At 61.3% G+C, this 56,828-nt stretch carries 51 protein-coding genes (1 of these 51 running past the window's edge); 33 read left to right on the top strand and 18 right to left on the bottom strand.

Features of this window, described 5'->3' with window-relative positions:
- Together QZW03_RS11435 and QZW03_RS11430 are read left to right on the top strand one after the other, a co-directional pair.
- Positions 1-204, top strand: the end of a protein-coding gene (locus QZW03_RS11435) for an MltA domain-containing protein (RefSeq protein WP_366481627.1). It extends 1,008 nt beyond the left edge of the window; only the last 204 of its 1,212 coding nucleotides appear in the window; its start codon lies beyond the left edge, outside the window; its stop codon occupies positions 202-204.
- Positions 205-265: 61 nt separating this feature from the next.
- On the top strand, positions 266-1,216 hold the full coding sequence (locus tag QZW03_RS11430) for a chemotaxis protein (protein ID WP_296510132.1): 951 nt from the start codon (positions 266-268) through the stop codon (positions 1,214-1,216).
- A gap of 20 nt (positions 1,217-1,236) precedes the next feature.
- Here QZW03_RS11430 and QZW03_RS11425 read toward each other — a convergent pair whose 3' ends face one another.
- Together QZW03_RS11425 and QZW03_RS11420 are read right to left on the bottom strand one after the other, a co-directional pair.
- On the bottom strand, positions 1,237-1,884 hold the full coding sequence (locus QZW03_RS11425) for a hypothetical protein (protein WP_296510131.1): 648 nt from the start codon (positions 1,882-1,884) through the stop codon (positions 1,237-1,239).
- Positions 1,881-2,387 carry an Lrp/AsnC family transcriptional regulator gene (locus tag QZW03_RS11420; protein WP_296510130.1) on the bottom strand — a complete coding sequence of 169 codons (507 nt, stop codon included), beginning with the start codon at positions 2,385-2,387 and terminating at the stop codon, positions 1,881-1,883. The genes QZW03_RS11425 and QZW03_RS11420 overlap by 4 nt, the downstream gene beginning before the upstream one ends.
- Positions 2,388-2,505: 118 nt before the next feature.
- Between QZW03_RS11420 and QZW03_RS11415 the strand changes: the two genes are divergently transcribed.
- The 5 genes from QZW03_RS11415 to QZW03_RS11395 all read left to right on the top strand — a co-directional run bounded on the left by QZW03_RS11415 (position 2,506) and on the right by QZW03_RS11395 (position 12,087).
- Complete coding sequence (locus tag QZW03_RS11415) at positions 2,506-6,135, top strand: indolepyruvate ferredoxin oxidoreductase family protein (RefSeq protein ID WP_296510129.1); 3,630 nt, start codon at positions 2,506-2,508, stop codon at positions 6,133-6,135.
- 138 nt (positions 6,136-6,273) lie between these two features.
- Positions 6,274-6,603 carry a preprotein translocase subunit YajC gene (gene yajC / locus QZW03_RS11410; protein WP_087495958.1) on the top strand — a complete coding sequence of 110 codons (330 nt, stop codon included), beginning with the start codon at positions 6,274-6,276 and terminating at the stop codon, positions 6,601-6,603.
- 33 nt (positions 6,604-6,636) lie between these two features.
- Positions 6,637-8,517, top strand: a complete 1,881-nt coding sequence (gene secD, locus QZW03_RS11405; protein ID WP_296510128.1) for a protein translocase subunit SecD — start codon at positions 6,637-6,639, stop codon at positions 8,515-8,517.
- 9 nt (positions 8,518-8,526) lie between these two features.
- Complete coding sequence (gene secF / locus QZW03_RS11400) at positions 8,527-9,480, top strand: protein translocase subunit SecF (protein ID WP_296510127.1); 954 nt, start codon at positions 8,527-8,529, stop codon at positions 9,478-9,480.
- Positions 9,481-9,498: 18 nt separating this feature from the next.
- A complete protein-coding gene (locus QZW03_RS11395) occupies positions 9,499-12,087 on the top strand; it encodes a DUF1631 family protein (protein ID WP_296510126.1) in 2,589 nt (862 codons plus the stop codon).
- Between the two features lie 21 nt (positions 12,088-12,108).
- Here QZW03_RS11395 and QZW03_RS11390 read toward each other — a convergent pair whose 3' ends face one another.
- The 3 genes from QZW03_RS11390 to QZW03_RS11380 all read right to left on the bottom strand — a co-directional run bounded on the left by QZW03_RS11390 (position 12,109) and on the right by QZW03_RS11380 (position 15,092).
- Positions 12,109-12,606 (bottom strand): DUF494 domain-containing protein, encoded by a 498-nt coding sequence (locus QZW03_RS11390; protein WP_296510125.1) that lies wholly within the window; start codon positions 12,604-12,606, stop codon positions 12,109-12,111.
- Positions 12,607-12,695: 89 nt separating this feature from the next.
- Positions 12,696-13,856, bottom strand: coding sequence for a DNA-processing protein DprA (gene dprA / locus QZW03_RS11385; protein WP_296510124.1), 1,161 nt, complete (start codon positions 13,854-13,856; stop codon positions 12,696-12,698).
- An 18-nt stretch (positions 13,857-13,874) separates the two neighbouring features.
- Positions 13,875-15,092 carry a LysM domain-containing protein gene (locus tag QZW03_RS11380; RefSeq protein ID WP_296510123.1) on the bottom strand — a complete coding sequence of 406 codons (1,218 nt, stop codon included), beginning with the start codon at positions 15,090-15,092 and terminating at the stop codon, positions 13,875-13,877.
- Between the two features lie 141 nt (positions 15,093-15,233).
- Between QZW03_RS11380 and def the strand changes: the two genes are divergently transcribed.
- From def to QZW03_RS11355, 5 genes are all read left to right on the top strand, one after another.
- Positions 15,234-15,743 (top strand): peptide deformylase, encoded by a 510-nt coding sequence (def, locus tag QZW03_RS11375; RefSeq protein ID WP_296510122.1) that lies wholly within the window; start codon positions 15,234-15,236, stop codon positions 15,741-15,743.
- 21 nt (positions 15,744-15,764) lie between these two features.
- Positions 15,765-16,772 carry a methionyl-tRNA formyltransferase gene (gene fmt, locus QZW03_RS11370; protein ID WP_296510259.1) on the top strand — a complete coding sequence of 336 codons (1,008 nt, stop codon included), beginning with the start codon at positions 15,765-15,767 and terminating at the stop codon, positions 16,770-16,772.
- Positions 16,772-17,512, top strand: coding sequence for an AzlC family ABC transporter permease (locus QZW03_RS11365; RefSeq protein ID WP_296510121.1), 741 nt, complete (start codon positions 16,772-16,774; stop codon positions 17,510-17,512). Before fmt ends, QZW03_RS11365 begins: the two co-directional genes overlap by 1 nt.
- Positions 17,512-17,871 carry an AzlD domain-containing protein gene (locus QZW03_RS11360; protein ID WP_296510258.1) on the top strand — a complete coding sequence of 120 codons (360 nt, stop codon included), beginning with the start codon at positions 17,512-17,514 and terminating at the stop codon, positions 17,869-17,871. Before QZW03_RS11365 ends, QZW03_RS11360 begins: the two co-directional genes overlap by 1 nt.
- A 118-nt stretch (positions 17,872-17,989) precedes the next feature.
- Positions 17,990-19,183, top strand: a complete 1,194-nt coding sequence (locus QZW03_RS11355; RefSeq protein ID WP_296510120.1) for a phosphoglycerate kinase — start codon at positions 17,990-17,992, stop codon at positions 19,181-19,183.
- A 98-nt stretch (positions 19,184-19,281) separates the two neighbouring features.
- Here QZW03_RS11355 and QZW03_RS11350 read toward each other — a convergent pair whose 3' ends face one another.
- Complete coding sequence (locus tag QZW03_RS11350) at positions 19,282-20,253, bottom strand: diguanylate cyclase (RefSeq protein ID WP_296510119.1); 972 nt, start codon at positions 20,251-20,253, stop codon at positions 19,282-19,284.
- 165 nt (positions 20,254-20,418) lie between these two features.
- On the opposite strand from QZW03_RS11350, the gene pyk reads away from it, so the two are divergent.
- From pyk to QZW03_RS11325, 5 genes are all read left to right on the top strand, one after another.
- A complete protein-coding gene (gene pyk, locus QZW03_RS11345; RefSeq protein ID WP_296510118.1) occupies positions 20,419-21,852 on the top strand; it encodes a pyruvate kinase in 1,434 nt (477 codons plus the stop codon).
- Between the two features lie 169 nt (positions 21,853-22,021).
- Complete coding sequence (gene fba / locus QZW03_RS11340) at positions 22,022-23,104, top strand: class II fructose-bisphosphate aldolase (RefSeq protein ID WP_296510117.1); 1,083 nt, start codon at positions 22,022-22,024, stop codon at positions 23,102-23,104.
- Positions 23,105-23,197: 93 nt separating this feature from the next.
- On the top strand, positions 23,198-24,103 hold the full coding sequence (locus tag QZW03_RS11335; protein ID WP_296510116.1) for a phosphoribosylaminoimidazolesuccinocarboxamide synthase: 906 nt from the start codon (positions 23,198-23,200) through the stop codon (positions 24,101-24,103).
- 157 nt (positions 24,104-24,260) lie between these two features.
- Positions 24,261-24,842, top strand: a complete 582-nt coding sequence (locus QZW03_RS11330; RefSeq protein ID WP_296510115.1) for a DJ-1/PfpI family protein — start codon at positions 24,261-24,263, stop codon at positions 24,840-24,842.
- Positions 24,843-24,894: 52 nt separating this feature from the next.
- On the top strand, positions 24,895-25,272 hold the full coding sequence (locus QZW03_RS11325) for a ribbon-helix-helix domain-containing protein (protein WP_296510114.1): 378 nt from the start codon (positions 24,895-24,897) through the stop codon (positions 25,270-25,272).
- Positions 25,273-25,366: 94 nt separating this feature from the next.
- Here QZW03_RS11325 and QZW03_RS11320 read toward each other — a convergent pair whose 3' ends face one another.
- The 7 genes from QZW03_RS11320 to trxA form a co-directional block, all read right to left on the bottom strand.
- A complete protein-coding gene (locus QZW03_RS11320) occupies positions 25,367-26,413 on the bottom strand; it encodes an ABC transporter ATP-binding protein (protein ID WP_296510113.1) in 1,047 nt (348 codons plus the stop codon).
- 23 nt (positions 26,414-26,436) lie between these two features.
- The gene (locus QZW03_RS11315) at positions 26,437-28,638 is read right to left on the bottom strand and encodes an iron ABC transporter permease (protein WP_296510112.1); all 2,202 of its coding nucleotides are present in this window, start codon (positions 28,636-28,638) and stop codon (positions 26,437-26,439) included.
- Between the two features lie 74 nt (positions 28,639-28,712).
- On the bottom strand, positions 28,713-29,738 hold the full coding sequence (locus tag QZW03_RS11310) for an ABC transporter substrate-binding protein (RefSeq protein WP_296510111.1): 1,026 nt from the start codon (positions 29,736-29,738) through the stop codon (positions 28,713-28,715).
- An 11-nt stretch (positions 29,739-29,749) separates the two neighbouring features.
- Entirely contained in the window at positions 29,750-30,826 is a 1,077-nt protein-coding gene (locus QZW03_RS11305; protein ID WP_296510110.1) for an ABC transporter ATP-binding protein, read from the bottom strand.
- The gene (locus QZW03_RS11300) at positions 30,823-31,890 is read right to left on the bottom strand and encodes a HAMP domain-containing sensor histidine kinase (RefSeq protein WP_296510109.1); all 1,068 of its coding nucleotides are present in this window, start codon (positions 31,888-31,890) and stop codon (positions 30,823-30,825) included. The genes QZW03_RS11305 and QZW03_RS11300 overlap by 4 nt, the downstream gene beginning before the upstream one ends.
- On the bottom strand, positions 31,887-32,573 hold the full coding sequence (locus QZW03_RS11295) for a response regulator (protein WP_296510108.1): 687 nt from the start codon (positions 32,571-32,573) through the stop codon (positions 31,887-31,889). Before QZW03_RS11295 ends, QZW03_RS11300 begins: the two co-directional genes overlap by 4 nt.
- 156 nt (positions 32,574-32,729) lie before the next feature.
- Complete coding sequence (gene trxA, locus QZW03_RS11290; RefSeq protein ID WP_296510107.1) at positions 32,730-33,686, bottom strand: thioredoxin; 957 nt, start codon at positions 33,684-33,686, stop codon at positions 32,730-32,732.
- Positions 33,687-33,723: 37 nt separating this feature from the next.
- Here trxA and purE point away from each other — a divergent pair, with 37 nt between their 5' ends.
- Genes purE through QZW03_RS11275 form a run of 3 tightly spaced genes read left to right on the top strand, consistent with a single transcriptional unit; the run spans position 33,724 to position 36,529 of the window.
- A complete protein-coding gene (gene purE / locus QZW03_RS11285; protein ID WP_296510106.1) occupies positions 33,724-34,227 on the top strand; it encodes a 5-(carboxyamino)imidazole ribonucleotide mutase in 504 nt (167 codons plus the stop codon).
- A complete protein-coding gene (locus QZW03_RS11280) occupies positions 34,227-35,441 on the top strand; it encodes a 5-(carboxyamino)imidazole ribonucleotide synthase (RefSeq protein WP_296510105.1) in 1,215 nt (404 codons plus the stop codon). The genes purE and QZW03_RS11280 overlap by 1 nt, the downstream gene beginning before the upstream one ends.
- 26 nt (positions 35,442-35,467) lie before the next feature.
- Complete coding sequence (locus tag QZW03_RS11275) at positions 35,468-36,529, top strand: L-threonylcarbamoyladenylate synthase (RefSeq protein ID WP_296510104.1); 1,062 nt, start codon at positions 35,468-35,470, stop codon at positions 36,527-36,529.
- Between the two features lie 34 nt (positions 36,530-36,563).
- Here the strand turns inward: QZW03_RS11275 and dacB are convergent, their stop codons facing one another.
- Positions 36,564-38,036: a D-alanyl-D-alanine carboxypeptidase/D-alanyl-D-alanine-endopeptidase gene (dacB, locus tag QZW03_RS11270; RefSeq protein WP_296510103.1), complete on the bottom strand. Its 1,473-nt coding sequence runs from the start codon at positions 38,034-38,036 to the stop codon at positions 36,564-36,566.
- Positions 38,037-38,077: 41 nt separating this feature from the next.
- Here dacB and tsaB point away from each other — a divergent pair, with 41 nt between their 5' ends.
- The 6 genes from tsaB to QZW03_RS11240 all read left to right on the top strand — a co-directional run bounded on the left by tsaB (position 38,078) and on the right by QZW03_RS11240 (position 44,470).
- Positions 38,078-38,821 (top strand): tRNA (adenosine(37)-N6)-threonylcarbamoyltransferase complex dimerization subunit type 1 TsaB, encoded by a 744-nt coding sequence (gene tsaB, locus QZW03_RS11265; RefSeq protein WP_296510102.1) that lies wholly within the window; start codon positions 38,078-38,080, stop codon positions 38,819-38,821.
- Positions 38,818-39,309 carry a ribosomal protein S18-alanine N-acetyltransferase gene (rimI, locus tag QZW03_RS11260; protein ID WP_296510101.1) on the top strand — a complete coding sequence of 164 codons (492 nt, stop codon included), beginning with the start codon at positions 38,818-38,820 and terminating at the stop codon, positions 39,307-39,309. The genes tsaB and rimI overlap by 4 nt, the downstream gene beginning before the upstream one ends.
- 5 nt (positions 39,310-39,314) lie before the next feature.
- Entirely contained in the window at positions 39,315-40,163 is an 849-nt protein-coding gene (locus QZW03_RS11255; RefSeq protein WP_296510100.1) for a uracil-DNA glycosylase, read from the top strand.
- Between the two features lie 11 nt (positions 40,164-40,174).
- The gene (pyrF, locus tag QZW03_RS11250; RefSeq protein ID WP_296510099.1) at positions 40,175-41,017 is read left to right on the top strand and encodes an orotidine-5'-phosphate decarboxylase; all 843 of its coding nucleotides are present in this window, start codon (positions 40,175-40,177) and stop codon (positions 41,015-41,017) included.
- 113 nt (positions 41,018-41,130) lie between these two features.
- The gene (locus tag QZW03_RS11245; RefSeq protein ID WP_296510098.1) at positions 41,131-42,954 is read left to right on the top strand and encodes a DUF1800 domain-containing protein; all 1,824 of its coding nucleotides are present in this window, start codon (positions 41,131-41,133) and stop codon (positions 42,952-42,954) included.
- 10 nt (positions 42,955-42,964) lie between these two features.
- Entirely contained in the window at positions 42,965-44,470 is a 1,506-nt protein-coding gene (locus tag QZW03_RS11240) for a DUF1501 domain-containing protein (RefSeq protein WP_296510097.1), read from the top strand.
- 65 nt (positions 44,471-44,535) lie between these two features.
- Here QZW03_RS11240 and QZW03_RS11235 read toward each other — a convergent pair whose 3' ends face one another.
- On the bottom strand, positions 44,536-44,910 hold the full coding sequence (locus QZW03_RS11235; RefSeq protein ID WP_296510096.1) for a DUF779 domain-containing protein: 375 nt from the start codon (positions 44,908-44,910) through the stop codon (positions 44,536-44,538).
- Between the two features lie 264 nt (positions 44,911-45,174).
- Positions 45,175-46,698 (bottom strand): aldehyde dehydrogenase family protein, encoded by a 1,524-nt coding sequence (locus tag QZW03_RS11230; RefSeq protein WP_296510095.1) that lies wholly within the window; start codon positions 46,696-46,698, stop codon positions 45,175-45,177.
- Between the two features lie 304 nt (positions 46,699-47,002).
- Here QZW03_RS11230 and QZW03_RS11225 point away from each other — a divergent pair, with 304 nt between their 5' ends.
- Positions 47,003-48,985 carry a sigma-54-dependent Fis family transcriptional regulator gene (locus QZW03_RS11225; RefSeq protein ID WP_296510094.1) on the top strand — a complete coding sequence of 661 codons (1,983 nt, stop codon included), beginning with the start codon at positions 47,003-47,005 and terminating at the stop codon, positions 48,983-48,985.
- A 71-nt stretch (positions 48,986-49,056) separates the two neighbouring features.
- On the opposite strand, the gene kduD is transcribed toward QZW03_RS11225, so the two are convergent.
- Both kduD and kduI read right to left on the bottom strand, forming a co-directional pair.
- Complete coding sequence (gene kduD, locus QZW03_RS11220; protein ID WP_296510093.1) at positions 49,057-49,848, bottom strand: 2-dehydro-3-deoxy-D-gluconate 5-dehydrogenase KduD; 792 nt, start codon at positions 49,846-49,848, stop codon at positions 49,057-49,059.
- Positions 49,845-50,681: a 5-dehydro-4-deoxy-D-glucuronate isomerase gene (kduI, locus tag QZW03_RS11215; RefSeq protein WP_296510092.1), complete on the bottom strand. Its 837-nt coding sequence runs from the start codon at positions 50,679-50,681 to the stop codon at positions 49,845-49,847. The genes kduD and kduI overlap by 4 nt, the downstream gene beginning before the upstream one ends.
- Positions 50,682-50,948: 267 nt before the next feature.
- Between kduI and QZW03_RS11210 the strand changes: the two genes are divergently transcribed.
- Genes QZW03_RS11210 through QZW03_RS11185 form a run of 6 tightly spaced genes read left to right on the top strand, consistent with a single transcriptional unit; the run spans position 50,949 to position 56,663 of the window.
- A complete protein-coding gene (locus tag QZW03_RS11210; RefSeq protein WP_296510091.1) occupies positions 50,949-51,650 on the top strand; it encodes a FadR/GntR family transcriptional regulator in 702 nt (233 codons plus the stop codon).
- Positions 51,647-52,249: a TRAP transporter small permease gene (locus QZW03_RS11205; protein ID WP_296510090.1), complete on the top strand. Its 603-nt coding sequence runs from the start codon at positions 51,647-51,649 to the stop codon at positions 52,247-52,249. Before QZW03_RS11210 ends, QZW03_RS11205 begins: the two co-directional genes overlap by 4 nt.
- Positions 52,246-53,649 carry a TRAP transporter large permease gene (locus tag QZW03_RS11200; protein ID WP_296510089.1) on the top strand — a complete coding sequence of 468 codons (1,404 nt, stop codon included), beginning with the start codon at positions 52,246-52,248 and terminating at the stop codon, positions 53,647-53,649. Before QZW03_RS11205 ends, QZW03_RS11200 begins: the two co-directional genes overlap by 4 nt.
- A 44-nt stretch (positions 53,650-53,693) precedes the next feature.
- Positions 53,694-54,653: a tripartite tricarboxylate transporter substrate binding protein gene (locus QZW03_RS11195; protein ID WP_296510088.1), complete on the top strand. Its 960-nt coding sequence runs from the start codon at positions 53,694-53,696 to the stop codon at positions 54,651-54,653.
- 29 nt (positions 54,654-54,682) lie between these two features.
- Positions 54,683-55,672: a sialic acid TRAP transporter substrate-binding protein SiaP gene (locus QZW03_RS11190; protein WP_296510087.1), complete on the top strand. Its 990-nt coding sequence runs from the start codon at positions 54,683-54,685 to the stop codon at positions 55,670-55,672.
- A 13-nt stretch (positions 55,673-55,685) separates the two neighbouring features.
- Entirely contained in the window at positions 55,686-56,663 is a 978-nt protein-coding gene (locus QZW03_RS11185; protein WP_296510086.1) for a sugar kinase, read from the top strand.
- Positions 56,664-56,828 lie beyond the last annotated feature (165 nt).

Here is a 56,828-nt window from a genome sequence, read left to right as displayed (position 1 = left end):
AGCATTCCCTATGGTGCACCGGTCTGGTTGGTTTCGAACGGAAATCAAACAAATTTACAAAAATTGGTACTTGCCCAAGATACGGGCAGTGCCATCACCGGAGCAGTGCGCGCGGACTACTTTGCGGGTTGGGGTTCAGACGCGGCAGAGCTGGCAGGGCGTTTGCGGCAACCATTGCAGATGTGGATTTTGTGGCCTAAATAAGCCAAAAACCGTTACTATGGATACATTCAATCTGTGAGATTCGGAACTTAAGGACGGACCTATGAGCAAAGAAATGCGCGACATTGATGAGCGGACCAACCTCGCCGCCAACAGCATGTTCGAACTATTGTTGTTCCGCTTGGGCGAAGCTCCGGGTACGCAGCGCCGGGAGTTGTTCGGCATCAATGTGTTCAAGGTCCGTGAAATTCTGGTGATGCCGGAAATCACCGCTATGGTGAATTCTCCGCCCGCCGTGATGGGCGTTGCCAACATCCGTGGCCAGATGATTACCGTGATCAACCTGCCCCAAGTGGTGGGCTGCACGCCGACCAAGGGTCTGGGGATTCTGCTGGTGACCGAGTTCGCCCGCACCACGCAAGCCTTTGCGGTCGAAGAAGTCAACGAAATCGTCCGCTTGGAGTGGAAGCAGGTGCTGTCCGCTGAAAACACAGGCGGGGGGCTGGTCACCAGCATTGCCCGCCTCGATGGCAATGCCGAAAACACCCGCTTGGCCCAGGTGCTGGATGTGGAGCAGATCCTGCGCGACGTGATGCCCCAAGAGGTCAAAGAAGAGGTGCCAAGCACGGCGCCCAAGCTGCGTTTGGAGCCGGGTCAGATCATTCTGGCGGCCGACGATTCCGCGGTGGCCCGCATGATGATCGAGAAGGGTCTCAAGGGCATGGATGTGCCGTACATCATGACCAAAACCGGTAAAGAAGCCTGGGAAAAGCTGCAAGCCATGCACGCCCAGGCGACAGAGGAAGGCAAGACGATCAAGGACAAAGTGGCTTTGATGTTGACCGATCTCGAAATGCCAGAGATGGATGGGTTCACGCTCACTCGCAACATAAAGCAGGACGGCCGTTTCAGCTCGTTGCCGGTCATCATCCACTCGTCCTTGACCGGTGCCACCAACGAGAGCCATGTGAAGAGCGTGGGTGCGGATGCCTACATCGCCAAGTTCGTGGAAGAAGAGTTAGCCGCCACCATCCGCGAAGTGCTGCACCGCTGAGTCTGAGGGCGGATTTCGGTTCAGCGCACCGAAATCCGCAGTTGCACCTCGGTGCGAGACACGCCGGTTTGGGTGTCTGCGCCCCGCAGATCAGCCCGACTATTGTCCAGACTTTGCTCAGACTCCGCGACGGTGACCCACTCACCCAGCGGCAGCACCATGTTGCTGCCGACGCTGGCTTGCGCAGTGGGAGCCACGGCCATGCCGGGGGGCGGGAACAGGGGGCGCAAGGCCTGCTGCGTGTTGAGCTCCACGTCGACCTGCTGGGCCCCGTTCCAGCGGGGCAGTGCACTGAAGCCGGTGCCGGCTTCAATCAGCACCGTGCTCTGCAAGGTCAGGACCTGACCGCCCCGTAGCACCTGCTGCAGCAGGCGCAGCGGTGTCTGGGCCTGCACCGCAATTCGCGCAGGCCGCCCGTTCAGCACCAGCACCTGTTGCACGGTGGCGGTGCTGTTGCGGCCTTGCTCCAGGGCGCCTGAAATCCGGCCCTGCTCCACCCCGAGGGTGGCTTGCCGGCCTTGGTCTGACTGGAGTTGTCGCACTTCGATCATCAGGTTACGCATCGGGAGTGTAGACTCAAGCGCTCCTGAATTGATAGCTGGTTGCGCATGAATGACCAGGGCTAGAGGCCAAAAACACATCAAAGTGAAGAATTGTTTGCGGTTCATGGGCGTCCCTTGCGGCTGGGGTCTGGTGTGCTTGTCAGTTGGGCCAGCGGCAGCGCACTGCTGGCCTTCACCTCGCCCAGCGAGAAGCTGGTGTGCAGGTCTTTGACGTTGGGCAGGTTGATCAGCACCTCGCGCGCGAACTGGCTGAAGCTGTTGAGGTCGCGGCTGACCACTTGCAGCTCAAACGTGCCGGTGCCGCTGATGTAGTGGCAGCTGATGACCTCCGGGATCCGCCGTATCGCCTCTTCGAGTTCGTGCAGCACATCACCGCTGTTGCGGTTGGCGTCCAGGCGTACAAACGCCAGCACGCCCAGCCCGATTTTGTGGCGGTTGATCTCGGCGCGGTAGCCGGTAATAAAGCCGCTGTCCTCCAGCGCCTTCACCCGCCGCCAGCACGGCGCCGCACTCAGGCCTACGCGGGTGGCAAGTTCAGCATTGCTCAGGCGACCGTCGGTTTGCAGTTCGCTCAGAATGGCCAGGTCATAGCGGTCGAGTGTTTCCATAAAACGCATTATGGAGAAAGAATCGTTCTTTGAAAGGCTTATTGAGGGCAAAGAACGCAAAGACTTATCTGCGAGTGAGGCATACACTTTGCCGAACAAAAACACGGAGACAAGCACCATGAATGCCCCCCTCAACCGGGACCTGCCCGCGCACATCCGCACGGCGCTGGACACCGTCACCCTCGACGACAAATACGCCCTCGACCACGGCCGCGCTTTCATGAGCGGCGTGCAGGCGCTGGTCAAGTTACCCATGCTGCAGCGCGTGCGCGACCAGCGTGCCGGCAAAAACACGGCCGGCTTTATCAGCGGCTACCGCGGCTCGCCCTTGGGCACCTATGACCAGTCGCTGGTCAAAGCGCAAAAGTACCTGGAGGCCCACCACATCAAGTTTCAGCCGGGGGTGAATGAGGAGTTGGCTGCTACTGCCTTGTGGGGCACGCAGCAGTTGGGTTTTGCACCGCCGGGCACCAATAAATACGACGGTGTGTTCGGCATCTGGTACGGCAAAGGCCCGGGGGTCGATCGCTGCTCCGATGTGTTCAAGCACGCCAACATGGCCGGCACCACGCCCTGGGGCGGTGTGATTGCCGTGGCGGGGGATGACCACATTTCCAAAAGCTCTACCGCCGCCCACCAGAGCGATCACATCTTCAAGGCTTGCGGGTTCCCGGTGTTCTTCCCGGCCAATGTGCAGGAAATTTTGGATCTCGGTCTGCACGCCTTCGCCATGAGCCGTTTCTCGGGCGTGTGGGCGGGTATGAAGACGATTCAGGAAATCGTGGAATCCAGCGCCACGGTCACCATCGACCCGGAGCGCGTCCTCACTCGTATGCCGGCCGACTTTGAGCTGCCGCCCGGTGGCCTGCACATCCGCTGGCCCGACCATGCGCTGGACCAGGAAGCCCGCCTGTTTGACTACAAGTGGTATGCCGCGCTGGCCTACATCCGCGCCAACCGGTTGAACCACAACGTGGTTGAGGGGCCGCACGACCGCTTCGGCATCATTTCGAGCGGCAAGGCCTACAACGACACCCGCCAGGCGCTGCTCGACTTGGGGCTGGATGACGACACCTGCCGCCGCATCGGCATCCGTGTGCACAAGGTGGGCGTGGTGTGGCCGCTGGAGGCGCAGCTGACCCGCGAGTTCGCCACCGGCCTGCAGGAGATTCTGGTGGTGGAGGAAAAGCGCCAGGTCATCGAATACCAGCTCAAAGAAGAGCTCTACAACTGGCGCTCTGACGTGCGCCCCACGGTGCTGGGCAAGTTCAATGAAGTGGAAACGCCTGACCACTATGGTGCCGGGGGCGAGTGGTCCATGCCCAACCCGAGCGCCAACACCCTGTTGCGCGCAAACGCCGATTTGTCGCCGGCCATCATTGCCCGTGCCATTGCCCAGCGCATCAAAAAGCTGGGGCTGGATGCCGACACCAGCGCCCGCATCGACGCCCAGATGGCGATTCTGGAAGCCAAAGAGCGGGCCATGCACGTGATCGACTTGGGCAACGCCGGTGCGGCGGCAGCGGTTCGCCAACCCTGGTTTTGTTCAGGCTGCCCGCACAACACCAGCACCAAGGTGCCGGAGGGCTCGCGGGCGATGGCCGGCATCGGCTGCCATTTCATGACCATCTGGATGGACCGCAGCACCGATGGCTTTACCCAAATGGGTGGGGAGGGCGTGCCGTGGGTCGGGCAGCAGCCCTTCACCAACGACAAGCACATTTTCGCCAACCTGGGCGATGGCACCTACTTCCACAGCGGCCTGCTGGCGGTGCGCCAAAGCATTGCAGCCGGCGTCAACATCACCTACAAAATCCTCTACAACGAGGCGGTCGCCATGACGGGCGGCCAGCAGGTGGGTGAGCGGCCGGAAGGGCACTCGGTAGTGCAGATAGCCCAGAGCATGCGTGCGGAAGGTGCTATCAAAATCATAGTAGTGACGGACGAGCCCGAGAAATACGACGCAGTGGATGGGCTGCCCGAGGGCATTGCCATTGAGCACCGTGACGAGCTGGACCGCATCCAGCGCGAGTTCCGCGAAATCAAAGGCACCACCGTCATCATTTATGACCAGACCTGCGCCACCGAAAAGCGCCGCCGCCGTAAGCGCGGCACCTTGTTGGACCCTGCCAAGCGCGTAGTCATCAACGATTTGGTGTGTGAGGGCTGTGGCGACTGTGGTGTGCAAAGCAACTGCATGAGCGTGGAGCCTCTGGAAACACATTTCGGACGCAAACGCCAGATCAATCAGAGCACCTGTAACAAAGATATCTCCTGCGTCAAAGGGTTCTGCCCCAGTTTTGTCACCGTCGAAGGCGGGCAGCTCAAAAAGCCCGCAAAGCTGCAAACCGACGCCAGTGGTTGGCCTGCGTTGCCGGACCCGCAGATCCCCGACCTTTCCACGGCACCCGGGGGTGTCTGGGGAACCATCGTGGCAGGGGTGGGGGGCACGGGGGTCATCACCATTGGCCAGTTGCTGGGCGTGGCTGCGCACTTGGAAGGCAAAGGCATCGTCACCCAGGACGCCGGGGGCCTTGCTCAAAAAGGCGGCGCGACCTGGAGCCACGTATTGATTGGCGCCTCTCAAGACGCGATCCGCACCACGCGAGTCGGCACCGCGTCGGCAGACCTTGTCTTGGGTTGCGACCCGGTGGTGGTCGCCGGCAAGGAAACCTTGATCCGAATGCGTCCGGGCCGTACCCATGTGGCCTTGAATACCAACACCGTGCCGACGGCCGGATTTGTGCGCAACGCCGACTGGACCAACCCTGGCGACCAGTGTGTGAGCGATATCACCCGCACGGTGGGCGAGAGCCATGTGGGCTTGTTCGATGCCGATGCGGTGGCCACCAAGGTCATGGGCGACAGCATCTACACCAACCCCATGATGCTGGGCTATGCCTGGCAGAAAGGTTGGATTCCCCTGGGGCTGGCTGCGCTGATGCGCGCCATTGAGCTCAATGCGGTTGCCGTGGGCAACAACAAGGCAGCGTTTGAGTGGGGTCGCCGTGCGGCGGTCGATTGGCCTGCGGTGCAGCGGGCCCTGACGCCGGGGCAGGTGCTGAGCTTTGTTCCCCGGAGCAAAGAAACACTGGACGAAATGATTAAGCGACGCAGCGGCTTCTTGGCGGCCTACCAGAATGAAGCCTACGCCGGTCGCTATACCGATTTTGTGAATCGGGTGAGGGCCGCCGAGGCTGCGCTGCAAGGGGACAAGCTGCAATTGACCGAAGCCGTGGCGCGCTATTTGTTCAAGTTGATGGCGTACAAAGACGAATACGAGGTGGCGCGCTTGCAAACCGACCCCGCTTTTCGTGCCAAGGTGGACGCCATGTTTGAGGGGGACTTCTCCCTCGCCTACCACTTGGCACCCCCGCTCTGGTCCCGCAAGAACGCACAGGGTGAAGCCTTGAAGTCCCGGTTCGGCGCCTGGATGGTGTGGGGCTTCCGTCTCCTGGCACCTTTGAAGGTGCTGCGGGGTACTGCCCTGGATGTGTTCGGGTACACCGGGGAACGACGCGAAGAGCGGGCTTTGATTGCGCAATACCAGGCCGCTATTGAAGGCATTCTCCCCGGGTTGACGGCGTCCAACCGGGAGGCGGCCACTGCGTTTGCAAGGGTGCCGGAGCAAATCCGAGGATTCGGCCACGTCAAGGTTCGCCATCTGAAAGCCGCCCGCCGCCAGTGGGTAGATCTGTTGGCCCGCTATCACGCCGAGCCCGCAAGCCAACAGGCCCGGGCCGCCTAGGGCCATGCCCGCCCATCACGGGCGGGCCTTTTCCCCCGCTTACAATGACCGGTTGACTGGCTGCAAGCCGGTCGGTTCGCTTGCGGCCGTGCCGCGGGTTGAAATTCTTTTCTCTGATCCCTTTTGTGGAGTTTGCCTGTGTTCATTTCTTCTGCTTTTGCCCAAACTGCTCCTGCTGCCGCTGGCGGAGACATGCAATCCTCTTTGATGAGCATGCTGCCTTTGGTGTTGATGTTTGTGGTGCTGTACTTCGTGATGATCCGCCCCCAGATGAAGAAGCAAAAAGAGCACCGCGCCATGATTGACGCCCTAGCCAAGGGTGATGAAGTGGTAACTGCCGGCGGCGTGCTGGGCAAAGTGAGCAAGCTGGGTGACAGCTATGTCGGCCTGGAAGTCGCCAGCGGAGTCGAAGTGCAGGTGCAGCGCAGCGCAGTGGTTCAAGTGCTGCCCAAAGGCTCTATCAAGTAAGCAGCCGTTCTTAACCGTTAGTAAAGCGCGATCATGAACCGTTATCCGGTGTGGAAGTACGCGATCATTCTGGTCGCGCTGGTGGTTAGTGGCTTATATGCCCTGCCCAATGTGTTTGGTGAGGCTCCGGCTGTGCAGGTGTCTGCGGCCAAATCTTCAGTGAAGGTGGATGCAGCAACGCTGGCCAAGGTAGAGCAGTCGTTGAAAACCGCCGGACTGACCCCGGATGCGGTTTCTTTAGATGGCGCCTCGATAAAAGTTCGGTTTACCGACACTGACGCGCAGCTCAAGGCCAAGGACGCGGTTCAGAAAGCGCTCAACCCGGAAGGTTCGGACCCGGCGTACATCGTTGCTTTGAACTTGCTGTCGCGTTCGCCGGTATGGCTCACTTCGTTGCGCGCTTCCCCCATGTACTTGGGGTTGGATTTGCGAGGTGGTGTGCACTTCATGCTGCAGGTCGATATGCAGGCCGCACTGACCAAACGGGCCGAGTCCCTGTCTGGCGATATCCGCACCGTCTTGCGCGAGAAGAATGTCCGTCACAGCGGTATTGCCCGCAACGGCCAAACCATTGAAGTCCGTTTCCGGGATGCTGCCACCGCAGCATCTGCGCAACGCATTATCCAAGACCAGTTTGCGGATCTGGATGCAGTGACCGCGGCCGACGGCGCTGATGTGAAGCTGGTAGCCACCATCAAACCCGTTTCCGGCAAGACAATCCAAGAGCAAGCGCTCAAGCAAAACATCACGACCCTGCACAACCGGATCAACGAGCTGGGCGTGGCCGAACCGGTGATTCAGCAGCAGGGACTGGACCGCATCGTGGTGCAGTTGCCCGGCGTGCAAGACACCGCCAAAGCCAAAGATATTCTGGGTCGCACAGCGACCTTGGAAGTTCGTCTGGTTGACGAGGGCACAGAAGCCCGCTCCGCGGAAACCGGTACGGGTCCGGTGCCATTTGGCTCCGAGCGTTATCTGGACCGCGAGGGCAATGCGGTTATTGTCAAAAAGCAGGTCATTCTGACCGGTGAAAATCTGACAGATGCACAGCCCGGTTTCGATGGTCAGACACAGGAACCCACGGTGAATCTGTCGCTGGACGCGAAGGGTGCCCGTATCTTCCGCGATGTGACGCGGGAGAACATCAACAAGCGGATGGCGATTCTGCTCTTTGAAAAAGGCAAAGGCGAAGTGGTCACCGCACCGGTGATTCGCTCTGAAATCAGTGGCGGTCGCGTTCAGATTTCCGGTCGTATGACCACCGTAGAGGCGGCCGATACAGCACTGCTGTTGCGTGCGGGTTCTTTGGCTGCCCCTATGGAAATCATTGAAGAGCGGACCATCGGCCCGAGCTTGGGTGCTGAAAACATTGCCAAAGGCTTCAACAGCGTGACCTGGGGTTTCTTGGCGGTGGCGGTTTTCATGTGCATGTATTACATGCTGTTTGGCGTAATTTCCAGCGTGGCATTAGCATTCAACTTGCTGCTGCTGGTGGCAGTGTTGTCGATGTTGCAAGCCACCTTGACGCTGCCCGGTATGGCGGCCATGGCTCTGGTACTGGGTATGGCGATTGACGCCAACGTGTTGATCAATGAACGGGTGCGCGAAGAGTTGCGCAACGGGGCATCGCCCCAAGCCGCGATTCACGCCGGCTATGACCGTGCATGGGCCACCATCATCGACTCCAACGTCACCACGCTGATCGCAGGCTTGGCTTTGCTGGCATTCGGTTCCGGTCCGGTGCGGGGCTTTGCTGTGGTGCACTGCCTGGGCATTTTGACCAGCATGTTCTCCGGCGTGTTCTTCTCGCGTGGCTTGGTGAATTTGTGGTACGGTCGCCAAAAGAAGCTGAAAACGGTTTCTATCGGCACGGTGTGGCGCCCTGATTCGGGTAACGAAGTCACCACCCCTTAAGGAAAAGTCATGGAATTTTTTAAGATCCGCCGTGACATTCCGTTTATGCGGAATGCGTTAGTTTTCAATCTGATTTCGTTCGTCACCTTCGTGGCGGCTGTGTTCTTCTTGTTCTCCCGTGGCCTGCATTTGTCGGTGGAGTTCACAGGCGGCACGTTGATGGAGGTGAGCTACTCGCAGCCGGCCGACCTCAACAAAATCCGTAGCACGGTTGATACCTTGGGTATCAATGATGTGCAGGTCCAAAACTTCGGTACGGCACAAGATGTCTTGATCCGCATGCCAGTGCAAAAAGGCAGCACATCCGGCCAGCAAAGTGAAAAAGTCATGGCAGCGCTCCAGGCTGCAGACCCGTCGGCCACCATGCGTCGCACAGAGTTCGTGGGCCCTCAAGTGGGCGACGAACTGGCGGCAGATGGCCTGAAGGCGCTTGCCTTCGTGGTCGTTGGCATCATGATCTACTTGGCGATCCGTTTCGAATGGAAGTTTGCAGTAGCAGCCATCATTGCCAACTTGCATGACGTGATCATCATTCTCGGTTTCTTCGCATTCTTCCAGTGGGAGTTTTCGCTGCCCGTGTTGGCGGCGGTATTGGCCGTGCTGGGTTACTCGGTGAACGAGTCCGTGGTTATCTTCGACCGAATCCGGGAAAACTTCCGCCGGTACCGCAAGATGAATACCGAGCAGATCATTGACAACGCGATCACTTCAACCATCAGCCGGACCATCATCACCCATGGATCGACGCAATTGATGGTGTTGTCCATGTTGGTGTTCGGCGGTGCCACGCTCCATTATTTTGCGCTGGCGCTCACCATCGGCATCCTGTTCGGAATCTACTCCTCCGTTTTCGTGGCGGCCGCGATTGCAATGTGGTTGGGCATCCAGCGTGAGGACTTGGTCAAGGGCGGGCCTAAAAAAGAATTGGATCCTTCCGACCCCAACGCCGGCGCAACGGTTTAACGAGAGGGCGCTTCATCCATGGTTACCCGTCAGGCGCTTTCACCCCGTTTGCAGCTGACCCGTGCTTTGCGTGAGCGGTTTCTTGCAGAGGCTGGTAAGGCCTTGCTGGAAATCAGTGAGGCAGTGCAGGAGCGACTGACGACCCTCATGGATGAACTGACCAATGCCCGTGAAGCGCAGCTGCGGCGGGACTTTTGGATGGCTTACAAACAAAGCAAGCCACTGTGGATTGAGGGTACGAATAAAGCCTGGCGCGAGTGTCTGGACCCTCCAGTTCAGAAAAAGTCGCTCGGTTTGGAAGCAGCCGGGCTGGAGCTGGTTGGAACTGAGGTGGTTGAAAACAAAATTTTGGCCTCCCGCATGGTTCTGGCGGTCAACGAAAAAGTCTTGCCGCAACTGGATGACTTGCGCATTCGAATCAAGTACCTCGAGGCCTCCGACGATCTGGACGGGAGAGATCTCTTTCGCCCTGAAGTTCTAGTTTTGTTGCTTGTGGAGCAATGGGCAAACTCCGGAATGCCGGGCGAATCCTGGCCTTTGGTGACCGAGGTGGTTCAGCGGCTGTTGATCGAGCGCCTGACCGTGGCTTATAAAAATGCCAATGAGGTGCTCATCAACAAAGGCGTAATGCCAAGCATAGAGCTGAAGGACCGCGTCAAAGCCCCTGTCAGAGCAAACAATGCACCCCCAACGGGCCATGCCCCCGCTATGGAAAGCCCGCAAGAAGCGGGTATGAGTGGCCATGGTCCCGTTAACTACGCTGAGCAAGGTTCAGGGCCGCAAGGCGGTGGCTTCGGCGGGACCTCTTACGGGCAACCCACTTCGCGAGGCGGATTGCAAGGCCAGTCTGCCCATCAAAGTCCATCAGGCGCGGGGTATCCTGGTGCGGAGGCCCCGGGTTCCCAAGGGCGTGGCGGTGGCTTTTTCAGTGGCCGTCTAGGCTGGGGTGGGCCTGCTGCCTCCGCGCCAACAGGCCCGGGAGCGGCATCTGGTCCGCAAGGTGTGAGCACCTCCACACCCACGCCTTTCTGGCGCCAATCGAGCCCGACCAGTGGCCCTGGTGTGGCCTATGGTGCTGCAGAGGAAACTCGCATGTTGACCGCCACCACACCGCTGGCACGCGCGCGGAGCCGAGCACAAGGGGTGATCGGTCAGATCCGCAAACTGTTTGTGACCCACGGTGGTGGCGACTTTGTAGGTACGGAGCATCATGCTCCGTCTCCAGCATTGGCGGAGGCTATGGCCTACCGGCCCGGGCCGTCAGGGACCTATGCCCCGGGTGGAACCCAGTTTGAAGACTACAGCCCTGCCGGAGTGGCACGTGTTGCGGGAGATTTGCGAGAAAAAACTGCGGAGCTCAAAAAGAAAGCGGAGACCAAAGGTGAAAAGGCAACGATTGAGATCGTTGCGTTGATGTTTCAGGCCATCTTGGCAGAAGAGCGTATCCCTCCCGGTATCCGTGTTTGGTTTGCTCGTCTTCAGATGCCCGTCTTGCGCGTCGCTTTGGAAGACCCTGACTTTTTTGGCACCGCGACACATCCTGCGCGCATGCTGATTGATCGCATGGGGTCCTGTGTGATGGGGTTTGATGCGGTCGGTGTGCATGGCAGTGCCATGGAGGCCGAGATCAAACGCATTGTGCAGGTGATTGAGCAGTACCCTGAAACCGGGAAAAAGGTCTATCAGATCGTTTTTGATGAGTTTCAAAAGTTCCTTGCCAAGTTTTTGACAGAAAAAGGCCCGGCACAGAAGGTCGTGGGCGTAGCCCAGCAAGTGGAGCAAAAGGAAACCCTTGCCATCCAATACACGATTGAGATGCGCAACATGTTGAAGGGCATGCCGGTACGCGAAGAAATCCGTGACTTTTTGTTCAAAGTCTGGGCGGAGGCGTTGGCGGTTTCGGCAGTGCGCAAAGGGCCTCAGCACGCCGATACGTTGGTACTCAAAAAATCGGCGACCGATCTGGTCTGGGCTGCCAGTGCGAAACCCAATCGCTCGGATCGGGCCCGTGTCATCCAAGACCTGCCGAATCTGCTGTTGCGACTCCGATCGGGGATGACGCTGCTTGCGATGGCGCCTTCCGAGCAAGAAGCCCATGTGAAACGGATCAGCGACACCTTGGCCGATGCATTTATGTCCAAGACGCAGGCGATTCCGCAAGCACAGATCGATGCCATGGCCCAGCGCTTAGGGAATCTGGAAGATTTCGTTTCCGAAGACGGTATGGGCGATCTGCCTCTCGATGCCGAAAGCATAGAGATGATGCTCGGAATCGATGCCTCCGCTATCGAGGTGGTGGCCAACGGCGGCTCCAAACCGACCGCCGCCATGATGGCTTGGGCCCACGAATTACAACTGGGTACCTGGTACACCTTGGACCATAACCACCAGATCACACAGGTGCAGTTTGCGTGGCGCAGTGACAAGAAGCACCTGAATTTATTCGCTTCGACTGCGGGCAAGAGTTTTCTTATTCAGGGAGGGCGCTTGGCTGCCTATTTGCAGGCCGGCCTGTTGCTCCCACAGGAAGAAGAGGCGCTCACGGTGCGGGCCACCCGTGATGCACTCGCTAAGCTGGAAGCCAACCCGGAGCGCCTGCTCGCGTAATTGTCATCGGCAGGGCGCGACTCAATGGACGACGCGGATATCGTCCCCGTTGCACAACTCGTCCAGCGCCAACGCATCGGGTTCCTGACCAAAGCTCCAGAAGACCATCAGGATGATGAGTTTTAAGTCTTCCAAGGTAACCGGGCCGTCTTGCACTGCCATTGCTCGCTCCATGACAACTTCACGGATATGGTGCGGGACAATTCCCGCGTAGTCCAAGAAGTGCAGGTATCCCAAACAGGTCGAGCCCAATTGACTCTGCTCTTGCGGAGAATAGATTCGGGTGCTGTCGCTGGACGGCAGATGCAAACCGGTGAGGTGCTGCACGGTAGGCGCTGAAGCCACCGCAGGCTTGGCAAATCGTGCGGCATTGCTCAAGCCGGAGAGCCAGTCCAATGCGTCGGCTATTTCCTCGGCATCGAAGCCCACGGCACTGAGTTTTTTCTGAAGATGCATGGGCTCGGGACAGCCGTCTTCAGCGCAAAAATTTTCGTAAACAAAGGCGAGGACTTCAAACATGGAGCCCAATATAGCGCACAAAAACAGGACTTTGTGGGGCCTTGCAAACTGCCCCCCTTTTCCAAGGATTGAACTGTTAAAAGCAGTTTTCAGGCGCGGCCGAGCTGCTGAAACTTGCCCCCCGGCAAGCGCGCGACCCAGCCGGAGAGCTCTAGCCCCATCAGCAGGGCCTGAAGGGTTGCAGTATCCATTCCACTGCGTTGCTGAAGCATATCCAGCGACGTGGGCTCGAAACCCAGGGCATTCAACAGCCCCAACTCTAGAGATGACAGCTCTACGCTGGGCGCGGCTACCGATGAGCCCGCTCCCACTGACCCATCGGAACTTGGAGATGAGGTCGCAGGTAGTTCATCCAGAATGTCTTGTGCAGACTCCACCAACTTCGCACCTTGCTTAATCAGAGCATGACACCCCCGGGCTTGGGGGGAGTGGATAGAGCCGGGGATCGCAAAAACATCCTTGCCTTGCTCCACCGCCATTCGCGCAGTGATCAAGGACCCGGACTTGAGTGCTGCCTCGACCACCAGCGTTGCTTTACACAGACCGGAGATGATCCGGTTCCGCTTGGGGAAATTGGCGGAATGCGGCGCGGTGCCTAGCGGGTACTCACTGATGAGCACGCCGCGCTCAGCAATGCGGTGCGCAAGGTCCAGATGTGCTCTGGGATATACCCGGTCAAGGCCCGTGCCCACCACTGCCACAGTGCTCCAGCCGGAATGTGCATATCCTGATAGCGCACCCTCGTGGGCAGCGCCATCAATGCCCAAAGCCAAGCCTGAGACGACAGTCATACCCGCCTCGCCAAGGGCGGCTGAAAACTGGCGCGCATTCTGCGTGCCCTGTGGTGTGGGATTCCGGCTACCGACGATGGCCACCCCGGTCCGGCTGCACTCGGCAAACCCGGCCGCCAAAATATCAATGCGCCCTAAAACGTAAAGTAGTAGCGGAGGGTCTTCGGTGTTGAGCAGAGCCTCAGGATAGGCGCTGTCTCCAAGCGTAACAACACAACGTTGCTGCGGTGCCCCGGAAAGCCACGATTCAGTTTTTGCAAGCAAATCCTCCAATTCTGGAGGCTCGCGGAGTAGCGCTAGTGCTTGCCGCGGAGAAACACATTCGCGAAGCGCAGCTTCACTGGCACTGAATACAGCGTCCGGTAGACCAAAGTGCTGCAGAAGTGCCCGCGCAGAGACGTCCCCGACGCCCTCCGTCAGGCCAAGACGGAGCCACGCCTTGAGCTCAGCCGAGTCCATCGCTAAACCCGCTGGCGCTTACCGAGGGTTCATCAACCGGTCACCAACGCGCACGCCATCTGTGATTTCAAGAATCAGTGCGTAAGAGACCTTTTCGTAAGCGCTGAACACCATCAGGATGCCGTTGCGCTCATCAGGCAACTTCATCAGCGGACGGCTGGGGTCTGACTTATCCATCACCCGCGCACCGTCTTTTTGAATTGCCAGAACATGGCCCGATTCGATACCGTCCCGCTTGCCAAGGCTGATGGCAACCACCTGATTCTGTGAAGCGTTCACGATCGATGTGCTTCCGTACACCGAGACGATGCGGCCAGCGACCTTGCCTTCAGGTGCCCGGGGCGTATAACTCGCGAACTGTTTGGGTGGCTCCGGCAAAAGGCGGTCGCCTACCCGCATCTCTTCTTTGGCCGAAATAATATCGATAGTGGCCGGCACAATCGCACTCACGGTGGTGCCGTCCGGACCCGGCACATCAGAGGTTGATTCGCTTCTCGCCAGAGTTGCCTTGCCCACATATTGGGCCTCGTAGGCCAGAATTTCGCCGGTGCCGGGGTCTTTCAGTGGAGTGGCGTTCCGGAAAACGCGGAAAAGCTGCTCTTTCTCCTGGTTGTCCAGCAGCGGGGTCTCGGTGCCTCGCGCGTAAGCGCGGTCACCGCGCGCCAGAAGTACACGCTCCTCCTGGGTGGCAACGATTCGTGCGGCCGCGCTCAGTCCGGCTGCGTCCACGATCAACGGCTCGGCCAGAAAGGCTTCAATCACGCTGGTGCGCAGCGTAGGGAGTGCGAAGTCCGGCAAACTCTCAAAGCGCGTGCGAGGGCTGACCCGCACCGTATCGACGGGCTGGTTGCTGGAGCCGACCGCATTGGCTAACTTGAGGGTAGCAACACCGTTGACGCGCTCCAGAATCAAAATTTGACCGGGGTAAATCCGGTGCGGGTTCTTGATCTCGTCGAGATTCATGCCCCACAACTCGGGCCAGCGCCAAGGGCTTTTCAGGAAGAGACTGGAAATACCCCACAGCGTGTCGCCGCTCTTGATGGTGTAGCGCTCAGGGGCATTGGCTGCCAGCTCACTCAGTGGAACCCCCTTTTGGGCTACCGCCGTTGCGGTTTGGCGCTGCCCGCTGCTGATCGGAAAGTTTTGCGCCCACGCTTCGGAGCTCGCCAGCGCGCCCGCCAATGTTGCCAAGGCGGCAATTGCCAAGCGGGATTTCGCCATCAGGTGTGTCGTCATAGGGTGCAAATCAGGGTGTGAACTTGATAATTTACGCGCGATTTTGCGCTCAACCCCTTGATTCAGCAACGTTTTTGGACTGCCTGTAATGCAAGCAAGCGTAAAAGTGGCGAAAATACCCACATCTCCAAGGCGGCACTTATGGCTCTACTTCCCATTCTTTGTTATCCCGATCCCCGTTTGCACACGGTGGCCAAGCCCGTCCAAGCAGTGGACGCACGCATCCGTACCCTGACCACTGACATGCTCGAAACCATGTACGACGCCAGTGGCATCGGGCTGGCGGCGAGCCAGATCGATGTCCACGAACGGGTCATCGTGATCGATGTTTCTGAAGATCGCGACCAGCCGATGGTCCTCATCAATCCGGAACTGGTGTGGACCAGCCCGGAGACCCACTTGAACGAAGAGGGCTGTCTCTCTGTGCCCGGTGTTTATGACGGCGTGACACGCTTTAACGCAGTGCACTGCAAAGCACTCGATGCAGATGGCAATAGCCGGACTATCGAAGCCGATGGTTTGCTGGCCGTATGCATACAACACGAGATGGACCACCTGATGGGCAAAGTATTCGTTGAGTATTTGTCGCCCCTCAAACGTAACCGCATCAAAACCAAAATGATCAAAGCCAAGCGCGAGGACGCGCGCTAGGTGCCGGCATCGCACACCCCCTTGCGGATTGTTTTCGCAGGGACCCCTGAGTTCGCCCGTTTGGCCCTAGAGCGGCTGCATGCGGCCGGCCACACCATTGCGCTGGTGTTGAGTCAGCCGGACCGGCCGGCTGGCCGGGGGATGAAGCTGCAAGCCTCTGCCGTTAAGCAATTCGCGGTGGAGCACCAGATTCCGGTGGCCCAACCCCGTAGCCTGCGCCTGGATGGAAAATTCCCGGAAGATGCTGCCCAGGCGCGCAAGTCACTGGCGGACGCCAATGCCGATGTGATGGTCGTCGCAGCCTACGGTTTGATACTGCCCCAATGGGTACTGGATGACATGTCTTGCCAGAGCCCCGAGGGGAGAGCCCGATTCGGTTGCCTCAATATCCACGGCTCGCTGCTGCCCAGATGGCGTGGCGCGGCGCCCATACACCGGGCGATTGAAGCGGGCGACGCGGAGACAGGCGTCACCATCATGCAAATGGATGCGGGGCTCGACACCGGCGACATGCTGTTGAAGGAGCCGGTGCTGATCACGCAAGAAGACAGCACCGCCACCCTGCACGACAAAGTGGCAGCCTTGGGCGCGGACCTGATAGTTCAGGCGCTGGCACTGGCCCAAGCGGGCACTTTGGTGGCCACTGCCCAGCCAGCCGATGGCGTGACCTACGCGCACAAAATCGAGAAGGACGAAGCCCCGATCCGTTGGTCCGATGACGGTGCGAGCATCGTCAGGCGTATCCGTGCGTTCAATCCGTTTCCGGGCGCGAGTACGGTGTTGAATGGCGAGGTCATCAAGGTCTGGAATGCCCGTGTCCTGTCGAATGCGCCATCGGCAGAAAATGGCCGAATTGAGGCGGTATCCCAGGAGGGTATTGCGGTGGCTGCTATGAATTCCGTAGTGCTTTTGACGGAGCTGCAAAAGCCCGGCGGCAAGCGCCTGGCGGCCGCTGACTTTTTGCGCGGAACCCCCGTTGAGTCCGGGCAGCGGTTTGAGGGGGCGGGCAGCCCTGCCTCGTCTACCTGATGTTTTTCTTACCCGCCAACTACAGGCACCCAGAGTTCCGCAAAGGATTTGCCGATATGGCCGGGGTGGCCCCTGGCATTGCAGCATGGGGGCTGATGACCGGCGTGGCGATGGTGAAGTCGGGCCTCAGCACTGCCGAGGCCTTGCTGATGGCGCTCACCGTGTTCGCCGGCAGCTCGCAACTGGCGGCTATGCCTTTGATTCAAGCCGGCGCGCCCATGTGGGTGATTCTGGCCACGGGCTTCTGCGTCAATCTGCGTTTCGTGGTTTTCAGTGCCCATTTGCGGCCCTACCTGATGCATCTGCCGCGCTGGCAGCGCCTCGTGACCGGCTACTTGTCAGCAGACCTGACGTATGTGCTGTTTACCAAGCGATTTCCCCACCCGGGGCAAAGTCCGCAAGAGCAGCGCAGGCAAATGGCCTACTTGGCGGGCAATGGGGGCATCAATTGGGCCAGCTGGGTGTTGAGCAGTGTGGCGGGCGTGATTCTGGCCAACTTTGTCCCGACATCCTGGGGGCTGGGCTTTGCCGGTATTTTGGCGCTGGTGGGCATGCTCGCCTCGTTGGCAAGCACCCGCATGCGCTGGTTGTCTGCAGGGGTGGCGGGCACGGCGGCGGTGGCTGCGTTTGCGTTGCCGCTCAAGCTCAACATTCTGGTGGCGATTGCCGCTGCGGTGGCCGTGTGTCTGTTGCTGGAGTCCCGCCTTCAGGCCGCGCCGGAACAGCAGGGGGCTGCATGATGACCTGGCTTGACGGACGCACCGATGGATGGACCTTGCTCACCATCCTCGGCTTGGCCTGTATTACCGTGCTTGCACGCTCTTTCTTTTTCATCCTCGATAGAAACTGGGCGCTGCCGCCATGGGCCCAGCGAGGCCTGCAATATGCGCCGATTGCGGCGCTGGCGGCGGTGATCGTGCCCGAAATCGTGATGCTGCAGGGCCAGCTGATTCACACCCTGAAAGACGCCCGCCTCTATGCCGTGGTGGCCGGGCTGGGCTATTTTTTCTGGCGCCACGGCAAAGGGCAGGCGGTGCTGGGGACCATCATGTCCGGCATGGCGGTCTACCTGCCGCTGCATATCGGTTGGGGCTGGTAGCACTGCACCGTACCCGGTAGGGAACCCGGCGACCACCGGGGCGCTTCTACAATGCGCGCACTACGGGCCCTGCGTGGCATCTGTACCGGCTTTCCATTAACTATCCCGAGGTTTTTTCATGCAAGTGATCCGCTTTTCTGATCTGGTGGCCCAAGGCCAAGTGGCCGGCAAACGTGTTTTTATCCGCGCCGACTTGAATGTGCCCCAGGACGACGCAGGCCACATCACCGAAGACACCCGCATCCGAGCCAGCATTCCCTGCATCGAAATGGCCCTGAAGGCCGGCGCCGCAGTCATGGTGACGAGCCACTTGGGCCGCCCCACCGAAGGCGAGTTCAAACCCGGGGATTCCCTGGCGCCGGTCGCCAAGCGCATGGGGGAACTCATGGGCCGGGACATTGACGTGGTGTCTGGTTGGACCACTGGCGTGACCGTGGCTCCCGGCCAGCTGGTGATGCTGGAGAACTGCCGGGTCAACAAGGGTGAGAAAAAGAACAACGAAGAGCTAGCCCGACAAATGGCGGCCCTGTGCGACATTTTTGTGCACGACGCCTTCGGCACCGCCCACCGTGCAGAGGCATCCACCTACGGAATCGCCCAGTTTGCCCCTGTGGCATGCGCCGGCCCCTTGTTGGCCGCGGAAATGGATGCCATCAGCAAAGCCTTGTTGGCGCCCAAGCGCCCACTGGTGGCTATCGTGGCCGGCTCCAAGGTGTCTACCAAGCTCACGATTCTGAAGAGCCTTGCAGACAATGTAGACCAACTGATTGTCGGTGGCGGCATTGCCAACACCTTCATGTTGGCCGCCGGCCTGAAGATCGGAAAGAGCTTGGCGGAGCCTGATTTGTTGGCCGAAGCCACAGCAGTCATTGAGGCCATGAAGGCCCGTGGCGCGGCAGTGCCTATCCCCACCGATGTCGTGACCGCCAAGACTTTTGCGGCCGACGCTCCCGCCACCATCAAGGCGGCGACCGACGTGGCGGATGACGATCTGATTCTGGACATCGGCCCGCAAACCGCCCAGGCGCTGGCGGAGCAACTCAAAAAAGCCGGCACCATCGTCTGGAATGGCCCGGTAGGCGTTTTCGAGTTCGCTGCGTTTGAAAATGGCACCAAGGTCATTGCCCAAGCGATTGCCGAGAGCAGTGCGTTCAGCATTGCCGGCGGCGGCGACACCCTGGCGGCGATTGCGAAGTACGGCATCGAACAACAGGTGGGCTACATCTCGACCGGTGGCGGTGCCTTCCTGGAAGTTTTGGAGGGCAAAACACTGCCCGCGTTTGAGATTCTGGGTAAGCGCGCCGGGGCCTGAATACTATTAAATTAGTAGCTACTTGCGCATATAAGGCAAGGGCTGGAGGCACTTTTGGTTCTAAACCGGAAGTGCCTTTTTTGTGCAAGCTACCGGTATCAAGAGGTGGGGTTGGCCACGCCTTCGAGCTGGGTTGCCCTGATTTGTCCGGTGCCGGCCCTCTTGGCGAGTTGAAGTTGCTCACTGGCTGTGTGTAGAAAAGTCTCCCACGACACCGGTGCTGCCTGCAGGCGGGTGATGAGCCCCAGGCTGACGGTGACTTGCCGGAGTGCCGCATGTTCCGGTTTGAGGCCCGCGAGTTCCCGCACCCGTTGCTCCATGTCATTGGCGAGTTTGCGCGCGTGGGCCGGCGAGGTGTCCGGCAAAAGGCATGCAAATTCTTCGCCCGCAAAGCGGGCCACCAGGTCCGCCGGCCGGCGCAAAACCCCTTTGAGCGCTACGGCGATCATGCGCAGGCAGTCGTCTCCGGCTTGATGGCCGTAGCGCGCGTTGTAGGCTTCAAAGTGGTCAACGTCGACCAGAATCAGCGAAAGCGGCTGATTGCTGCGGGTAGAGCGGGCCCATTCCGAGGCCAGCTGCTGATCGAAATAGCGGCGGTTGAATACGCCCGACAAGCCGTCTAACAACACCAGCTTTTTCAGCATGTCGGACTGAAACTTGAGGGTCAGGTGGGTGTGCACCCGTGCCTTCACCACGGCCGGGTTGATGGGTTTGGCAATAAAGTCCACCGCCCCGAGGCTCAGTCCGTGGGTCTCCTGGCCGGGGTCCGAGCGGGCGGTCACAAAAATAATGGGGAGCCCGGCAGTGCGCGGGTCCGCCTTGAGGGCTTTGCAGACCGAGAACCCGTCCATACCCGGCATCAAAACGTCCAGCAACACCAGGTCGGGCGGGTCGCTCCGGCACAGAGCCAACGCCTGCTCGCCGCTGGTCGCCATATACACCTGGTAGTCCGAAGACAGCGTATGCATCAGCAATTGCAGGTGCACGGGCTGATCGTCCACCACCAGCAACTTGGGCTTGCCGTGGGTGCTGTCCAGCAGCGCAGCAGTGTGTAGGGCGGCGGCATTCATGGTGCGGGGTGTGAACGAATGAGGCGGAAAAGCTTTCGATTCCACCATGCCATGTAACTCGCCGGACCCCGTAGATACCCGCCACTGTGCGATCTTGTGCCTTGCATGTAACCAAGATACATACAAGCGTGTAAAAATAGGTAACTACCTCTAGGAGACAGACATATGCCGCGCCGCGCCACCAAAATTGTTGCCACCCTCGGACCCGCCTCCAGCGATGCCGCCATTCTGGAGCAGATGATCCGAGCCGGCGTCAACGTGGTCCGGCTGAACTTCAGCCACGGCAAGGCGCAAGACCATATCGACCGCGCCCGCTTGGTGCGCGAAGCCGCGCAGCGCGCCGGCCGCGAAGTGGCCATCATGGCCGACCTGCAGGGCCCGAAAATCCGCGTTGGTAAATTTGCCGAAGGCAAAGTGTTTCTGGAACAGGGCCAGAAGTTTGTGCTCGATGCCGGCCGCACCGAGCTCGGCGATATCGATGCCGTGGGTCTCGACTACAAGTCGCTGCCCTCAGAAGTCAAAGCCGGCGACGTGCTTTTGCTCAACGACGGTTTGATCGTGATTGTGGTGGACGCCGTCGTCGGTGACCAAGTCCACACCACCGTCAAATTGGGTGGCGAGTTGTCCAACAACAAGGGCATTAACAAACAAGGCGGTGGCTTGACGGCGCCCGCCCTGACCGGCAAAGACATGGAAGACATCCGCACAGCGATGAGCTTCCAGGCCGACTACGTGGCGGTGAGTTTCCCGAAAAACGCGACCGACATGGAAATGGCGCGCCAGCTCTGCAACGTGGCTGCCGCCGAGTACAACCACAAGCCCGGTTTGATTGCCAAGATCGAGCGCGCTGAGGCTATCCCCAAGCTGGAAGAAATCCTGCTGGCTTCCGACGGCATCATGGTCGCCCGTGGTGACCTGGCTGTCGAGGTGGGCAACGCGGCAGTTCCCGCACTGCAAAAGCGCATGATCAAGTTGGCCCGCGAGCATGACAAGGTGGTGATTACCGCCACGCAAATGATGGAGTCCATGATCACCAACCCCGTGCCGACCCGCGCGGAAGTGAGCGATGTGGCCAATGCGGTGCTCGACGGCACCGACGCGGTGATGTTGTCCGCTGAAACCGCAGCCGGCAAGTACCCGCTGGAAACCGTGATCGAGATGGCCAAGATTTGTTTGGCTGCCGAGAGCAGCGAGATGGTCAAGCTGGATGCCGACTTCACCGGCAAAACCTTCACCCGCATCGACCAGTCCATCGCCATGGGCGCATTGTTCACGGCCCACCACCTGGGCGCCAAAGCCATTGTGGCCATGACCGACAGCGGCAGCACCGCGCTGTGGATGAGCCGCCACCTGATCCATGTGCCGATCTACGCGCTGACCCCCAAAGTCAGCACCCAGCGCAAGATGACGCTCTACCGCAATGTGCGCCCCCTGCTGATGGGCACCAGCGCAGACCGCGACACGGCGCTGATGGATGCTGAAAAGCACCTCAAGACCCGCGGCATCGTGCAAAAGGGCGACATTTACGCCATCACTTGCGGTGAGCCCATGGGCGCACCGGGGGGCACGAATATGTTGAAAATTTGCGCAGTGAGCTGAGCGGGCTTCAGGCATCAAGAGAAGGGAGCGCAGGCTCCCTTTTTTTATGCCCCAAGCTCCGATGGCGGGGGTTAACCCTTGGCGAGTAGAATCCGGCAATGGTAAAAGTTACCAAGCGGTTACCAAAGCGGTCCGTTGACGGATTTTTAACTTCCTGGGGATAGAAAAAATGGCACTCGTTTCGATGCGCGAGCTTCTGGACCACGCGGCAACGCACAACTATGCGATTCCTGCGTTTAACGTCAACAACCTGGAACAAGTCCAGGCCATCATGGAGGCGGCTAAAGAAGCGGGTGCCCCCGTGATCATGCAGGCCAGCGCCGGTGCCCGCAAATATGCCGGCGAGCACTTTCTCAAGCACCTGATCCAGGCCGCTGTGGAAAGCTACCCCACCATTCCCGTGGTGATGCACCAAGACCATGGCCAAAGCCCTGCGGTGTGCCAAGGTGCGATTGACCTCGGTTTTAGCTCCGTCATGATGGACGGCTCGCTGGAAGCGGACGGCAAGACGATTGCCAGCTTTGAATACAACGTCGAAGTCACCCGCAAAGTGGTCGACATGGCCCACAAGCTGGGCGTGACGGTGGAAGGCGAGTTGGGTTGCCTCGGCTCCCTGGAAACCATGAAGGGTGACAAGGAAGACGGCCACGGCACCGACGCTGTCATGACCCGTGAACAGCTCCTCACCGATCCGGAAGAGGCTGCTGAGTTCGTCAAACTGACGCAGTTGGATGCTCTGGCGATTGCCATCGGCACCAGCCACGGCGCCTACAAGTTCACCCGCCAGCCCACCGGGGACATTTTGGCGATCGAGCGCATCAAAGAAATCCACGCCCGCATTCCCAACACCCACTTGGTGATGCATGGTTCCAGTGCAGTGCCGCAAGAGTTGCTGGCCGCAATCAACCAATACGGCGGAAAGATGGCCCAGACCTGGGGTGTGCCGGTTGAAGAAGTGCAGCGCGCTATTCCCTTTGGTGTACGCAAGGTCAACATCGACACCGACATCCGCATGGCCATGACAGCCGCCGTGCGCAAGTTCATGTTCGAGAACCCTGAAAAGTTCGATGCCCGCGAGTGGCTCAAGCCCGCGCGCGAGGCCGCCAAGCAACTGTGCAAGCAGCGCTACATTGAATTCGGCTGCGAAGGCCGTGCTGCCAGCATCAAGGGCCACAGCCTGCAAGTGGTGGCGGGCCAATACGCCCGGGGCGAGTTGTCTCAAGTGGTGCAGGACAGCGCGATCACCGCCTGAGTCGCTGCCGCGCCGCATGCCGGCGCGAACTTGCGATAATCCAAGGCTTCGCCCTCCATTCCGGGGCGAAGCCTTTTTATTTTGTTGGACGCCATGACTTCAGCTTTGCACACTTCCGCCCTGTCCCTTCCTCTGCTTGCCCGCGGCAAAGTGCGTGACAACTATGCAGTGGGTGACGACCGTATCCTGATGGTGGCCAGCGACCGCCTGAGTGCGTTCGACGTGATCATGGGCGAGCCTATTCCCGGCAAAGGCGCGCTGCTGACCCAGATGGCCTTGTTCTGGTTCGAGAAGCTGGGCAAAAACGGTGCCGATGTGTGCCCCAATCATTTGACCGGCGATGCCCCTGAGAGCGTCGTAACGGCGGCGGAAGTGGCGCAAGTCACAGGGCGCTCCATGCTGGTCAAACGCCTGAAGCCCTTGCCCGTGGAGGCTGTTGTGCGTGGCTATCTGGCCGGCAGCGGTTGGAAGGAATACCAGCACAACGGCGCAGTCTGTGGCGTAGCCCTGCCCGCGGGCTTGCAAAACGCCAGCAAGCTGCCAGAGCCGATTTACACGCCGGCTGCGAAGGCGGCCGTGGGCGACCACGATGAGAACATCACTTTCGAGCAAACCGTGGAAATGATCGGCTTGGACTTGGCGACCCAAATCCGCGACATCAGCATCCAGATCTACAAGGTGGCAGCCGAGTTTGCGCTCACCAAAGGCATCATCATTGCCGACACCAAATTCGAGTTCGGATTGGACAACGACGGCACCCTGACCTTGATGGACGAGGTACTCACCCCGGACTCCAGCCGCTACTGGCCGGTGGAAAGTTACGAGGTTGGCACCAACCCGCCAAGCTACGACAAGCAGTTCGTGCGCGACTGGCTGGAACAGGCCCTGGTGGACGGCAAGCCTTGGGACAAAACTCCCCCTGCACCCCGCGTGCCGCGCGAGGTGATCGAAAAGACGGCCGACAAGTACCGCGAAGCCTTGCAGCGCCTGACCGCCTGATTCCGGGTGTTTGGGGCTCTGGCCCAGGTCAACACTGCGCAAGCTGCTACTATTTTGATAGTGCTTTCGCGGTGCGCGTGATGTAACAACCCGGTACCACCACGCCGGTGCGCTTCGCTCTAAAAATTGGTCTTCCATCCATAACGAGGAGACCAACATGGCAGCGAAAAAGATCCTGATGATTTGCGGTGACTACTGCGAAGACTACGAAACCATGGTGCCCTTCCAAGCGCTGCTGGCAGTCGGCCACACGGTGCACGCCGTGTGCCCTGATAAGAAGGCGGGCGACCACATCAAGACCGCCATCCACGACTTCGAGGGCGCGCAGACCTATAGCGAAAAGCCCGGGCACAACTTCACCTTGAACGCCAGCTTTGCCGAGGTGAAACCTGAGGCCTATGACGCGCTGGTGATTCCTGGCGGCCGTGGCCCTGAGTACCTGCGCACCTACCCTGCTGTAGTGGCTGCGGTGAAGCACTTCTTTGAGGCCAACAAGCCCGTGGCTGCGGTGTGCCATGGTGCGCAGCTACTGGCCGGTGCCGGTGTGCTCAAGGGCCGTACCTGCTCGGCCTACCCGGCCTGCCGGGTGGAGGTGGAGATGGCGGGCGGTACCTACGCCGACATCGCTATAGACGCAGCAGTGACCGAAGGCAACCTGGTCAGCGCGCCCGCTTGGCCTGCGCACCCGGCCTGGATTGCGCAGTTCCTCGCGCTGCTGGGTACACGTATCTCCCATTGACGCCGTGGGGGCTGGCCCGCACCATGCGGGGCAGCCTACCGAGGAGACAGCTATGTGCCAAGTGTTCATCAGCGCCGACCCCGCCCTGTACGAAAGCCGCGCCCGCTCGGTGCGCCTGCACGGCGTGGCAACCAGCATCAAGCTGGAAAACCTGTTCTGGCGTGTGCTGGATGAGATTGCCACACGCGACAGCATGACCGTGCCTCAACTCTGCACCAAGCTCTATGACGAGTTGGTGGAGGAGCGTGGCGAGGTGGAGAACTTTGCGTCCTTTCTGCGGGTGTGCTGTGGCCGCTACCTGGCGCTGCAGCTCAGCGGCGGCATTCCGCAGGACGCAAGCATTCCGATCGCCAGCCTCAACGCCCAGCGTGTGCTGGCCACCGAGCGCCAGGCTGTGTTGCACGCCGGCCTGCACGTGCGCGCCGCCTGAGGCGCAGCGCCTACGGGCCGTTGATGGACAAGGTGCTGACACCGGACTCCGGCCGCTACTGGCCGGTGGAGAGTTACTGGCCCCCGCATGCCGTTCAAGCTGCTACGACGGATACGCCTCGTTGGGTGATGTTCAAGGTGACCTCATCCTGGGGAGACCAGTGGCCTTGGGCATCCGAGGCCACGACAAAGATGGGTCCTAGAACGGTATCTACCGTTAATTCCTGAAAACTCCCCAGATAAGCCGCTTTGCTCACAGTGCCTTGCAGGCCCGCGCTGTGTCCGGGATGGACGGACCATGCTTCGGGGCGAATCGCCACTTTTACCGGGCCTGCGTTCAAGCGACGCGGTGTGGAGAGCGTGAGGGGACCCAATTCCACCGATCCATTTTCCAGGCATTGGCCATTGAGCAACACGGCTTCGCCCATGAAGCCGGCCACAAACTCCGTTTGCGGGTTTTCGTACAGTTCGCGCGGACTTCCGGCCTGCGCAATCTGCCCTCCATTCATCACAATGATCTGGTCACTGACAGCCAACGCTTCGCTCTGGTCATGGGTCACATAGGCCACCGTCAGTTTCAGCCGCTGTTGGAGTGCCCTGATTTCTTCGCGCATGGAGCGGCGCAAGCGTGCGTCCAGGTTGGATAGCGGCTCATCAAACAAGAGAACAGAGGGCTCCAGCACCAGTGCACGTGCCAAAGCCACGCGTTGCTGTTGCCCCCCTGACAACTCGGCGGGGTAGCGACTTTCGTACCCTCCCAAGCCCACAATGGACATTGCAGAGCGGGCTCGTTCGCTTACCTCCTGCTTCGGTACGCCGCTGACGTTCAGTCCGTAGGACACGTTCTCCAGTACCGACATGTGGGGGAACAAGGCATAGCTCTGAAAGACCATGCTCACGTTGCGCTCCGCCGGCCCCAAGTGGGTGACGTCGCGGCCGTCAATGAAAATTTGGCCGCTGGAGGGCGACTCCAGCCCGGCGATCATGCGCAGGGTGGTGGTCTTGCCACAGCCGGATGGGCCGAGGATGGTAGTCAGCGTCCCTTTGGGAACATGAAAGTCAATCGCGTTGACTACCAGAGGGCTGTGGGCGCCGCCATAGCGCTTGGAGACCTGACGGAAAGAAATTCCAGTGTTGTTCATGGAGGTAATCATCCGGAAAAATTTCAATGGGCAGTCGCAGCATTGCGACGGCCGAGTTTGCGTTCACCCACTAAGGCTTGGACCAGAAGGGTGCTGCAGGACATGAGCAGGATCAGCACCGTGCAATACGCCAACGCTACGCCGTAGTCACCATTGCCGACACGGCCGATGATGTAAGTGGTGGACAGCTCGTACTGCGCAGTGACCAGAAAGATTACGGCAGACACCGTCGTGATGGAGCGCACAAATGAATACACCAGCGCCGCTACCAGCGCTGACTTGATGAGGGGCAGTACCACCAGCCGCAAAGTGGTGAGAGTGTTGGCGCGCAGCATCAGGGACGCCTCGTCCAGGGAGCGATCCAATTGCTTGAAGGCCGCGGTCCCCGCACGTACCCCGACGGGCAGGTTGCGGAACACAAAGCACAAAACGATGATCAGGCCCGTACCGGTTAACTCCACCGGAGGGACGTTGAAAGCCAGGATATAGCTGACACCAAGAACGGTACCCGGGACTGCAAAGGTCAAGAGTGCTGCGAATTCGAAGCTGGCTTTACCCCGGAACTCCGCACGTGCCAGCAACCAGGCGATCAGCAGGCCGAGGCACGCACACAAAGGGGCGGCCATGGCCGCCAGCGATACGGTGGTAAACAGCGAGTTCCATGCAGTGCCTGCCCAGACCACACCGTACTCTCCCCATTGCACGTCAAAGGCCGTGCGGAAGTGGTTCAGCGTGAGGGTGTAGTCCCTGCCCCAGGTCTGGACAAAACCACCTGCGAAGGCAAACAAGTACACGATCAACGTAAACACCAGCCAAGGGCCTGCCACACCGAGACATAGCTTGCGGATACCCGTAGGCAGGGGCATGGGCAAACCCGCATCGCCCTTGCCTGCAACCGTGGTGAAACTGCCTTTTCCCAGCACCCTGCGCTGGATGAAGAAGACCGCAAGCGCAAACACCGTCAGGATCAACGACAAGGCCGCGGCCATGCCGGGGTCCAGAGAAGCTCCCACGATGGCAAAGAAGATCTCAGTGGATAACACGGCGAACTGTCCGCCCACTACGATCGGGTTCCCGAAGTCCGCCATGCTCTCGATGAATCCCACCAGAAATGCATTGGCCAAGCCCGGCTTGAGGAGGGGCAGAGTGACTGTCCAAAAAGTCTGCATTCGGCTGGCGCGCAATGTTTGCGAGGCCTCCTCCATGGAAGGGCTCACGCCTTGCACCACACCGCGCATGATCATGAAGGCAATAGGGGTGAAGGCAAACAACTGGGCCAGCCAGACACCGAAGAAACCATAGAACCAGCGCGTGGGCTCGATGCCAAAAGCCCACTCCAGAAACTGATTGAAGAGCCCGGCACGCCCGAACAACAAAATCAGCCCTAAGCCCACCACAAACGGTGGCGTGATGATGGGCAGCATGGCCAAGATATTGAGTGGCTTTGCCAATACTTTCGCTTCACGCTCTGCCCATAGCGCGATCAACGTGCCTAGGATCGTGGTCCCCGTGGCGGTGAGCAATGCAAGACCCAGTGTGTTCCACGCCACACCGCAGCGACCTTGGCCACTGATACATCCAAGCCCCCAGATTCGAGTTGTGCCGATCCGGTCCCACAAGGCGCTGATGGAGAAAATTCCTTCATCATTGAGTACGCTGCCCACCAAGGACTTGAGGACCGGGTACACCACAAACAGCGCCAGCAAAGCAGTGCAACACAACACGACACCGGCCACGAAGGCGTCACCCTTGAATCCCCCCAGCCGGGCCACACCGATGGAGAGCAGTGCCAGCAGGCTCACTATCAACACCATGGCACCCCATCCCATGCCGGGTTGGGCGTAGTCTGTGGTACCTGCCAATGCAGTAAGCCAGTCCCAGGTCCATCCCACCATACCGATGGCAAATCCGCTGATCACCAGCCCTGCCAGACCCAGGCCGGCGCCACTGCATAGCAATAGGCCCTGACGGCGCGGTGTGTCCGTGAAAACGGCAGAGGCTGCGAGGAGCAGACCCGCGAGGCCGACCCCCAGCCAGGGGTGGGCATGACTCGCCATGTGCGTCCAGCCGTTGGCACTGACAGCGGGCCCCCACAGGCCGGGCAGGGCCTCCCACAGCCCCCCTCGTTGAAGAAAATACCAGGGCAACAGCACAAAGGCCGCAGCACCCAGGGCTGCCCAAAGGGCAATGACGCGGCGTGTTCGCCACGGGTGTAAAGAGGTCATGAGATTCGGCGTGAGGCAGGGCCCGGCCTGCTGCAGAACGCAGCGGCGGGCGGGTTGGCAGGGAAGGAGGGGAATTAGCGTGATTGGCCGTTCACATCGCGCTCCCAGCGCTGGATCAGTCGTTTGCGCTCAGCGGACTGACCGTACTTGGCATAGTCGTAGTCGATCATCTTGATCTTGCGGAAATCCGGCACGCGCGGGTCCACCTTGGTGTCCCGGTTAGAAGGTAGCTGGAACTGCAGCGTGGCAGCGCCCAGCGCCTGTGCGCCCGGCGTCAAAGCCCAGTCATAAAACTTCTTGGCCGCTTCCAAGTTGCGCGCACCGCGCACGATGGACATGGAGCCGATCTCTGCACCGGTGCCGTCGGTGGGGGTGACAGTTTCCAAGGGGAAGCCTTGGGCTTTTTCTCCGGGGCCATCGTGCACAAAACTGATGGATATTGCGGCTTCTCCACGTGCCACTGCCTTGATGGGGCCTACGCCGGAGCGTTGGTAGGTGGCAATGTTTTTGTGCAGCTTGGCCAGATAATCAAAGGCCTTGTCTTCTCCCATTAGTTGCACGAGAGTGGCAATCATGGTGTATGCCGTACCGCTGGAGGACGGGTTGGCGGATTGGATTTCGCCTTTGTACTCAGGCTTGATCAGATCCGCCCACGTCTTCGGGATGGGCAGCTTCTTCTTGGCAATCAGCTCGGTGTTGTATCCAAAACCCAAAGGTCCGGAATAAATGCCTACCGTCTTGTAGCCGGACTGTGCGGCCTGCTTTTGCGCCCAGTCGTACAACTTCGGCAGCAGGGGAGACTTGTATTCCTGGGTCAGGTTTTGCTCTGCAGCCACCAGATGCGGGTCCCCCGTACCTCCGAAAAAGATGTCTGTCTTGGGGTTTGCTTTTTCGGCCATGAGTTGGGCGACCGCTTCGCCTGAGCCCTTGAGCGTCATATTGACCTTGATGCCCTGGCTCTTCTCGAAGGTGACGGCAATCATGCTGCACCATGGCGCTTGGCCGGAGCAAATGATGTTGACCTCGTTGCCGGATTGGGCATAAACACTGGCTTGCGAGAGCGCGATACACGCAGCGGCGATCAGGTGGTTTTTCTTCATGGAAGTCTCCTTTAGAGTTGGACTAGGGGTTCGGGAACGTTGGAAAAAATGGAGGGCAGTAACACGCTGACCCCCTGCGCTGACAAAAACAAGCTGACCGGGGCGCCGGGGGTATAGGCCGTGCCCTCGGACGGGATCTGTACCAATATTTCACCCAAGGTGGTGCGTACGCACACTTCCGACGAGGGGCCCAAAAAAGCGCTCCGCAAGACTTTGCCCGGTAAGCCCGCTGAACTTGCTGGCGCGATACGCCAGGCGTGGGGCCGTACGACGACGCGTACAGCGCCACGGCGCAGTCCGGGGTAGGGGCCGATCTGTAAGGGACCCAGATGCACCAATCCCTGGATGTTCACCTCCGCATCAAAGGTGGCTGCGTCACCCATAAAGCCGGCAATGAACTCCGACAGGGGGCGTTCATAAAGATCCCGTGGAGAGCCGATCTGCACAATCCGGCCCTCTTGCATGACGACGACGCGGTCACTGACTGACATGGCTTCTGCATGGTCGTGGGTGACGTACAGCACCGTCAGTTCCAGCCTCTGTTGCAGTGCGCGGATGTCTTCACGGATATGGCGTCGCAAGTTGCTGTCGAGGTTGGAGAGGGGCTCATCCAGCAACAAGATGCGGGGTTGCAGTGCGAGGGCGCGGGCCAATGCCGTGCGCTGTTGCTGGCCGCCGGAGAGCTCATGCGGCATACGCTTTTCCAAGCCATGCAGACCAACCAGCGCGATGGCCTGGGTACTGCGCTCACGCTGGCTCGCCACAGACAGGCCTTGCATGCGCAAGCCGTAGCAGACATTGTCTTCCACGCTCAGGTAGGGAAACAGGGCGTAGTTCTGGAACACCAGGCTGAGGTCCCGTTGCTCTGCGCTCTTGGAGGTGACGTCTTCCCCGTGAAAAATCAGGTGCCCGGCATCGGGTCTTTCCAGTCCGGCTACCAGACGCAGCAGTGTGGTTTTGCCGCATCCGGAGGGGCCCAGAAGTGTCGTTAATCGGCGATCCGGTATGTGCACGTCCACTCCGTGCAGTGCCCGGTACCCATTGGCATAGGTCTTGGTCACCCCGAGGATCTCCAGGCCAGCCCTCATGCCGGCATCCTCAAGATAGCTTTCGACAGTGCCACATTCGGCATCGAGTGAGCTTGTTCGGCGGAGTCTTGTGCCATGGCATGCTCGGGCCGGGGCCAGCGGACCACGGCGTCTACGCCCAGCACGGCACCCTGCTGGATACGGTTGTAGAGGTCCAGCGTCGCGTGCATGGAAACGGCGATTTGCTTGCAGATCGACAGGCCCAAACCCACGCCGGTGCCCCCGCTGGCCGATTCGAAAGGCTGGAACAGACGCTCCCGCACCGCTTCGTCCAATCCACCGGCGTTGTCCCAGACCAGAAGTTCTATTTCGTCCGGTAGATGGCGAACGACTACCCCCAGACTCGCCCCGGACGCGGATTGGCGTATTGCATTGGCCAACAGATTGCGTAGCAATTCACCGACTAGCCAGCTGTCGCTCATGAGCCGCACGGGTTCGGCGTCCAGAGAAACTTCCAACTGTTTGCGGGCAATCAAGGGCGCGAATTCGACCAAAACATCACTGGCCAGATGGTGCAGGTCTACGGTGGTCCATTGCGCATGACGCACCTTCTGCTCCACTTTCGCCTGCGACAGCAGTTGATTCGCAAGATGGCTTGCACGATCCAGCGTACGCAGCATTTTTAGTAGGGTGTCAGAGGCTGGAAGCTCCCCGGACGTCACGCCCTGTAACTGGGTTTTCAGCACTGCCAATGGCGTGCGCAGCTGGTGCGAGGCTTCCGCAATGAAGCGCTGCTGTTGCTCCAAAGCATCTTGTTGTTGTTGCCATTGCACGTTCAAGGCACGCATGATCGGTTCCAGCTCTGCTGCCGGGGTATGGTCCAAGGGCGTTGTTTCCTGGGGCTGACGGCCCGCCACGGTCTTAGCCAGTAGCTGCACCGGCCGCAGGCACAGCCCCGCCAGCCACCATAGCGTCGGTGCGCCCGCCACCGCAATGAAGACCACCAGCCAGGGCGCTGTGAACCCGAGTGCACCGATGGCCGTACCCAGGCCTGTGCAGAGCAAGAACATCAGTAGTAATTGCCTTCGCATCGACAGGGCGGCTTTGCCGTTGGCCCGGGTCATGCTGAGTCCTTGCTGTCGTGACCCAGTTCGTCCACCAGAAGGTAGCCGATACCGCGCATCGTCAACAAAGCTGCGCCACTGCCTGCCAAGCGCTTGCGCAAACGGTGCGCCAGCAGATCGATGGCATCGCTTTGGTGGCTGGCATCGTCGCCGAAGATGGCCTGAAACAAGTCGTCTTTGGACACCGGACGGCCCGGCTTGGTGATCAAGGCGCGCAACATAGCGCTTTCTCGGGGGGCAATCTCCAAGGGGCGCCCGGATCGCAGGAACAGCCCCTGGTTTGTGTCGAGCTGCAAGTGCCCGCAGCGGAAGTCTTCGGTGCCCTGGCTGCGCCTCATCAGGGCGCGCAGGCGAGCCACCAGTTCCTCGGTGTCGAAAGGCTTGGTCAGATAGTCATCGGCACCAAGGGTTAGACCGGTGACCCGCTCGCCGATGGAGGCTCTGGCGGTGACCACGAGCACGGGCAGACGTAAGCCCAAGTCCCGCATGCGTTGCAATACGTCCAGACCATCCAACCCCGGCAAGCTCAGGTCCAGAATGACCGCGTCGAAGCTGCGTTTGCGCATCCACGCCAATGCCTCATGCCCATCGGCACAGCACACCGGCTTGAACCCACGCGACGCCAATACACGACCCAAGGCGTCCACCAGATCCAGATCATCTTCAACCAACAGCACATCCATGCCGGTATCGTGCTGTCCGCGGGCTCGCCCTGCAATGGGGTTAGCGCGCAGGTTGAGTGAAAGAATCTTGAAATGTGGGCACCGCTATCCGCGTGCCTAAGGCCCCAGAAATGAAAAAGCCGCCACAAGGCGGCTGTTGGGGGAGGCAGTGCGTTATCAGTTCAGCGCCATGCTGAGCTTGCGGCGGTAGCTGGCCACCAGCTGTGCTTGAGGGTCCTGCTCAGGCACCACTTTGCCCAGCACCTCGATACCGCCCGTGGCTTTACCGGCAGCAGCGGGGTCTGCTTTGGGCTTGGGTGGGGTCAGCAGTTCGAGGATGGCCACAAAGGTCTTGCGGGGTACTTCGGCGTTCCAGGCTTTGTCGCGCATGATGATTTCCAGCAGCTCGTCCATGGAGCCGGTCCAGTCGCCGCCCACCATGAGCACGCGGGCTTTGGCCAGGCGGGTCTCGAAGTCGCGCTTGTTGGTGGCAATGATTTCGTCAAACTGGGCAGGCGTCCACAGGCCCTTGTCGTCGGTCAGCACGAACTTGATGGCATCCAGAAACTGGGCCAAAGCCTCAAAGCGCTGCTGCTTGGGGATGTAGGCCAGCGTCGGGGCCAGGGCGGCCTCGGCGTCTTCAATCATGTCGCTCTCAATCAGCAGCTTGACGTAGTCGTAGCGGGCGTCATCGTTACCGGGGTTCAGGGTCAACGCCTCGTGCAGCTTGGTCAAAGCGGCCAGCGGGTCACCGGCTTCTGCCAGCGCTTCGGCGTCCTGAACGTCGGCTTCTGCTTCCAGCACCTCTTCGGTGGGCACATGCTTGTCCAGAAACTCTTTGAGCTTGCTCTCGGGTACCGCGCCCATGAAGCCGTCGGCCGGTTTGCCATTGATCATCAACACGCAGGTCGGAATACTGCGGATGCCGAAGGCCTGGGCGAGCTGCTGCTCCTGGTCGGAGTCGATTTTCACCAGCTTGAAGCGACCGGCGTAGTCGGCCTCCACCTTCTCCAGCAAGGGGCCCAGCGTCTTGCACGGGCCGCACCAAGGCGCCCAAAAGTCCACCAGAACGGGCACCTGGTGGGAGGCGGCGATGACTTCGGTTTCGAAGTTTTCAAGGGTGACGTCGATCATGGGGAAGTAGCTCGGGGTGAAAAAGTAAAATTCAACAATGAAAACAATTCAAATCGGCGTCGTCATGGGTTCCAACTCGGATTGGGACACCATGCAACACGCAGTCCAGATTCTCCAACAGTTTGGTATCGGCTTCGAGGCGCGCGTGATTTCCGCGCACCGCATGCCCGATGACATGTTCCGCTACGCCGAAGCGGCGGCAGGCCGTGGCCTCAAAGCCATCATTGCCGGTGCCGGCGGTGCGGCGCATTTGCCGGGCATGTTGGCCGCAAAAACTACGGTGCCCGTACTGGGCGTTCCGGTGCAGAGCAAAGCGCTCTCCGGCGTGGACTCCTTGCACAGCATTGTGCAAATGCCCAAAGGCATTCCGGTGGCGACATTCGCTATCGGCAACGCCGGTGCGGCGAACGCGGCCTTGTTTGCGGTGGCGCTCTTGGCCAACGAAAACCCGGACCTGCGCATGGAGCTCGACGCTTTCCGCATCGACCAGACCCAAACCGCCCGCAACATGACCCTGCCGGTGACCGGCAGCGCTACGTAATGGCTGCAACAGATACCGGATCGGCAGCCGCTGCGTTGGGCGCCAGCACAGAAACGACCCTGGGCGTGATGGGTGGTGGCCAGTTGGGTCGCATGTTTGCCCACGCGGCGCAGCAAATGGGCTTTTTCACCGCGGTGCTGGACCCGGATACCACCAGCCCGGCCGGGCGCATCAGCCACCACCATGTGCAAACTGCGTATACCGACCCTGAGGGTCTGGCCCGCTTGGCGGCCGTGTCGGTAGCCATCACCACCGAGTTTGAGAACGTGCCCGCCCAAGCGCTGAACCAGCTGGCCCAGAGCCGGCCGGTGGCACCCAGTGGTGCCGCGGTGGCGATTGCGCAGGACCGCGCGGCGGAGAAGGCGCATTTTGTGAAGTGCGGCGTGCCGTGCGCGCCTTACGCAGTCATTGAAACCGCCGAGCAGTTGGCTGCCATTGACGCTAATTTGCTGCCAGGGATCTTGAAAACCGCTCGCATGGGCTACGACGGCAAAGGCCAGGTCCGGGTGAAAACGCCTGCCGAGTTGGCCGCCGCCTGGGCCGACCTCCACGGCGTGCCCTGCGTGCTCGAAAAAATGCTGCCCCTGCAGCTGGAGTGCAGCGTGATCGTGGCGCGCGGCGCCGATGGCACCTGCGTGAACTTGCCGGTACAGCGCAATCTGCACCGCGACGGTATTCTGGCGGTGACCGAGGTTTATGAGGGAAATCTGCCTCCAGCCCTCGCAGAACGTGCGGTAGCTGCTGCAAAATCGATAGCAAGCGGCGTGGATTACGTGGGTGTGTTGTGCGTTGAGTTTTTTGTGCTGGACGAGTCCCACCCCGCCGCTGCGGGCTTGGGGGGTCTGGTGGTGAACGAGATGGCCCCGCGCCCGCACAACAGCGGCCACTACAGCATGGACGCCTGCGACGTGTCGCAATTCCACCTGCAGGTGCGCACCCTGGCCGGCCTGCCGCTGGTGCAGCCGCGTCAGCACAGCCCCGCGCTGATGCTCAACCTCTTGGGCGACATCTGGCCCGAGGACGGTCGCAATGGCGGTGTGCCTGACTGGGCGGCTGTGCTGGCCTTGCCCGGCACTCACCTGCACCTGTACGGCAAGTTGGATGCGAAAAAGGGCCGCAAGATGGGTCACCTCAATATCACCGGCGCCGCCGTGGAGGGCGTGCGCGCCACCGCGTTGGAGGCCGCGCGCATCCTCGGCATCGCCGCGTTCTGAATGCTTGCTACTGTGTCGCCCCGCGCATGATTGTTGCTGCCTACCAATTCGCTGATGGCGTAGAGCTTGCTCCTGATTCCATAGCTGCCAGCGCAGATGTGGTGAGTGCTGGAGGTCTATTGGGCTTGCCTACCGAGACAGTCTATGGCCTGGGCGCGGATGCGTCGGACCCGGCGGCCGTGGGCCAGATATTCACTGCCAAAGGCCGGCCTGCGGACCACCCACTGATCGTGCATGTGGCGGCGTTTGACGGCGGCATGGGCGGTGTGGCGCACTACTGCGCCCGGGTGCCGGCGTTTGCGCAGCAGCTCATGTCGGCCTTTTGGCCCGGCCCGCTCACCCTCATCCTGCCGCGCAAAGAGGGCGTGGGTGAAGCGGCTGCCGGCGGCCAAAACAGCATCGGCCTGCGCTGCCCCGCGCACCCGGTCGCTCAAGCGGTGCTGGCCACTCTGCGTAAGCCTTCGGACGGCGGGCGCGTGGTCTGGGGCATTGCGGCGCCCAGCGCCAACAAGTTCGGCCGCGTGAGCCCCACGACGGCGGCCCATGTGCACAGCGAATTCGGTGACGACTTACTGATCCTGGACGGTGGCCCCTGCGAAGTGGGCATCGAGTCCACCATCATCGACTGCACACGGGGCGCGCCGGTGTTGTTGCGCCCGGGCTCCATCACGGCGCAGCAGGTGGAAGACGCCTGCGGCCGCAAATTGCTATCGAAAGAGGAGCTGGAGGCGAAGAACCAGCCGGGGCCAAGAGCCTCCGGGACCCTGGAGTCGCACTATGCGCCCAGCGCCACGGTGCGCTTGATGGATGCCAAGGCCCTGCAAGCGGCGCTGGACCTGCTCAGCAGTGTCACCGCACCCGACCAGCGGCCTACCATCGCGCTGTACCACCGCAGCCCGCTGCAGGTGCGCTCACCCTTGGTCGCAGCCCACCGCATGCCCCTGCATGCCCAACCTGCCGCCCATGAGCTGTTTTCCAAACTGCGCGAGATGGATGCGCAGGGCGTCAAGCTGATCTGGGTCGAAGCCCCGCCCGACACCCCCGAGTGGGACGGCGTGCGTGACCGCCTGACCCGCGCCGCGGCGTAAGCCCGGCGCCATAGCGGTCGAACCGGCGCGGTGCCTATTGGTCGCGCCCGGCCCAGTCCACCAAGGCGTCCAGCGCAGGCCGGGCTTCGTTGGCATTGGCGTGGTTGATAAAGGCCACCAACACATAGCGTTTGCCACTCGCCGCGTGCACATAGCCGGCCAGTGTGACCACGCCGTTCAAGGTGCCGGTCTTCAGATGGGCGGTGCCGCTGGTGCGGGTTTTGATGCGCTTGAGCGTGCCATCGACCCCGGTGATTGGCAGCGACGACATCAGCTCCGGCATGAAGGGGGCCGCAAAGGTGGCCTGGAGCAGCCGGCCCATGGCCTGTGCGCTGATGCGCTCCTGGCGCGAGAGGCCAGAGCCGTTCTCCAGCACCGGCGCATCGTCCGTGCCAATGCGGTCTTTCCACCAGCGCTGTAGCAAAGTTCGGCTGGCGGCAAAGCTGCCTGGGGGCAGGTTGGCATCGGCCACTACATCGGTCGGCAGGCCTTGGGCATTGCCTGCGACCCGGCCCAGCGTCAAAAACACCTGCTGGGCCATCACGTTGTTGCTGTATTTGTTGATGTCGCGAATCACCTCCGCGAGCGACGCTGAGTTCACCACCAGCGCCGGCTTGGCCGCCAGCAAGGTAGCTGGCACAGCGCCGTTGCGCACACTGCCGAGCACTTTTCCGCCCATGCTTTCCCACAAGCCCTGCACCGTACGGGCTGCATAGGATTTGGGGTCGGCGTAGGCCACCGGCCACACTTTTTCGCCGCAGCTGGCCGGGTAGCTACCGGCAAACCGGATGCGCGCCGGGTCGGCAAAGTCGGCCTTGAGCGCGCTGCGGTAGTCCCCGCAGTCGGCCGCGCCGGGTGCCAGGGGCACAGTGGCCGGGAGGCTGACGCCGGCCAGCGGCGGGTCGTATTGCACATAGGCAACATTGGCGCCGCGGTCGGGGCTGAAGGTCATGACCACCGACTTGTAGTTGATCAGCAGGGCGTCCGGCGCCACGTTGTAGGGGCGCAGCGGCTCGCCGTCGAACTTGGCCGGGTCCGGCTCGGGCACCTCCAGGGCGCTGCGGTCGAGCACGATGTCGCCCGCAATGGTTTTGATACCCAGGCCCTGTACCCGGTGCAGCAGCAGCCACAGGCGCTCCAGCACCAGCTTGGGGTCGCCCTGGCCTTTGATGTGCAGGTTGCCATTGAGCACGCCGTTTTGCACCGTGCCGTCCACATACACCGGGGTGGCCCAGGTGTAGGCCGGGCCCAGCAGGTCGAGCGCAGCAATGGTGGTGACCAGTTTCATGGTGGATGCCGGGTTCATGGGGCTGGTGGCTCGGTGCGCCAGCCGGGGCGCTGCACCCCCTTGGGCCTCGGTCACTAAAAACGACACCGCGTCGCGCGGTACTTTGGCGCGGGCCAGGGCGGCGTCCACTTCAGGGGGGAGGGCTTGGGCGGTGGCTTGCCACGCCCACAGGGCAATGGCCGCGCAGGCAAGTCGGGAGAGTGGGCGGGGGATCAACATGCGGGCATTATCCGGCCCTGCCCAACAGGGATAATTGGGGCATGAACCTGTTGGCCCTGGATACCGGAACCGAATTTCTCTCGATCGCGCTGCGCACCGACGGGGCCGATGGCTCGCGTGTTGTGGAGCACCTGAGCGCTGGTGGCGCCAAGGCCTCTACCGACCTGATTGCGGCGATCCTGGGCATGTTGGCGGATGCCGGTGTGCGGCTGGCGGACCTGGACGCGATTTGCTTTGGCAGTGGACCTGGCTCTTTCACCGGCTTGCGCACCGCGTGTTCCGTGGTGCAGGGGTTGGCTTTCGGGGCGGATGTGCCTGTGCTGCCGGTGGACTCGCTCTTGGCTGTGGCCGAGGACGCCCGCTTCCGCACCCTGCCCGATGCCCCGGAGCTCACCGTGACCGCGCTGCTGGACGCACGCATGGACGAGATGTATGCCGCCCGCTACCTCTACACCGGCGGGCAGTGGCGCACCCTGAGCCCTAGTGCCCTTGTGCGCCCGCAAGACTGGGTGGCAAGCCCCGTGGAGGGCGCGCCCCACCTGGTGGCGGGCAATGTGTTTACCGTGTATGCCGACCGCTTGCCAGCCACCTCTCTGGACGCCGCGGAGGTCGTCCCGGCCTTGCCTACGGCGGCCGCCATGTTGCGGCTGGCACCGGTGCTGCTGGCGCAAGGTCTGGCTGTCGATGCCGCGTTGGCCATGCCCAGCTATATCCGCGACAAGGTTGCCAAAACCACCGCCGAGCGCGAGGCTGAAAAGGCCGCTGCAGCGGCGGCTGCGCCATGAGCCCGTACCGCGCTGTGCCTGCCCCGGAGGTCCTGCACGAGGCGGTGTTTGAGCCGCTGCTGGCCGATTCATTGGACCAGGTGTTGCATGTAGAGCAGCGCACGTATGCCCACCCTTGGAACCGCGCCAACTTTATCGATGCCCTGCACAGCGGCTACCAGGCCCAGATGGTCACCGCCAACGGCCAGTTGCTCGGCTATTTTGTGGCCATGAAGGGAGTGGACGAGGTGCACCTCCTTAACATCACGGTCGCGCCGGAGTACCAAGGCCAAGGCTGGGCGCGCATCATGCTCGACGCACTGGCCGTCTGGGCGCGCGGCCAAGGCGCGCAGTGGCTGTGGCTGGAAGTGCGGGTGCACAATGCGCGCGCCATCAAGGTGTACGAGGCGCATGGCTACCGCCGCGTGGGCATGCGCAAAGCCTATTACCCCGCAGATCGCGGGCAACGTGAAGACGCCATCGTCATGAGCCTGGCACTGGAGCACTGAACACCATGGCACTGCAACTCGACGAGCGCCAACGCGCCATGCTGCTGGAAATGGGCGTGCGCGTGTGGCTACCCGGTACCGCATTCGCAACCGTATCCGAGGACGCGCCGGCGCAAGCCGCGGCCTTGCCTGCGCGCACTGCGCCGGTGGCGGCGCAAACACCCCGTGCCAGTGCACCCATGCCCGTGGTGGCACCCTTGCGTCCGGCACCGGTCGCCGCCCCGGTGTTACCGGCAGCCGAGCGTCCCGTGCAGCCTTCCGAGCTGGCCGCGCTGGACTGGAACGGACTGGCCGATACAGCCGCCGCCTGCGAGTTGTGCGGGCTGTGCGCCGGTCGCAAACACGCCACCTTGCAACCCGCTGCTCAGCTGCAAGCGGACTGGATGGTGGTGGGCGACCCGCCGGAAGAAGATGAAGACAGTGCCGCCCAAGCCTTTGTAGAGGCCCCCGGCCTGCTGCTCGACAACATGCTCAAAGCCGTGGGCGTGAGCCGCAGTGGCACCGGCGCGCAGGGTGCCTATGCCACCAACGTGGTGAAGTGCCGCCCACCCCACGGGCGCAACCCGTCGCCCGCAGATCTGGCGCAGTGCGCCCAGTACCTGCAGCGTGAAATTGAGTTGGTGCAACCCAGGGTGATTTTTGCGGTCGGCCGCTTTGCTATTCTGACCCTGTTGTCCGAGCACGGCGCGCTGGCGACCCAGCCCTTGGGCAAATTGCGCGGGCAGGTGTACCGCTACCGCGGCATTCCGGTGGTGGTGAGCTACCACCCCAAGCTGTTGCTGCGCAACAGCGCCGACAAAGCCAAAGCCTGGGCCGATTTGTGCCTGGCCATGGACAGTGTGACCCCTTCTTAAAATAGGCACCCATGACCTTTACTGAACAATTGCGCGCCGCCGAGCGCCAAAACGGCTCCCTCTTGTGCGTGGGCCTGGACCCCGAGCCTGCCAAGTTCCCGACCCACTTGCGCGGGGACGCCAGCAAGATTTACGACTTCTGCGCCGCTATCGTCGATGCCACGGCGGACCTGGTGAACTCCTTTAAGCCCCAGATTGCCTACTTTGCCGCCCATGGCGCTGAAGCCCAGTTGGAAAAGCTGATGGAGCATATGCGCCGCACCGCCCCCGGCGTGCCGGTGATTCTGGATGCCAAGCGTGGCGACATCGGCAGCACCGCGGAGCAGTACGCCAAAGAGGCCTTCGAGCGCTACGGGGCCGATGCCGTGACGCTGTCGCCCTTCATGGGGTTTGATTCTGTGGCGCCTTACTTGAAGTACCACGGCAAGGGCGCCTTTTTGCTGTGCCGCACCTCCAACCCGGGTGGTGACGATTTTCAGCCCCAGCATTTGCGCGACCTGCCCGGCCAGCCACGCCTCTACGAGCACATTGCCGCGCTAGCGCAAGGCCCCTGGAACCTGAATGGCCAGCTCGGCCTGGTAGTGGGTGCCACGTACCCCGCAGAAATCGAGCGGGTGCGGGCGCTGGCCCCTACCGTGCCCTTGCTGATCCCCGGAGTGGGCGCACAAGGTGGCGATGCGGTTGCCACCGTCAAAGCAGGCTGGAAGTCGGTCAACGGTGAGACCACAGCACCGATTGCGGTCAACTCCTCGCGGGCCATTTTGTATGCGTCTGCGGGCATGGATTTTGCTGAATCTGCCCGTTCAGAGGCCATCCGGACCCGCGAGACTTTGCAGCGGGCTGCTGCTACGTGATGTTTCAGGGGTAACGGTTTGTAAGCCCGCTGATGAAAAAGCGGGTTCTTTCCGTAACCTCTAGTGAAAGAGCACATTCCGGATGGCCGGCATGTCGCCATGCCAAGGCCTGTATGGAAACATCAACTCTCTCTTCCCGACGCGTTCCAGAGACGCAAGACCCCGGTCATCCACTGAGCGCAACGGCTGTGGCTGCGTTGGCGAGTGCCGCATTGAGTGCATGCGGAGGGGGCGGTGATGGTGGCTCCACAGCGACCAGCGCTTACACGCCGGTCACGGCAGGCCGCGCAGTCGCGCTCAACACGACGGCCTACAGTGCGCTGGCCAGCGTGACCGACACCCAAGCAGCCCGGTTTTTATTGCAAGCCGGTTTTGCCGCCACAGACGCAGATGTCGCTTCGGTGCGCAGTCGGGGGTATGCGGGTTGGATACAAGCGGAAATAGGCAAGTCTTCCGGTATCAGTGGTTGGGATTGGCTCAACAGCCAAGGTTACGGCGATGTGTACAACACCGCCAACTACTACGACAGCGATTCCCCGGGCAACTACATGATCTGGAGTCAGCTCATGACCGCACCGGACCCCATGCGCAAACGGGCTGCCTTGGCGCTGTCGGAGATATTGGTTGTCTCGCTGGCGGGCCTGGACTTTTCGTGGCGCAGTCACGGAATCGCGCACTATTGGGATACCTTGGTAAAGCATGCCTTTGGCAACTTCCGGGATCTGCTGGAGGCCATCACCCTCAACCCTGCGATGGGGTACTACCTCAACACCAAAGGCAACCTCAAAGAAAACACCAGCACCGGCCGCCAGCCCGACGAGAACTATGCCCGCGAGGTCATGCAGCTGTTTACCGTCGGCCTGAATCTTTTGAATGCGGACGGCAGTTTGAAACTCGATGGCAGCGGCAAAGCTCAAGAGACCTACACCTCCAGCGATGTCAGCAACCTGGCCCGGGTGTTTACCGGCTACGACGTGGACCGCAGCCAGAACGTCGACACCGTGATCGCGCAAACCGGCGGCGGTACGCGCAATATCCCCAACACCACGTACGTGCGGCTTCCGATGAAGCTCACCGCCTCGAACCACTCTACGCTGGCGGCCAGCTTTCTGGGTGTGACGGTGCCCGCCAACACGGCCGGTGCAGCGGCCCTGAAAACGGCGTTGGACACCTTGTTCAACCATGCCAACACGCCCCCGTTTATTTGCAAACAATTGATTCAGCGGCTGGTGACCAGCAATCCCAGCGCTGCGTATGTCGGTCGCGTCGCGGCCGTGTTTGTGAATAACGGGAGCGGTGTGCGCGGTGACCTCGCGCACGTGTTTGCGGCCATCTTGCTGGATGACGAGGCCCGCAACGCCACAGGCCTGAGTGCTCCGGAGTTCGGGAAACTGCGCGAACCCATGCTGCGCCTGGTGCAGTGGGTGCGCACATTCGGCGTAGTGTCCGCCAGCGGTGCCTGGAAGATCGGTGACCTGAGTTCGCCCGGCAGCGCCTTAGGGCAAAGCCCTTTGCGCTCGCCGTCGGTGTTCAACTTTTTCAGGCCGGGTTACGTTCCACCATCGACAGTGGCTCCACCTGCAACCGGGTTGAGTACGGGTAAGGTCGCACCTGAGTTCCAGATCGTGAACGAAAGTAGCGTGGGCGGCTACCTCAATTACATGATGACGGTGATTGACAGTGGTCTGAGCTCTGCGGACATCAAAGCCGGCTACGCCACTGAATTGACCTTGGTGCTGGACCCAGCCGCGCTGGTGCAGCGCCTCAATTTGTTGCTAGCCGGCGGCCAACTCTCCGGGACCACGGTCACGGCCATCGTGAATGCCCTGCTGAGCGTGAGTGTTACCGCCAGCAGTAGCGCAACCGTCAAACGCAACCGTGTCTGCGCGGCGGTGCTGATGGTGATGGCCAATGTTGAGTACCTAGTGCAGAAATAAGGCGGACCCCATGAATTCTCACGATCTGCACAACCCCCAACGTCGCGCTTTTTTGCGGCGCTCAGGCCAGCTGGCCTTGACCGGAACGGCTCTTCCTTTTGCCTTGAATCTGGCAGCCATGGGGGAAGCGGCTGCCTTCAACGCCCCGGGCAATGATTACAAGGCGCTGGTGTGCGTGTTTTTGTTCGGTGGCAACGACTATGCCAACACCCTGATCCCCTACGACGATGCCAACTACAACCTCTACAGCACCATCCGGGGCGGTGGCTCGGGGCAAACGGCCGGGGGTATTGCCCTGGCCAAATCTGCACTGACCCCCACCCTGCTGAGCCCTTCCGTGGCATTGACCGATAGCCAGGGGCAGACGACCCGCCAATTTGCACTGAACCCGGCGATGACAGGCTTGGCCGGGCTGTTCAACTCCGGCAAGATGGCGGTGCAACTCAATGTCGGCCCGCTGGTCAAGCCACTCACCCGCACCCAGTACAACAGCAGCGACCGGGTGACGAACCCGCGGCCTCCGCAGCTTTTTTCGCACAATGACCAGCAAAGTATCTGGCAGTCGTCCTCACCCGAAGGGTCGACCGTGGGCTGGGGCGGGAATCTGGGCGATCTGGCGCTGAGCAACAGCTTGAACAGCACCTCGGTGTTTACCGCAATCTCGGTATCGGGCAATGCGGTGTTTTTGTCGGGTGATACTGCGTTGCAGTACCAGGTCAGTAGCACGAATGGAGCAATCAAGATCAGACCGGCCACCAACTCCACGGTCTACGGCAGCGCGGCGGTGGCCACAGCCATTAACAACATGCTGCGTGAGAACCGGGCACACAAACTTGAGAACGAGTACAACGCCGTTACCAAGCGGGCGCTGGATGCCGAAGCTGCCGTCACCACGGCACTGGCCCTTGCAGAGCCCAGCACGGTGTTTCCCACCGACTCTCTGGGCCAGCAGCTGAAAATGGTGGCGCGCTTGATCAAAGGCCGCAGCCAGCTGGGCGCGCGGCGGCAGGTGTTCTTTGTTTCTATGGGCGGGTTTGACCTGCATGACAACCTGATCCGGGACCACGGGGGCTTGTTGGGCCGAGTCAGTGCCGCTATGACTGCGTTTTACAACGCTACCGACGAGATGGGGTTGGCGAACCAGGTAACGGCGTTTACCGCATCCGACTTCGGTCGCACACTCGCCTCCAACGGGGACGGCTCAGACCATGGCTGGGGCAGTCACCATTTTGTGGTGGGTGGTGCGGTGAACGGCAAACGCTTTTATGGCGAAGCCCCGCCCATCAACGTGACCGATGGCACCGGCTCACCCCGCGTGTACTCGGCTGCGGAGCAGTGGCATGTGGGGCAGGGCCGATTGCTGCCGCGCACTTCGGTAGATCAGTACGCCGCGACCTTGGCCAAATGGTTCGGGGTGACCGATGCCGAAATGCCGGGGGTGTTGGCCAACATCAATAACTTCGGCACACCAGCCGGCCGGGCCGACTACCCGTGGGACATGGAGTTTATGGCGTGACGCTATGAAATCAGGAGCTGATTGCGCAATGAAATAGGGGGCTAGAGCCCTATTTTGTGCCAATTTCAAGCGGCTGGTTTTGGGATTCCCAATTCCGCCAACTCGGCATCCGTGAACACGCGCGAGCGGGTGTGAAAGGCCTTGCCCTCGGGCCCTTCCAGTGAAAACGTGCCGCCGTGGCCTTCGATCACGTCGATGATGAGTTGGGTGTGTTTCCAGTACTCGTATTGCCCGATGCCGATGTAGAACGGGCTGCCGCCGATGTCACCCAAATACACGTCGCCCGCACCCATGGTGATTTCACCGGGCAGGTAGCAGTTAGCCGCGCTGTTGTCGCAGCAGCCCCCGCTTTGGTGGAACATGAGGTCGGGGCCGTGTTTGGTTTTGAGGAAGGCCACCAGTTCCAGTGCGGCGGGGGTGGCTACTACTTTGTCGACCATAGTTTTTGTCTCCTGTTTTTCGGATTATTGGCGCTCGCAGCGTCGGGGGCTGTGCGGGCGGCCGCCTCATACTGGGGTACCAGAAATCGGCGTCCGCCCGCACAGCCCCCGACGCTGGGTGGTGGGTGTACCACCATCTCACCGCAAAAAGCCAAGCGGCTACCCCAAGGGTGACCACCGATTTCTGGTACTCCAGTATGAGGTGGGCGCCCTTGGGGTAGCCGCTTGGCAACCCCTCCGGCAAGAAGGGGCTTTGCTTACACCTTAAAAGAAGCCCAACTTGCTTTCCGAGTAAGAAACCAGCAGGTTCTTGGTCTGCTGGTAGTGGTCCAGCATCATCTTGTGGGTTTCGCGGCCAATGCCCGATTCCTTGTAGCCGCCAAACGCAGCGTGCGCAGGGTAGGCGTGGTAGCAGTTGGTCCACACGCGGCCGGCCTTGATGGCGCGGCCCATGCGGTAGGCCACATTGCCATTGCGGCTCCACACACCGGCGCCCAGGCCGTACAGCGTGTCGTTAGCGATTTCCAGGGCTTCGGCTTCGTCCTTGAAAGTGGTCACGGCCAGCACGGGGCCGAAGATCTCTTCCTGGAAAATGCGCATCTTGTTGTGGCCCTTGAACAAGGTGGGCTGCACGTAGTAGCCGCCCTCGAGGTCGCCACCCAAGTGGGCCTGCTCACCGCCGGCCAGCACTTCAGCGCCTTCTTGCTTGCCCAGGTCCAGGTACGACAAGATTTTGGTCAGCTGCTCTTTGGAGGCTTGCGCGCCCATCATGCTGTCGGTGTCCAGCGGGTTCATGTGCTTGATAGCGGCCACGCGCTTCAAGACACGCTCCATGAACTTGTCGTAGATGCTTTCTTGAATCAGTGCGCGCGATGGGCAGGTGCACACCTCCCCCTGGTTGAAGGCAAACAGCACCAAGCCTTCAATGGCCTTGTCGAGAAACGCGTCGTCCTTGTCCATGATGTCGGCAAAGAAGACATTGGGGCTCTTGCCGCCCAGCTCCAGTGTCGCGGGAATCAGGTTGTTGGCAGCGGCTTGCGCAATCACGCGGCCGGTGGTGGTGGATCCGGTGAAGGCGATTTTGGCGATGCGCTTGCTGGTCGCCAAAGGCATGCCGGCTTCGCGGCCATAGCCGTTGACGATGTTGAGCACACCGGGGGGCAGCAAGTCGGCAATCAGCTCGGCCAAAATCAGGATAGAGATGGGGGTGCTTTCCGCGGGCTTGAGCACCACACAGTTGCCAGCGCCCAGCGCAGGTGCCAGCTTCCAGGCCGCCATCAGAATAGGGAAGTTCCACGGAATGATCTGACCCACCACGCCCAAGGGTTCCTGGATGTGGTACGCCACGGTGTTCTCATCAATGTTGGAAAGCGCGCCTTCTTGGGCGCGCACGCAACCGGCAAAGTAGCGAAAGTGGTCTACGGTGAGCGGGATGTCGGCGTTCAGCGTTTCGCGGATCGCTTTGCCGTTGTCCACGGTTTCGGCGTAGGCCAGCAGTTCCAGGTTTTGCTCGATGCGGTCGGCAATCTTCAGCAGGGTGTTGGCGCGGGTGGCCGCGTCGGTCTTGCCCCAGGCGTCTGCGGCGGCGTGGGCGGCGTCGAGCGCCAGCTCAATGTCTTCGGCAGTCGACCGGGCGGCCTGGGTGTAGACCTTGCCGCTGACCGGCGTGATGACGTCAAAGTACTGGCCCTTGACCGGGGCTACAAACTTGCCACCGATGAAGTTGTTGTACTGGGATTTGTAAGCGATCTTGGCGCCTGCGGCGCCGGGTGCTGCGTAAATAGCCATGGTGGTCGTCCTCTTGTGCTTGGTTTGATTTCCTGCGGATTGGCTTCCGGCAGGTGCACTCTTCTCTCAAGAGGCGTGCCACCCGCAGGCCGGTGCGGCGGATGTTGATTTCATTAGGTTTTTTCTAAGGTCGGGCAATGCATAAGGTGTCGGTGAGCCCGCACTGTCATGCTTTGCCACAGTGACAGGTGTCACAAAATGGAACACTCGGACAGTTCTGAGGGTCCGCGCCATTGCCGGCCGCGCGCTCAGCCCCCATACTGAAACCCAGAGCGGGGCGACATGACTCCGCGCAGGAGACAACGTGCGATCACCTTCCCCTTTGTTGGCCCTGCGGCAGGCCCGGCAGCAGCTATTGGAAACCGGGCAGTGCCCGAGCGGTATCGTCGATGAGCGGCTGGCGCGCTCGTGGCATCGCAGCATGGCGGCCGGTCTGGCGCCCACCGCCCGGGTGTCCCCCGAGCACGCCAGCACCCACCACTTGCGCCATGTGCTGGCCAGCAACCATGCGCTGCTCGCCCACTCCCGCCCGGTCATGGAATACGTGTTTGACCAGGTGCGCCAGAGCCAGAGCGTGGTGGTGCTGGCCGACTCTGCCGGCATGCTGATGCACACCTTGGGCGACCCGCATTTTGTGGACAAGGCTGAGCGCGTGGCGCTCACCAGTGGCGCCTCCTGGGCCGAGGCGCACCGGGGTACCAACGCCATCGGCACCGCAGTGGCCGAGCGTGGCGCGGTAGAGATTCATGGCTCCGAGCATTTCTTGGAGCGCAATGGCTTTTTGACCTGCGCGGCTTCGCCGATTTTGTCGGCCACCGGCGAGTTGTGCGGCATTCTGGATATTTCCGGCGACCACCGCAACGGCCATGCGCACACCTTGGGGCTGGTCAGCACCGCTGCCCGCATGATTGAAAACCGCCTGATGGTGGCCACCTGCAAACGCAACATTAGGCTGCACCTGCACGCCCACCCCGAGGGAATCGGCAGTGTGGCCGAAGGCATCATCGCGCTGTCAGACGACGGCTGGATTGTGGGGGCCAACCGCGTGGGGCTGGCCCTCTTGCGGCTGCACACCGGCGACATTGGCGCGACCTTGCTGGAGCGGGTGCTCGATGTCCGGCTGGACGACCTGCTCTCCCGCCACAAACGCCGCCCCCAGCAGGCCCAGCAGCTGCGCTTGCACAACGGCGCGGTGGTGTTTGCCCAAGTGCAAGTGGACCCGGCGGCCCTGCCCGCCACCCGCCACGCCGCTCCTGTGGCCACGGCTACCACCGCGCGCCCTGGCGTAGACGCCCTGGGCGCGCTGGACACCGGCGACGCCCGCTGGCGCAGCGCCGCGGACAAGGCGCGCCGCGTGGTGGCCAAGCCGATTCCCTTGCTGATTCAGGGGGAGTCCGGCGTGGGCAAAGAAATGTTCGCCCGCGCCCTGCACGCCACTGGCCCGCGCCGCGAGGGCCCGTTTGTGGCTATCAACTGCGGTGCCATTCCGGAGAGCCTGATCGAGTCTGAATTGTTTGGCTACGTGGCCGGCGCCTTCACCGGTGCGCGCAAAGAGGGCAGCGTGGGCCGCCTGCGCGAGGCCCATGGCGGCACCCTGTTCCTGGACGAAATCGGCGACATGCCCTTGGCTATGCAAACCCGTCTGCTGCGCGTGCTGCAAGAGCGCACCGTCACGCCGGTGGGCGCCGGCAAAGCGGTGCCGGTGGACTTTGCGCTGGTCTGCGCCACCCACTGCAAGCTGGCCGATGCGTCGGAAAAAGGCGCCTTCCGCCAGGATTTGTATTACCGCATCAACGGCCTGACCATCACCCTGCCAGCCCTGCGCGAGCGCAGCGACAGGGTGGCCCTGACCGAGCGCCTGCTGGCCGACCTGAGCCCGGAGCTGCCGGTGCAAGTTGCCCCCGAGCTCATGGCCCGCCTCAGCACCTACCCCTGGCCCGGCAACCTGCGGCAATACGCCAGCGTGCTGCGCACCGCCTGCGCCATGCTGCAAGAGGGCGAAGACACGCTCGACTGGGCCCACATGCCCGACGACTTGTTGGACGCTTTGCAAGCGATTGCACCAGCGGTCACGGCTAGTCTGTCTGGTCAGGCAGCCATCATGGGGACAGCACCTCCCGGGGCTCCGCCTGCAGCTGTGCAACTGCCCCAGAGCCTGCAGGCTTTGTCGCACGCCGCCATTCAGCAAACTCTGGAGGCCACGCGCGGTAACGTATCGCTGGCCGCCCGCCAGCTTGGTATCAGCCGGCAAACGCTGTACCGCAAGCTCAGCGTCGCTGGCTGTTAGGTTGCTATAAAAACAGTAGCTATTGGCGCATATTCCACGAGGGCTGGATGCGCTTTTTCGTCGAAAAAAAGCTATCGAGCGAGCCAGCCGCCGTCCACCGCCAGCGTGTGTCCGTTGACATAGACCGCCGCTGGTGACGCCAGAAACACCACTGCACCGGCCATATCTTCTGGCTGCCCCCAGCGTGCGGCGGGGATGCGCGCCAGGATGGCGGCATTGCGCTCTGGATCGGCTTGCAATGCGGCGGTGTTGTCGGTAGCCATGTAGCCGGGCGCGATGGCATTGACGCGGATGCCCAGCGGCGCCCACTCATTGCACAGCGCGCGCGTCAGGCCGGTGAGGGCGCTTTTTGCCGCGGCATAGGCCGGCACCCGAATGCCGCCCTGGAAGGACAGCATGGAGGCGATGTTGATGATGCTGCCGCCCGTGGCTTGGCGTTGCATGTGGCGGGCTGCGGCCTGCGCGATGTAGAAGGCCGCATCCAGGTTGATGTTCAACACTGCACGCCAGTCTTCGGCGGTGGTGTCCAGTGCGTCGGCGCGGCGGATGATGCCGGCATTGTTCACCAGCACATCGAGCCGGCCCTTCCATTCTGCGGCGCGGTCCATGCAGGCCGCTTGTTCTGCCGCGCTGGTGCGGCCCAGGTCGATGGGGAGGGACAGAAAGCGTCGACCCGTGGCTTGCACCAGGTCTGCGGTGGCGCTCTGGTCCGACGATGCCATGCCGACCACATCGGCGCCGGCCTGGGCCAGCGCCACGGCCATGGCCTGGCCCAGGCCCCGGCTGGCGCCGGTGACTACGGCGACCTGGCCGTCCAGGCGAAAGGGCGAGGCGGCAGCGGTTTGCAGGGGCTGGGCGCTCATGCCAGCTGCGCCACGCTGAGGTGGTCCATGTCGTCAAACACCTGGTTCTCACCCACCATGCCCCAGATAAACGTGTAGGACTGGGTGCCCACGCCACTGTGCAGCGACCAGCTGGGGCTCAGCACGGCCTGCTGGTTGCGCACTACCAGGTGGCGGGTCTCGGAGGGCTCGCCCATGAGGTGGAAGACGGCGGCGTCCGGCGCCATGTCGAAATAGAAGTACGCCTCCATGCGTCGCTCGTGCGTGTGGCAGGGCATGGTGTTCCACAGGCTTCCAGGGGCCAGCACCGTCATGCCCATGGTGAGCTGGCAGGTGGACAGTACCGAAGGCACGATGAACTTGTGGATGGTGCGCCGGTTGCTGGTGAGCGGGTCGCCCAGGGTAACGGGCGCGGCCTCGTCCAGCGTGATGCGGCGTGTGGGGTAGCTGGTGTGGGCTGGCGCGCAGTTGATGTAGAAGCGCGCCGGTTGGGCCGGGTCGACACTGTGGAAGACGACGTCCTTGGCCCCCGCGCCGATGTACAGGGCTTCGCGTTCGTTCACGTCAAAACGCACGCCGTTCACCATGACCCAACCTGCACCACCAATGTTGATGGTGCCCAGCTCGCGCCGCGCCAGAAAAAACGGCACGGCGAACTGGCGTGCCAGGTCGTCGCCCAGCGCCAGCGGCGTCTGGGTGGGCACAGCGCCGCCCAGGACCAGACGGTCAATGTGGCTGTAGGTGAAGTGCAGTTCGCCATCGACCAGCACCTGTTCGATGAGGAAGTGGAGGCGCAGGCCCGCAGTGTCCAGAGTGCGGGCGTGTTCGGGGTGGACGTTGTGGCGAATTTCCATGGGGATAGCGATAGGGCAGCTAGTGAAGAAGGTGCTATTCAACCATTGGTCAGTCCATTTGTAGTGGAGTTGTACGAACACCTTGACACTTAATTCTCTCGATAAACTATTTTGAGCTCTTATAAGTTATTGTTTTTATAGTGTTTTTTCGTGCATCACGAAAAAACATATCGCTTACCCTTAGGTGATTCCTCTAGGTTGTGTGATGTTGGTGCTGTCGGAGAGAATATTGGTCAGACCAATTTATTTCCCCAATATCTCCTTCTTATGTCTTTGCCTCACACCGATTCCCGCCGTCTGTACCGCCAGATTGCGGAGCAAATTTCCCGGATGATTTTGGGCGGTGAGTTTCCCGTGGGAAGCCGCCTGCCCTCCGAGCGCGATCTGGCAGAGCGCCTGAAGGTGAGTCGGCCCAGCGTGCGCGAAGCCCTGATTGCGCTGGAGGTAGAGGGCGTGGTGGATGTGCGGGTGGGCGCCGGTGTGACCGTGTTGGCGCGGCCCAGCGCGGCGTCGCTGGGTGAGCGCCAGATCGCGCCCGGGCCGTTTGACCTGATACGCGCTCGTTGGATCATCGAAAGTGAATGTGCGGCACTGGCCGCCAGCCATGCCACCGAACTGCACCTGGAGCGCATGCGCCAAGCTGTGCTGGACATGCGGCGCTACGAGTCGCATGGGCCGGAAGGCATTGCCGCTGACCAAGCGTTTCACCAGTGCATTGCCGAGGCCAGTGGCAACAGCGCCTTGCTGCTGGTAGTGCAGCAGCTGTGGGAGCAGCGCACGGGCCCGCTGTATATGCGGCTGGAGTCGCACTTCACCGGCCAAAGTATTTGGGCCCAGGCCTTTGCCGAGCACGAGTTGCTGCTCGACGCCGTGGTGTCGCGCGACCCTGACGCTGCCCGCAATGCCATGCGCCTGCACATGAAAAACGCCGAAATCCGATTTGCTTCAGCCTGGAGAGCCCACGAATGACTGCACGACTTCCCGATGTTGCGGGGCCCCGCCTCGACACTGCCACTCCACCGGATGCAAAACTTGCGGCGGTGTCCGCAGAGATGCATTTTCAAGTGGACGACGAACCGGTCGACTTCACTCGCTACCGGGCGGAAGACTGGTTGTCTGTGGCCCTGTTCTGGGTGCTGGGTGTGGTGGTGTTCTACCAATTTTTCACCCGCTACGTGCTCAACGACTCGGCCAGCTGGACCGAAGAGATTGCCCGCTACTTGTTGATTGGTGTGGTGTTTGTGGGGGCCGCCGTAGGGGTGCGGCGCAACAACCATATTCAGGTGGACTATGTGTACCGCCACCTGCCCGCCCGAGTGGCGCGGGCCATGGCCACGGTGGTGGATGTGGTGCGCGTTGCCTTTCTGGGGACGGCGTGTGTGCTCACGGTGCAGCTGATCGACCGCATTGGTGGCAGCCCCATGGCGGTCGTTGATTTGCCTATGGGCATTGTGTATGGCGCGGTCTTGCTCGGCTTTGGACTGATGACCTGGCGGGCGGTGGCCATTGCCATTCGTCATCAGCGTGCAGGTGTGTCGGTGTTGGAAAACCCGGAGGTGTCCCCATGAGCGCCGGTGCTTTCAAGCTCTTGTTTTTGGTGCTGATGGGGGCCGGCATTCCGGTCGCCATCGCCATGGCGGGTGCATCACTCATTTACGTGCTGGCCGAAGGCAATCCCCCGGCGTTTGTGGTGGTGCACCGCATGGTGTCGGGTATAGACAGCTTTCCTTTGCTGGCGGTGCCCTTCTTCATTCTGGCCGGCAACCTGATGAACGTGGGGGGCATTACCACCCGTATCTACAACTTTGCGTTGGCTCTGGTGGGCTGGGCCAAGGGCGGCTTGGGCCATGTGAACATTGTGGGATCGGTGGTCTTCGCCGGCATGAGCGGCACCGCTGTGGCCGACGCTGCGGGCCTGGGCACCATTGAAATCAAGGCCATGCGCGAGCATGGTTACGACGCCGAATTCGCGGTTGGCGTGACGGCGGCGTCTGCCACCCTGGGGCCCATCATTCCGCCTTCGTTGCCGTTTGTGATCTATGCCATGTTTGCCAACGTATCGGTCGGGTCCTTGTTCTTGGCGGGACTGCTGCCTGGCTTGGTGATGACCTTGCTGATGATGGCTACGGTGGCATGGTTTGCCCACCGCAAGGGTTGGGGTGGCGATATTCCGTGGGAGTGGACCAAGGTTCGCAAGGCGTTGGTCGAGTTGTTTCTGGTGTTGGCGTTTCCCTTGAGCATCTGGGCGCTCGTGAAATGGGGTGTTGGTTTACCGCTGGCTTTTGGGGGCATGTTGGCGGCCTTGTTGTGGGCTGACCGTCGGTTTGCTTTCAATGCGGTGCTGCCCATCATGACGCCGGTGCTGCTGATCGGCGGCATGACCTCGGGCCTTTTCACTGCCACGGAAGGCGCCATTGCGGCTTGCATCTGGGCCCTGTTCCTCGGCTTGGTGTGGTACCGCACGTTGACATGGCAGACCTTCGTGAAGGCGTCTATGGACACCGTGGAGACGACGTCGACCGTGCTGTTCATCGTGGCCGCGGCCTCCATCTTCGGCTGGATGCTTACCGCCACACGGACCACCGAGGTCATTGCGCAGTGGATTCTGACCTTTGCGACCGAGCCCTGGCACTTCTTGCTATTGGCCAATGCGTTGATGCTGTTCGTAGGCTGTTTTCTGGAGCCTACGGCGGCTATCACCATTCTGGTTCCCATCCTGCTGCCCATCGTCCACCACTTCGGCATCGACCCGGTGCACTTTGGTCTGGTGATGGTGCTCAACCTCATGATCGGCCTGCTCCACCCACCCATGGGCATGGTGCTCTTTGTGCTGGCGCGAGTCGCCAAGCTGTCGGTCGAGCGCACGACCATGGCCATCCTGCCCTGGATGGTGCCGCTGCTGCTGGCCCTGGGGCTGGTGACTTTTATTCCTGCCATTTCTCTGTGGCTGCCGCGCGCCTTGGGTTGATGGCGCATTCCCTGTGATCTTTGTTTCAAACTTGGAGACTGTTCATGCATAGACGTGCTTTTGTGACCGCCCTGGCGGGTGCATCCCTGCCCTGGAGTACTGCCGCCTTGGCGGCCAGCAATTACCCGGACCGTCCGGTGGAGTTGGTAGTGCCGTTTCAGGCCGGCGGCGGCACCGATGCCCTGGCACGCGCCTTTGCCGATGCTGCCCGTAAGCATTTTTCGCAACCGCTGGTGGTGGTGAACAAGCCCGGTGCGAGTGGCGCCATAGGTTGGAATGATGTGATCAATGGCAAGCCGGAAGGGTACAAACTGGCCGTGATGACGGTGGAGATTACTACCTTGCCACACCTCGGTCTGACCAAGTTCACCCACGAAGACTTTGTACCCATTGCCCGCTTGAATGCGGACCCGGCTGCCATCACCGTGCGTGCTGATGCCCCTTGGAACACTGTGGAAGAGTTTCTGGCGGCGGCCCGCAAGGCACCCAACCCCTTGTCCATGGGCAACGCGGGGAATGGCTCCATCTGGCACCTGGCCGCAGCTTCGCTGGAAGACCGCACCGGCATCACCTTCAATCACATTCCCTTCCCCGGCGCCAACCCTGCGGTACTGGCCTTGATGGGCGGGCACCTGGATGCGGTGGCCGTGAGTCCGGCCGAGGTGAGCGTGTTTGTGCAGAGCGGCAAGCTCAAGACCCTGGCCATCATGGCGGACCAACGGGTGGCCGGGTTCGAAAAAGTGCCCACGCTCAAGGAGCGCGGCGTGGATTTGAGCATTGGCACTTGGCGCGGGTTGGGAGTGGCCAAGGGCACACCGCCTGAGGCCGTAGAGGCACTCAAGGTGATGGCACAGAAAACCATGGGGGAGCCCGCCATGAAGGAGGCCATGGGCAAGCTCAACCTGGGCTACGCCTGGGGCGATGACGCCACCCTCAAGGCCACCTTGCGCCGCGACCACGAAGCGTTCAAGTCCCTGATCCATAAGCTCGGCCTCAAGGCCTGATTCCAACCCAACACCAACGAGGAGACACCATGCAAAAACGCACACTACTCAGCAATCTGGCCCTAGCCGCACTCTGCGCGGTCACCGGCTTGTCCGCCAGCTTGGCGCAAGCCCAAACCAAGCTTAAGTGGGCCCACGTCTACGAGGCCACCGAGTCGTACCACAAGCAGGCCCTCTGGGCCGCCGACGAGGTGAAGAAGCGCACCGCCGGCCGCGTGCTGATCGATGTGTTCCCGAGCTCGCAGCTGGGCAAGGAAACAGAAATCAACCAGGGCCTGACCATGGGCACGGTGGACATTATTTACACCGGTATGGCGTTTGCAGGGCGCACCCTGCCGGCGCTGTCGCTGTCCTCGGCGCCGTTTGTGTTCCGCGACCACGCACACTGGGAAGCGTTCCGAGCCAGCCCTTTGTGGCGCGAGCTCAGCAACCAATATGAGGCCAAGTCGGGCGGCAACCAGATCGTGGGCTACACCTATTACGGTCTGCGCCACATGACGTCGAACAAGCCCATCACCAAGCCCGAGGACATGAAGGGCCTGAAGCTGCGGGTGCCGGATGCGCCCATCTTCATGATGTTCCCCAAGGCCGTGGGTGCCAACCCCACGCCGATCGCATTTGCCGAGGTGTACCTCGCGCTGCAGAACGGCACCGTGGACGCGCAGGAAAATCCCCTGCCCACCATCGACGCCAAGAAGTTCTACGAGGTGCAAAAGTACATCACGCTGACCGGCCACATCACCGAATCCTTGGTCACCATCGTGTCCAACTCGGCCTGGCAGCGCCTGAATGCAGAAGACCGCAAGACGGTGGAAGCCGTGCTGTGGGATGCCTCCACCCGCGCCAGTGCCGACATCCAGGACGCGGAAAACAAGCTGGTGGATGAGTTTGTCAAACGCGGCAAGACCGTCAACAAGGTGGACCGTGCGCCCTTTGCGGCTGCGGTACGTGGCCCCATGACGGCGGCCGATACGCCTTGGAGCCGCGAGCTGTTCGAGAAGGTGCAGGCACTCAAGTGAGCGGAGGGTTGGCGTGACTCCTTCCTTGTCAGGCTCCGCAGTGTCTACGCTGCCCATTGTCTGTTTCGGTGAGTGCATGGTGGAGTTGCGGCCGCAGGCGGAGGGCCTGTGGCGCCAGGCCTTCGCCGGAGACACTTGCAATACGGCGGTGTACCTCGCGCGCTTGCTCGCAGAACAGGGCCCCGCAGTCTGTTGGGCCATGGGAACGGGCGATGACCCGTTCGCCGCCAGCATGCGTGAGTTCTGGGTCGGGGAAGGGTTGGGCCTGTCGCTGCTGCGCAGTGTGTCGGGTGGTCGCACGGGGCTGTATGCCATCCATGTGGACGGGCAAGGAGAGCGCCATTTCAGCTACTGGCGCGACACCAGTGCCGCCCGCACCTACTTTGACGCTGCCCCCGATGGCAGCACTCCTCTGGAGCAGCACAGCACCCAGCTGCAGGGGCTGCACTTCAGCGCCATCAGCCTGGCCATCCTGCCGCCCGCAGGCCGTGCGCGTTTGATGGCATGTGCGCAGGCTATTCGGCGGAACGGGGGGTGGGTGTCGTTTGATACCAATTACCGACCCGCGCTGTGGGAGGACGCTGCCGTGGCGCGGCATGCGATTTGCGCTGCCATGGTCGCGTCAGACCGTGTGCTGGTGTCCATGGACGAGTGGCTTGCGTTGACCGGTGCGCAAAGTGAAGCGCTGGCGCTGGACGCCCTGCGTGCACTTCAGTGCCCTGAGTTGGTCATCAAACGGGGGGGGCAACACAGCTGGGTGAGTCTGCTGGGTGCGCCGGTGCAGGTGGCCGAGGTCGCGCCTATTGGGCAGCCAGTAGACACTACGGCAGCGGGCGATGCCTTTGCCGCGGGCTACCTGGCAGCCCGCCTGCGTGGACGCACGCCACTGGCTGCGGCCCAGGTGGGGAATGCCTTGGCCGCCGCGGTGGTGATGCACCCGGGCGCCATCATCCCTTCTGCGGCGATGCCCGCTCTCGGATTGGACAAGTAATTGCTCCTGTTTTTGTAGCTTATTGCGCAATAAAAACGAGGGGCGGACTCAAATCAAAGTGCAACACAAGGGTAGTTTATTGGATGACATCAGGGGAGTGCTCAAGCTTGGCCAGCCACTGGCCATACACCTCCAATGGAGTCAACCAGCCCAGCGTCTTGCGCG

Origin of the sequence: Rhodoferax sp., from assembly GCF_013297935.1 — a bacterium.
Lineage (GTDB): Bacteria > Pseudomonadota > Gammaproteobacteria > Burkholderiales > Burkholderiaceae_C > Allorhodoferax.
The sequence above is the reverse complement of the archived record's forward strand: the minus strand, read 5'-3'. Positions and strand labels throughout refer to the sequence as shown.

Excerpts from the sequence above, each read along its gene's own strand:
- QZW03_RS11335 (WP_296510116.1), top strand. The coding sequence starts at position 23,198 with ATGACTTCAGCTTTGCACACTTCCGCCCTGTCCCTTCCTCTGCTTGCC.
- QZW03_RS11200 (WP_296510089.1), top strand. The coding sequence starts at position 52,246 with ATGAGCGCCGGTGCTTTCAAGCTCTTGTTTTTGGTGCTGATGGGGGCC.
- QZW03_RS11190 (WP_296510087.1), top strand. The coding sequence starts at position 54,683 with ATGCAAAAACGCACACTACTCAGCAATCTGGCCCTAGCCGCACTCTGC.
- QZW03_RS11325 (WP_296510114.1), top strand. The coding sequence starts at position 24,895 with ATGTGCCAAGTGTTCATCAGCGCCGACCCCGCCCTGTACGAAAGCCGC.
- pyk (WP_296510118.1), top strand. The coding sequence starts at position 20,419 with ATGCCGCGCCGCGCCACCAAAATTGTTGCCACCCTCGGACCCGCCTCC.
- secD (WP_296510128.1), top strand. The coding sequence starts at position 6,637 with ATGAACCGTTATCCGGTGTGGAAGTACGCGATCATTCTGGTCGCGCTG.
- QZW03_RS11420 (WP_296510130.1), bottom strand. The coding sequence starts at position 2,387 with ATGGAAACACTCGACCGCTATGACCTGGCCATTCTGAGCGAACTGCAA.
- QZW03_RS11295 (WP_296510108.1), bottom strand. The coding sequence starts at position 32,573 with ATGGATGTGCTGTTGGTTGAAGATGATCTGGATCTGGTGGACGCCTTG.
- QZW03_RS11275 (WP_296510104.1), top strand. The coding sequence starts at position 35,468 with ATGATTGTTGCTGCCTACCAATTCGCTGATGGCGTAGAGCTTGCTCCT.
- purE (WP_296510106.1), top strand. The coding sequence starts at position 33,724 with ATGAAAACAATTCAAATCGGCGTCGTCATGGGTTCCAACTCGGATTGG.
- QZW03_RS11415 (WP_296510129.1), top strand. The coding sequence starts at position 2,506 with ATGAATGCCCCCCTCAACCGGGACCTGCCCGCGCACATCCGCACGGCG.
- rimI (WP_296510101.1), top strand. The coding sequence starts at position 38,818 with ATGAGCCCGTACCGCGCTGTGCCTGCCCCGGAGGTCCTGCACGAGGCG.
- kduI (WP_296510092.1), bottom strand. The coding sequence starts at position 50,681 with ATGGAAATTCGCCACAACGTCCACCCCGAACACGCCCGCACTCTGGAC.
- trxA (WP_296510107.1), bottom strand. The coding sequence starts at position 33,686 with ATGATCGACGTCACCCTTGAAAACTTCGAAACCGAAGTCATCGCCGCC.
- QZW03_RS11330 (WP_296510115.1), top strand. The coding sequence starts at position 24,261 with ATGGCAGCGAAAAAGATCCTGATGATTTGCGGTGACTACTGCGAAGAC.
- def (WP_296510122.1), top strand. The coding sequence starts at position 15,234 with ATGGCTCTACTTCCCATTCTTTGTTATCCCGATCCCCGTTTGCACACG.
- QZW03_RS11205 (WP_296510090.1), top strand. The coding sequence starts at position 51,647 with ATGACTGCACGACTTCCCGATGTTGCGGGGCCCCGCCTCGACACTGCC.
- QZW03_RS11195 (WP_296510088.1), top strand. The coding sequence starts at position 53,694 with ATGCATAGACGTGCTTTTGTGACCGCCCTGGCGGGTGCATCCCTGCCC.
- tsaB (WP_296510102.1), top strand. The coding sequence starts at position 38,078 with ATGAACCTGTTGGCCCTGGATACCGGAACCGAATTTCTCTCGATCGCG.
- QZW03_RS11350 (WP_296510119.1), bottom strand. The coding sequence starts at position 20,253 with ATGAATGCCGCCGCCCTACACACTGCTGCGCTGCTGGACAGCACCCAC.
- QZW03_RS11315 (WP_296510112.1), bottom strand. The coding sequence starts at position 28,638 with ATGACCTCTTTACACCCGTGGCGAACACGCCGCGTCATTGCCCTTTGG.
- pyrF (WP_296510099.1), top strand. The coding sequence starts at position 40,175 with ATGACCTTTACTGAACAATTGCGCGCCGCCGAGCGCCAAAACGGCTCC.
- QZW03_RS11210 (WP_296510091.1), top strand. The coding sequence starts at position 50,949 with ATGTCTTTGCCTCACACCGATTCCCGCCGTCTGTACCGCCAGATTGCG.
- QZW03_RS11360 (WP_296510258.1), top strand. The coding sequence starts at position 17,512 with ATGACCTGGCTTGACGGACGCACCGATGGATGGACCTTGCTCACCATC.
- dacB (WP_296510103.1), bottom strand. The coding sequence starts at position 38,036 with ATGTTGATCCCCCGCCCACTCTCCCGACTTGCCTGCGCGGCCATTGCC.
- QZW03_RS11230 (WP_296510095.1), bottom strand. The coding sequence starts at position 46,698 with ATGGCTATTTACGCAGCACCCGGCGCCGCAGGCGCCAAGATCGCTTAC.
- QZW03_RS11245 (WP_296510098.1), top strand. The coding sequence starts at position 41,131 with ATGGAAACATCAACTCTCTCTTCCCGACGCGTTCCAGAGACGCAAGAC.
- secF (WP_296510127.1), top strand. The coding sequence starts at position 8,527 with ATGGAATTTTTTAAGATCCGCCGTGACATTCCGTTTATGCGGAATGCG.
- dprA (WP_296510124.1), bottom strand. The coding sequence starts at position 13,856 with ATGGACTCGGCTGAGCTCAAGGCGTGGCTCCGTCTTGGCCTGACGGAG.
- QZW03_RS11430 (WP_296510132.1), top strand. The coding sequence starts at position 266 with ATGAGCAAAGAAATGCGCGACATTGATGAGCGGACCAACCTCGCCGCC.
- QZW03_RS11310 (WP_296510111.1), bottom strand. The coding sequence starts at position 29,738 with ATGAAGAAAAACCACCTGATCGCCGCTGCGTGTATCGCGCTCTCGCAA.
- QZW03_RS11365 (WP_296510121.1), top strand. The coding sequence starts at position 16,772 with ATGTTTTTCTTACCCGCCAACTACAGGCACCCAGAGTTCCGCAAAGGA.
- QZW03_RS11380 (WP_296510123.1), bottom strand. The coding sequence starts at position 15,092 with ATGACGACACACCTGATGGCGAAATCCCGCTTGGCAATTGCCGCCTTG.
- QZW03_RS11300 (WP_296510109.1), bottom strand. The coding sequence starts at position 31,890 with ATGACCCGGGCCAACGGCAAAGCCGCCCTGTCGATGCGAAGGCAATTA.
- QZW03_RS11240 (WP_296510097.1), top strand. The coding sequence starts at position 42,965 with ATGAATTCTCACGATCTGCACAACCCCCAACGTCGCGCTTTTTTGCGG.
- QZW03_RS11255 (WP_296510100.1), top strand. The coding sequence starts at position 39,315 with ATGGCACTGCAACTCGACGAGCGCCAACGCGCCATGCTGCTGGAAATG.
- QZW03_RS11355 (WP_296510120.1), top strand. The coding sequence starts at position 17,990 with ATGCAAGTGATCCGCTTTTCTGATCTGGTGGCCCAAGGCCAAGTGGCC.
- QZW03_RS11235 (WP_296510096.1), bottom strand. The coding sequence starts at position 44,910 with ATGGTCGACAAAGTAGTAGCCACCCCCGCCGCACTGGAACTGGTGGCC.
- QZW03_RS11425 (WP_296510131.1), bottom strand. The coding sequence starts at position 1,884 with ATGAACCGCAAACAATTCTTCACTTTGATGTGTTTTTGGCCTCTAGCC.
- QZW03_RS11305 (WP_296510110.1), bottom strand. The coding sequence starts at position 30,826 with ATGAGGGCTGGCCTGGAGATCCTCGGGGTGACCAAGACCTATGCCAAT.
- QZW03_RS11390 (WP_296510125.1), bottom strand. The coding sequence starts at position 12,606 with ATGTTTGAAGTCCTCGCCTTTGTTTACGAAAATTTTTGCGCTGAAGAC.
- QZW03_RS11320 (WP_296510113.1), bottom strand. The coding sequence starts at position 26,413 with ATGAACAACACTGGAATTTCTTTCCGTCAGGTCTCCAAGCGCTATGGC.
- QZW03_RS11280 (WP_296510105.1), top strand. The coding sequence starts at position 34,227 with ATGGCTGCAACAGATACCGGATCGGCAGCCGCTGCGTTGGGCGCCAGC.
- fba (WP_296510117.1), top strand. The coding sequence starts at position 22,022 with ATGGCACTCGTTTCGATGCGCGAGCTTCTGGACCACGCGGCAACGCAC.
- kduD (WP_296510093.1), bottom strand. The coding sequence starts at position 49,848 with ATGAGCGCCCAGCCCCTGCAAACCGCTGCCGCCTCGCCCTTTCGCCTG.
- QZW03_RS11395 (WP_296510126.1), top strand. The coding sequence starts at position 9,499 with ATGGTTACCCGTCAGGCGCTTTCACCCCGTTTGCAGCTGACCCGTGCT.